Annotated in this window: 50 protein-coding genes, 1 tRNA gene, 2 pseudogenes and 1 riboswitch (1 of these 54 cut by a window edge); of the genes and pseudogenes, 28 read left to right on the top strand and 25 right to left on the bottom strand. The window is 59.1% G+C overall.

All coding sequences use genetic code 11. The features are described from left to right. The 3 genes and pseudogenes from AWT75_RS10190 to AWT75_RS10180 all read right to left on the bottom strand — a co-directional run. A pseudogene (locus tag AWT75_RS10190) lies at positions 1 to 1370 on the bottom strand (carboxyl transferase domain-containing protein) (it extends 228 nt beyond the left edge of the window). Positions 1371 to 1538: 168 nt separating this feature from the next. Then, on the bottom strand, positions 1539 to 2708 hold the full coding sequence (locus AWT75_RS10185; RefSeq protein ID WP_062789075.1) for an isovaleryl-CoA dehydrogenase: 1170 nt from the start codon (positions 2706 to 2708) through the stop codon (positions 1539 to 1541). Between the two features lie 139 nt (positions 2709 to 2847). Continuing rightward, positions 2848 to 3252 (bottom strand): MerR family transcriptional regulator, encoded by a 405-nt coding sequence (locus tag AWT75_RS10180; protein WP_045847119.1) that lies wholly within the window; start codon positions 3250 to 3252, stop codon positions 2848 to 2850. Positions 3253 to 3446: 194 nt separating this feature from the next. Here AWT75_RS10180 and AWT75_RS10175 point away from each other — a divergent pair, with 194 nt between their 5' ends. After that, positions 3447 to 5135, top strand: a complete 1689-nt coding sequence (locus AWT75_RS10175) for an AMP-binding protein (protein WP_062789074.1) — start codon at positions 3447 to 3449, stop codon at positions 5133 to 5135. A 96-nt stretch (positions 5136 to 5231) separates the two neighbouring features. Beyond that, positions 5232 to 5903, top strand: coding sequence for a YecA family protein (locus tag AWT75_RS10170; RefSeq protein WP_062789073.1), 672 nt, complete (start codon positions 5232 to 5234; stop codon positions 5901 to 5903). A 90-nt stretch (positions 5904 to 5993) separates the two neighbouring features. Here the strand turns inward: AWT75_RS10170 and AWT75_RS10165 are convergent, their stop codons facing one another. Further along, positions 5994 to 6863 (bottom strand): LysR family transcriptional regulator, encoded by an 870-nt coding sequence (locus AWT75_RS10165; protein WP_275575736.1) that lies wholly within the window; start codon positions 6861 to 6863, stop codon positions 5994 to 5996. Between the two features lie 350 nt (positions 6864 to 7213). Here AWT75_RS10165 and rhmD point away from each other — a divergent pair, with 350 nt between their 5' ends. The 6 genes and pseudogenes from rhmD to AWT75_RS23825 all read left to right on the top strand — a co-directional run bounded on the left by rhmD (position 7214) and on the right by AWT75_RS23825 (position 12543). Next, on the top strand, positions 7214 to 8413 hold the full coding sequence (gene rhmD / locus AWT75_RS10160; protein ID WP_062789071.1) for an L-rhamnonate dehydratase: 1200 nt from the start codon (positions 7214 to 7216) through the stop codon (positions 8411 to 8413). Position 8414: 1 nt separating this feature from the next. Continuing rightward, the gene (locus AWT75_RS10155) at positions 8415 to 8774 is read left to right on the top strand and encodes an L-rhamnose mutarotase (RefSeq protein ID WP_062789070.1); all 360 of its coding nucleotides are present in this window, start codon (positions 8415 to 8417) and stop codon (positions 8772 to 8774) included. After that, a complete protein-coding gene (locus tag AWT75_RS10150; protein WP_045847125.1) occupies positions 8762 to 9661 on the top strand; it encodes an amidohydrolase family protein in 900 nt (299 codons plus the stop codon). Before AWT75_RS10155 ends, AWT75_RS10150 begins: the two co-directional genes overlap by 13 nt. Positions 9662 to 9665: 4 nt before the next feature. Continuing rightward, positions 9666 to 10724 (top strand): L-rhamnose/proton symporter RhaT, encoded by a 1059-nt coding sequence (gene rhaT / locus AWT75_RS10145; RefSeq protein WP_062789069.1) that lies wholly within the window; start codon positions 9666 to 9668, stop codon positions 10722 to 10724. Positions 10725 to 10957: 233 nt separating this feature from the next. Further along, entirely contained in the window at positions 10958 to 11725 is a 768-nt protein-coding gene (locus AWT75_RS10140; protein WP_062789068.1) for an L-rhamnose 1-dehydrogenase Lra1, read from the top strand. Positions 11726 to 11734: 9 nt separating this feature from the next. Next, positions 11735 to 12543: pseudogene (locus tag AWT75_RS23825) on the top strand (HpcH/HpaI aldolase family protein). 455 nt (positions 12544 to 12998) lie between these two features. Here AWT75_RS23825 and AWT75_RS10130 read toward each other — a convergent pair. Next, on the bottom strand, positions 12999 to 14783 hold the full coding sequence (locus AWT75_RS10130; protein ID WP_062789067.1) for an acyl-CoA dehydrogenase C-terminal domain-containing protein: 1785 nt from the start codon (positions 14781 to 14783) through the stop codon (positions 12999 to 13001). 183 nt (positions 14784 to 14966) lie between these two features. Here AWT75_RS10130 and AWT75_RS10125 point away from each other — a divergent pair, with 183 nt between their 5' ends. The 6 genes from AWT75_RS10125 to AWT75_RS10100 all read left to right on the top strand — a co-directional run bounded on the left by AWT75_RS10125 (position 14967) and on the right by AWT75_RS10100 (position 21614). After that, positions 14967 to 15524 (top strand): DUF2062 domain-containing protein, encoded by a 558-nt coding sequence (locus tag AWT75_RS10125; protein WP_062789066.1) that lies wholly within the window; start codon positions 14967 to 14969, stop codon positions 15522 to 15524. Continuing rightward, complete coding sequence (locus tag AWT75_RS10120; protein ID WP_045847132.1) at positions 15511 to 16068, top strand: NUDIX domain-containing protein; 558 nt, start codon at positions 15511 to 15513, stop codon at positions 16066 to 16068. The genes AWT75_RS10125 and AWT75_RS10120 overlap by 14 nt, the downstream gene beginning before the upstream one ends. After that, positions 16055 to 16372 (top strand): PilZ domain-containing protein, encoded by a 318-nt coding sequence (locus tag AWT75_RS10115; protein ID WP_082086463.1) that lies wholly within the window; start codon positions 16055 to 16057, stop codon positions 16370 to 16372. The genes AWT75_RS10120 and AWT75_RS10115 overlap by 14 nt, the downstream gene beginning before the upstream one ends. Positions 16373 to 16719: 347 nt before the next feature. Then, complete coding sequence (locus AWT75_RS10110; RefSeq protein WP_045847133.1) at positions 16720 to 18648, top strand: PrkA family serine protein kinase; 1929 nt, start codon at positions 16720 to 16722, stop codon at positions 18646 to 18648. Between the two features lie 144 nt (positions 18649 to 18792). Then, positions 18793 to 20067 carry a YeaH/YhbH family protein gene (locus tag AWT75_RS10105; protein ID WP_045847217.1) on the top strand — a complete coding sequence of 425 codons (1275 nt, stop codon included), beginning with the start codon at positions 18793 to 18795 and terminating at the stop codon, positions 20065 to 20067. 32 nt (positions 20068 to 20099) lie between these two features. Next, positions 20100 to 21614, top strand: a complete 1515-nt coding sequence (locus AWT75_RS10100; RefSeq protein ID WP_062789065.1) for a SpoVR family protein — start codon at positions 20100 to 20102, stop codon at positions 21612 to 21614. Between the two features lie 9 nt (positions 21615 to 21623). On the opposite strand, the gene AWT75_RS10095 is transcribed toward AWT75_RS10100, so the two are convergent. The 4 genes from AWT75_RS10095 to AWT75_RS10080 all read right to left on the bottom strand — a co-directional run bounded on the left by AWT75_RS10095 (position 21624) and on the right by AWT75_RS10080 (position 24614). Continuing rightward, the gene (locus AWT75_RS10095) at positions 21624 to 22400 is read right to left on the bottom strand and encodes an ATP-binding cassette domain-containing protein (protein WP_161937741.1); all 777 of its coding nucleotides are present in this window, start codon (positions 22398 to 22400) and stop codon (positions 21624 to 21626) included. A gap of 60 nt (positions 22401 to 22460) precedes the next feature. Further along, complete coding sequence (locus AWT75_RS10090; protein WP_062789063.1) at positions 22461 to 23360, bottom strand: FecCD family ABC transporter permease; 900 nt, start codon at positions 23358 to 23360, stop codon at positions 22461 to 22463. 64 nt (positions 23361 to 23424) lie between these two features. Continuing rightward, positions 23425 to 24231 carry a 4-hydroxy-tetrahydrodipicolinate reductase gene (gene dapB, locus AWT75_RS10085; protein ID WP_062789062.1) on the bottom strand — a complete coding sequence of 269 codons (807 nt, stop codon included), beginning with the start codon at positions 24229 to 24231 and terminating at the stop codon, positions 23425 to 23427. Next, positions 24228 to 24614: an outer membrane protein assembly factor BamE gene (locus AWT75_RS10080; RefSeq protein ID WP_045847138.1), complete on the bottom strand. Its 387-nt coding sequence runs from the start codon at positions 24612 to 24614 to the stop codon at positions 24228 to 24230. The genes dapB and AWT75_RS10080 overlap by 4 nt, the downstream gene beginning before the upstream one ends. Before the next feature lie 97 nt (positions 24615 to 24711). On the opposite strand from AWT75_RS10080, the gene fur reads away from it, so the two are divergent. From fur to AWT75_RS10065, 3 genes are read left to right on the top strand one after another with little or no spacing between them, the layout of a single operon-like run. After that, positions 24712 to 25146, top strand: coding sequence for a ferric iron uptake transcriptional regulator (gene fur / locus AWT75_RS10075; protein WP_045847139.1), 435 nt, complete (start codon positions 24712 to 24714; stop codon positions 25144 to 25146). Next, positions 25146 to 25847 (top strand): leucyl/phenylalanyl-tRNA--protein transferase, encoded by a 702-nt coding sequence (aat, locus tag AWT75_RS10070; RefSeq protein ID WP_062789061.1) that lies wholly within the window; start codon positions 25146 to 25148, stop codon positions 25845 to 25847. Before fur ends, aat begins: the two co-directional genes overlap by 1 nt. Then, positions 25834 to 26571: an arginyltransferase gene (locus tag AWT75_RS10065; RefSeq protein WP_045847141.1), complete on the top strand. Its 738-nt coding sequence runs from the start codon at positions 25834 to 25836 to the stop codon at positions 26569 to 26571. The genes aat and AWT75_RS10065 overlap by 14 nt, the downstream gene beginning before the upstream one ends. A gap of 60 nt (positions 26572 to 26631) precedes the next feature. On the opposite strand, the gene AWT75_RS10060 is transcribed toward AWT75_RS10065, so the two are convergent. From AWT75_RS10060 to AWT75_RS10025, 8 genes are all read right to left on the bottom strand, one after another. Continuing rightward, entirely contained in the window at positions 26632 to 27099 is a 468-nt protein-coding gene (locus AWT75_RS10060) for an outer membrane lipoprotein (RefSeq protein ID WP_045847142.1), read from the bottom strand. A 15-nt stretch (positions 27100 to 27114) separates the two neighbouring features. Further along, positions 27115 to 28155 carry a quinone-dependent dihydroorotate dehydrogenase gene (locus AWT75_RS10055; protein WP_062789060.1) on the bottom strand — a complete coding sequence of 347 codons (1041 nt, stop codon included), beginning with the start codon at positions 28153 to 28155 and terminating at the stop codon, positions 27115 to 27117. A gap of 100 nt (positions 28156 to 28255) precedes the next feature. Continuing rightward, positions 28256 to 28846, bottom strand: a complete 591-nt coding sequence (locus AWT75_RS10050) for a malonic semialdehyde reductase (protein WP_045847144.1) — start codon at positions 28844 to 28846, stop codon at positions 28256 to 28258. Between the two features lie 36 nt (positions 28847 to 28882). Beyond that, positions 28883 to 29704, bottom strand: a complete 822-nt coding sequence (motD, locus tag AWT75_RS10045; RefSeq protein WP_062789059.1) for a flagellar motor protein MotD — start codon at positions 29702 to 29704, stop codon at positions 28883 to 28885. A gap of 24 nt (positions 29705 to 29728) precedes the next feature. Next, entirely contained in the window at positions 29729 to 30667 is a 939-nt protein-coding gene (locus AWT75_RS10040) for a S49 family peptidase (protein ID WP_062789058.1), read from the bottom strand. 42 nt (positions 30668 to 30709) lie between these two features. Beyond that, complete coding sequence (locus AWT75_RS10035; protein ID WP_062789057.1) at positions 30710 to 31069, bottom strand: Rieske (2Fe-2S) protein; 360 nt, start codon at positions 31067 to 31069, stop codon at positions 30710 to 30712. Then, positions 31045 to 31704 carry an HAD-IA family hydrolase gene (locus tag AWT75_RS10030; protein WP_062789056.1) on the bottom strand — a complete coding sequence of 220 codons (660 nt, stop codon included), beginning with the start codon at positions 31702 to 31704 and terminating at the stop codon, positions 31045 to 31047. Before AWT75_RS10030 ends, AWT75_RS10035 begins: the two co-directional genes overlap by 25 nt. After that, positions 31704 to 32639 (bottom strand): RluA family pseudouridine synthase, encoded by a 936-nt coding sequence (locus AWT75_RS10025; RefSeq protein ID WP_062789055.1) that lies wholly within the window; start codon positions 32637 to 32639, stop codon positions 31704 to 31706. Before AWT75_RS10025 ends, AWT75_RS10030 begins: the two co-directional genes overlap by 1 nt. 521 nt (positions 32640 to 33160) lie before the next feature. On the opposite strand from AWT75_RS10025, the gene AWT75_RS10020 reads away from it, so the two are divergent. Both AWT75_RS10020 and AWT75_RS10015 read left to right on the top strand, forming a co-directional pair. After that, positions 33161 to 36244: an Rne/Rng family ribonuclease gene (locus AWT75_RS10020; protein ID WP_062789054.1), complete on the top strand. Its 3084-nt coding sequence runs from the start codon at positions 33161 to 33163 to the stop codon at positions 36242 to 36244. Between the two features lie 86 nt (positions 36245 to 36330). Next, positions 36331 to 36406 (top strand) — tRNA-Asn (locus AWT75_RS10015). A 90-nt stretch (positions 36407 to 36496) separates the two neighbouring features. Here AWT75_RS10015 and AWT75_RS10010 read toward each other — a convergent pair. Genes AWT75_RS10010 through AWT75_RS09995 form a run of 4 tightly spaced genes read right to left on the bottom strand, consistent with a single transcriptional unit; the run spans position 36497 to position 40510 of the window. Next, positions 36497 to 37504 (bottom strand): putative bifunctional diguanylate cyclase/phosphodiesterase, encoded by a 1008-nt coding sequence (locus AWT75_RS10010; protein ID WP_153013290.1) that lies wholly within the window; start codon positions 37502 to 37504, stop codon positions 36497 to 36499. Next, the gene (locus AWT75_RS10005; protein ID WP_153013289.1) at positions 37450 to 38436 is read right to left on the bottom strand and encodes a GGDEF domain-containing protein; all 987 of its coding nucleotides are present in this window, start codon (positions 38434 to 38436) and stop codon (positions 37450 to 37452) included. Before AWT75_RS10005 ends, AWT75_RS10010 begins: the two co-directional genes overlap by 55 nt. Positions 38437 to 38465: 29 nt before the next feature. After that, complete coding sequence (locus AWT75_RS10000; protein WP_062789051.1) at positions 38466 to 39638, bottom strand: C40 family peptidase; 1173 nt, start codon at positions 39636 to 39638, stop codon at positions 38466 to 38468. Positions 39639 to 39661: 23 nt separating this feature from the next. Further along, on the bottom strand, positions 39662 to 40510 hold the full coding sequence (locus AWT75_RS09995) for a metallophosphoesterase family protein (protein WP_062789050.1): 849 nt from the start codon (positions 40508 to 40510) through the stop codon (positions 39662 to 39664). 297 nt (positions 40511 to 40807) lie between these two features. Between AWT75_RS09995 and AWT75_RS09990 the strand changes: the two genes are divergently transcribed. Then, the gene (locus tag AWT75_RS09990) at positions 40808 to 42427 is read left to right on the top strand and encodes a methyl-accepting chemotaxis protein (RefSeq protein WP_052694076.1); all 1620 of its coding nucleotides are present in this window, start codon (positions 40808 to 40810) and stop codon (positions 42425 to 42427) included. A gap of 39 nt (positions 42428 to 42466) precedes the next feature. Here the strand turns inward: AWT75_RS09990 and AWT75_RS09985 are convergent, their stop codons facing one another. After that, positions 42467 to 42703: a hypothetical protein gene (locus AWT75_RS09985; RefSeq protein WP_131354919.1), complete on the bottom strand. Its 237-nt coding sequence runs from the start codon at positions 42701 to 42703 to the stop codon at positions 42467 to 42469. Positions 42704 to 42930: 227 nt separating this feature from the next. Here AWT75_RS09985 and AWT75_RS09980 point away from each other — a divergent pair, with 227 nt between their 5' ends. From AWT75_RS09980 to AWT75_RS09970, 4 genes are read left to right on the top strand one after another with little or no spacing between them, the layout of a single operon-like run. After that, positions 42931 to 44685 (top strand): type I secretion system permease/ATPase, encoded by a 1755-nt coding sequence (locus AWT75_RS09980; protein WP_082696042.1) that lies wholly within the window; start codon positions 42931 to 42933, stop codon positions 44683 to 44685. After that, positions 44682 to 45734 (top strand): putative HlyD family type I secretion protein, encoded by a 1053-nt coding sequence (locus AWT75_RS09975; protein ID WP_204376923.1) that lies wholly within the window; start codon positions 44682 to 44684, stop codon positions 45732 to 45734. Before AWT75_RS09980 ends, AWT75_RS09975 begins: the two co-directional genes overlap by 4 nt. After that, a complete protein-coding gene (locus AWT75_RS22140) occupies positions 45697 to 46065 on the top strand; it encodes a beta-barrel domain-containing protein (protein ID WP_476726750.1) in 369 nt (122 codons plus the stop codon). Before AWT75_RS09975 ends, AWT75_RS22140 begins: the two co-directional genes overlap by 38 nt. Continuing rightward, entirely contained in the window at positions 46065 to 47429 is a 1365-nt protein-coding gene (locus tag AWT75_RS09970) for a TolC family outer membrane protein (protein WP_062789048.1), read from the top strand. The genes AWT75_RS22140 and AWT75_RS09970 overlap by 1 nt, the downstream gene beginning before the upstream one ends. A 70-nt stretch (positions 47430 to 47499) precedes the next feature. Here the strand turns inward: AWT75_RS09970 and AWT75_RS09965 are convergent, their stop codons facing one another. Then, positions 47500 to 50232, bottom strand: coding sequence for a putative Ig domain-containing protein (locus AWT75_RS09965; protein ID WP_062789047.1), 2733 nt, complete (start codon positions 50230 to 50232; stop codon positions 47500 to 47502). Positions 50233 to 50293: 61 nt separating this feature from the next. Next, a riboswitch (cyclic di-GMP riboswitch) is annotated at positions 50294 to 50382 on the bottom strand. A 336-nt stretch (positions 50383 to 50718) separates the two neighbouring features. After that, positions 50719 to 52308 (bottom strand): 23S rRNA (uracil(1939)-C(5))-methyltransferase RlmD, encoded by a 1590-nt coding sequence (gene rlmD / locus AWT75_RS09960; RefSeq protein WP_062789084.1) that lies wholly within the window; start codon positions 52306 to 52308, stop codon positions 50719 to 50721. A 213-nt stretch (positions 52309 to 52521) separates the two neighbouring features. Here rlmD and AWT75_RS09955 point away from each other — a divergent pair, with 213 nt between their 5' ends. The 4 genes from AWT75_RS09955 (at position 52522) to AWT75_RS09940 (ending at position 56233) form a co-directional block, all read left to right on the top strand. Continuing rightward, on the top strand, positions 52522 to 53352 hold the full coding sequence (locus AWT75_RS09955) for a L,D-transpeptidase (protein ID WP_239689536.1): 831 nt from the start codon (positions 52522 to 52524) through the stop codon (positions 53350 to 53352). A gap of 126 nt (positions 53353 to 53478) precedes the next feature. Continuing rightward, complete coding sequence (locus AWT75_RS09950) at positions 53479 to 54066, top strand: Ntn hydrolase family protein (protein ID WP_062789046.1); 588 nt, start codon at positions 53479 to 53481, stop codon at positions 54064 to 54066. Between the two features lie 2 nt (positions 54067 to 54068). After that, positions 54069 to 54947: an Hsp33 family molecular chaperone HslO gene (gene hslO, locus AWT75_RS09945; protein ID WP_045847158.1), complete on the top strand. Its 879-nt coding sequence runs from the start codon at positions 54069 to 54071 to the stop codon at positions 54945 to 54947. A 194-nt stretch (positions 54948 to 55141) separates the two neighbouring features. Further along, on the top strand, positions 55142 to 56233 hold the full coding sequence (locus AWT75_RS09940) for a polyamine ABC transporter substrate-binding protein (RefSeq protein ID WP_045847159.1): 1092 nt from the start codon (positions 55142 to 55144) through the stop codon (positions 56231 to 56233). A 70-nt stretch (positions 56234 to 56303) separates the two neighbouring features. Here the strand turns inward: AWT75_RS09940 and AWT75_RS21675 are convergent. After that, on the bottom strand, positions 56304 to 57208 hold a 905-nt coding region (locus tag AWT75_RS21675), incomplete at its 5' end, for a hypothetical protein (RefSeq protein ID WP_062789045.1).

Below are 57208 nucleotides of genomic sequence, written 5' to 3'. Positions count from 1 at the left end.
TACCTGTGCCAGCACCCCGGCGGCCTGTTCGCCACCCATCACCGAAATGCGGCTGTTGGGCCACATCCACAGCATGCGCGGGCTGTAAGCGCGGCCACACATGCCGTAGTTACCCGCCCCGAAGCTGCCGCCAATCAGCACGGTGAACTTGGGCACGCTGGCGCAGGCCACGGCGGTAACCAGCTTGGCGCCATCCTTGGCGATGCCGCCGTTTTCATACTTCTTGCCCACCATGAAGCCGGTGATGTTCTGCAGGAAGATCAGCGGAATGCCGCGCTGGCAGCACAGTTCGACAAAGTGCGCACCCTTGAGGGCCGATTCGGAAAACAGGATGCCGTTATTGGCGATGATGCCAACACGCCAGCCATTGAGGCGGGCAAAACCGGTGACCAGCGTCGTGCCGTAGTTCTGCTTGAATTCGTCAAAGTCGGAGTCGTCCACCAGTCGGGCGATGATTTCACGCACATCAAACGGCTTTTTCGGGTCAGCCGGAATCACGCCGTAGATTTCCTCGGCGGCATGGCGTGGTGCTTTAGGTTCGGCGCGGTCCAGCACGCCTTGTTTGTGCCAGTTGAGGTCGGCCACGATGCGGCGGGCAATGCCCAGCGCGTGGGCGTCGTTCTGCGCCAGGTGGTCGGCCACGCCGGAGATGCGCGCATGTACATCACCACCGCCCAGTTCTTCTGCGGTGACGACTTCGCCGGTAGCGGCCTTCACTAACGGCGGGCCGCCCAGAAAGATGGTGCCTTGTTCCTTGACGATGACGGTTTCGTCCGACATGGCCGGTACATAAGCACCGCCAGCGGTACAGCTGCCCATCACCACCGCAATTTGCGGAATGCCGGCGGCAGACAATTGGGCCTGGTTGAAGAAAATGCGGCCAAAGTGTTCCTTGTCCGGAAACACTTCGTCCTGCAGTGGCAAGAAGGCCCGCCGGAATCCACCAGATAGACGCAGGGCAGGCGGTTTTCCCTGGCGATTTCCTGCGCGCGCAGATGCTTTTTCACCGTCATCGGGTAATAAGTACCGCCCTTGACCGTGGCATCGTTGGCGATGATCAGGCAGTCCACCCCGGCAATGCGGCCGATGCCGCTGATCAGGCTGGCACCCGGCGCATCATCGTTGTACATGCCAAAGGCCGCCAGTTGGGACAGTTCCAGAAAGGGCGCACCAGGGTCCAGCAGGAGGTTGATACGCTCGCGCGGCAGCAGCTTGCCACGCGCGGTGTGTTTGTCACGGGCTTTGTCGCCGCCGCCCAGCGCCGCCTGAGCGACCTTCTGTTTCAAGTCATCCACCAGCGCACGCATCTTGTCGGCATTGGCCTGGAAGTCCGGCGCGCGGGGGGAGAGTTTGGATTCGATGACTGGCATGGAGAGCCTCTTGTTTTTGTGCCGATCCGTCAGGTTTTTTCAAAGCCAAGTAAAGCAAGGCAAAACGAAGCGCGTGGAGAACGCGGCTGAGGCAAGGTGCGCCGCCGCAGACAGTACATTGGGTACGGCCAGGCGGCGCAACGCGGCATCAGGCGTTTTATCCGGCTCTTAGCGTGTCTCGGCCATCAGTTCGCGGCCAATCAGCCAGCGGCGGATTTCGCTGGTGCCTGCGCCGATTTCATACAACTTGGCATCGCGCAGCAGGCGGCCGGTGGCGTATTCATTGATATAGCCGTTGCCGCCCAGGCACTGGATGGCATCCAGCGCCATCTGGGTGGCGTTTTCGGCGGCGTACAGAATGGCCCCGGCAGCGTCCTTGCGCGTCTGGCGGCCGGTATCGCCCCGGTCCAGCGCCTGGCCGACGGCATAGACATAGGCGCGGCTGGCAGACAGCTTGACGTACATGTCGGCCAGCTTGCCCTGCATCAGCTGGAAGTCGCCAATGGCCTGGCCAAACTGTTTGCGGTCATTCAGATAGGGGACGACGATGTCCATGCAGGCCTGCATGATGCCCAGCGGGCCTGCCGATAGCACGGCGCGTTCGTAGTCCAGCCCGCTCATCAGCACTTTCACGCCATTGCCTTCGCCGCCCAGTACGTTTTCGGCCGGGATTTCACAGTTGTCGAAGAATAGCGGGTAGGTGTTGGAACCGCGCATGCCCAGCTTGTCCAGCTTGCTGCCATGCGAGAAACCGGCAAAGCCCTTTTCCACGATAAAAGCCGTGATGCCCCTGGGCCCGGCGTTGACGTCGGTCTTGGCATACACCACCAGGGTGTCGGCATCGCCGCCGTTGGTAATCCACATCTTGCTGCCGTTCAGTACATAACGGTCGCCTTTTTTATCGGCGCGCAGCTTCATGCTGACCACATCGGAACCGGCATTGGGTTCGGACATGGCCAGCGCGCCCACGTGTTCGCCGGAAATCAGCTTGGGCAGGTAGCGGGCTTTCTGTTCGGTGCTGCCGTTCTTGCGGATCTGGTTGACGCACAGATTGGAATGGGCGCCGTAGGACAGGGCGACTGAAGCCGAGGCACGGCTGATTTCTTCCATCACGATCATGTGGGCCAGGTAGCCCATATTGGCACCACCGTATTCTTCTTCTGCGGTGATGCCCAGCAAGCCCAGGTCACCAAACTTGCGCCACAGGTCGGCCGGAAAGAGGTTGTCACGGTCGATGTCGGCGGCGCGCGGGGCGATTTCGGCGTCGGCAAAATCCTTCACGCTCTGGCGCAACATGTCGTAAGTGTCGCCGTGGTCAAAACGCAGGCTGCTGTACATGGTGTTTCTCCTCGGTGCCGGTCGTGGCGGCTGTGCCTGACAGGCTATTGTGATGGTTGCCTTACTGCTTTGAATATTGAATTACGTTTACGTAAGCGTCAATATGGTGTGGTAAAAAAACCTGCACGAGGGCAGGTGTTCAGGCGGGGTTGTCGGCCTTGGTGGTCATCTGGTCGATCACGCCACGGCAGTGTTTTTCCAGCGCATCGATTTCCGCCAGCACCACGTCGATGTCACGCCGCTGTTCTTCCAGCTGTTCGCGCCGGGCCACCAGCAAGTGCAGCAGCTTGAGCGACTGGCTGGCTTCATCGCGGGCCAGATCATACAGATCAATGATTTCGCGTATTTCCGACAAGGACAGGCCAATGCGCTTGCCACGCAGGATAAGCCGCAGGCGGGCGCGGTCGCGGCGGGTGAATACGCGCTGGCGGCCATCGCGTTGCGGCTCGATCAGCCCTTGTTCCTCGTAAAAGCGGATGGTGCGCAGTGTGACGTCAAAATCACGCGCCAGATCCGAAATGGTGAAGACTTCCTGTTCTGTCATGGTATCTGCTTTCAGTATTTATACGGATTGTAGCGTTTTTCCCACGGCTTCTCATCATGATAGACGTATTACGTTTACGTAATCGTCAACTTGTGGGATTAATGCCAGAAAAATGGGCCGCGCCATGCAGCGTGGCTGCCGTCGCAAGGGAAACGACGCATCCGGATAAAGAGACCACAACAAGGAGACACACAATGCAGCACGCCAGCTACGTGCACGGAGCCAGTCAGCAGCCACTGATTGGCAAGACCATCGGCCAGATGTTTGACGAAGCCTGCCAGCACCACGCCCAGCGGGACGCCCTGGTGGTACGCCAGCAAGGCATACGCTGGAGTTATGCCCAGTTACAGGAGCAAGTGGACCGGATGGCGTGCAGCCTGATGCGCCTTGGCCTTGAGCCGGGCGAGCGCATCGGCATCTGGTCACAGAACAACGCCGAATGGGTGCTGACGCAGTTTGCCACCGCCAAGGCCGGGCTGGTGCTGGTGAATATCAACCCGGCTTACCGCCGTGCCGAGCTGGAATATGCGATTAACAAGGTAGGTTGCCGCGCCCTGATTGCTTCGCCCAGCTTCAAGAGCAGCAATTACATCGAGATGCTGCAAGACTTGCTGCCTGAATTGGCAGGCAGCCAGCCCGGTCAGCTCAAGGCCGCCCGCATGCCGCAGCTGGAATGGGTGATCCGTATGGGCCAGCAGGCCACGCCGGGCATGCTGGGGTTTGCCGAACTGTTGTCCGAACCGACCCCAGCCGAGCGGATGGCTTTGCAGCAGTTGGGTGATCGCCTGCAATTCGATGATGCCATCAACATCCAGTTCACCTCCGGCACCACCGGCAGCCCCAAGGGGGCTACGCTGTCGCATCACAATATTCTCAATAACGCCTTCTTTACCGGACAGGCCATGGGTTTCAGTCCGGCCGACCGGCTGTGCATCCCGGTGCCGCTGTACCACTGTTTCGGCATGGTGCTGGGCACGCTTACCTGCCTCACGCATGGGGCATGCATGGTGTTCCCGGCAGAAAGCTTCGATGCACTCAGCGTGCTGCAAACCGTGCAGGAAGAACGCTGTACCGCGCTGCATGGGGTGCCCACCATGTTCATCGGTTTGCTGGACCACGCCCAGTTCGCGCAATTCGACCTGTCCAGCCTGCGCACCGGCGTGATGGCCGGCAGCCCTTGTCCCATCGAGGTGATGAAGCGCGTCACTACCCTGATGCACATGTCGCAAGTCACCATTGGCTACGGCATGACGGAAACCAGCCCGCTCAGCTTCCAGAGCAGTGCCGACACCCCGCTGGACAAGCGCGTGTCTACCGTAGGGCAGGTGCATCCGCATGTGGAGGTCAAGATTGTCGATAACGATGGCCACATCGTGCCGCATGGCGAAACCGGGGAGCTGCTGACCCGTGGCTATTCGGTAATGCTGGGCTATTGGGACGACCCGCAGAAAACCGCCGACTCCATCGACCGTTCCGGCTGGATGCACAGCGGAGACTTGGCAGTGATGGATGCCGAGGGTTATGTGAATATCGTGGGCCGGGTGAAGGACATGGTGATTCGCGGCGGCGAAAACATCTACCCGCGAGAGGTGGAGGAGTTCTTCTACCGTCATCCCAAGATTCAGGAAGTGCAGGTGATTGGCGTGCCGGACGACCGCTTTGGCGAGGAACTGTGTGCCTGGATCAAGCTGCGCGATGGCGAACAGGCCAGCATCGAGGATATGCGTGCCTTTTGCCAGGGCCAGATCGCCCATTACAAGATTCCGCGCTACATCGAATTTGTCGACAGCTTTCCCATGACCATTACCGGCAAGATCCAGAAGTTTGTCATGCGCCAGCAAATGAAGGAAAAACTGGGGCTGAACGACAGTCAGACTGCGTAAACGCAGATGGATCAAACTTTGTATGCACAGGCCCCGGCGAGCCGGGGCTTTTTTCGCTACAATGCGCCCATTCAATCTGACCGCTAGGAGCGCACCATGACTGATATCGTATTCAATGACGCCGATCTGGCCCGGCTGGAACAGTTGCTGACGCCCCTGTCGATCAGTGGCAGCACCATGCGCCCGGACGAAGTACAAGGCTTCTTTGCCGCGCTGGCCAGCGGACCGGATGTCGCCGACCGCAGCATGTGGCTGGCTGAAGTGCTGGGCGATGCCCCGGCTTTTGAAAATGCCGAAGAACAGGCGGAGCTGGAAGCCCTGCTGCAAAAGCTGTTTGATGTTACCGCCCATGTGCTGGCCGATGGCCGCGAACTGGACCTGATCCTGTACGCCGACGAAGACGGCGACGACGATGAAGCCGACTACTGGCCGTGGTGCAATGCCTATCTGTACGCGCTGGACGTGGTGGATACCGACTGGTTCGAAGCAGCGGACGATGAAGGCTTCGAAGACCTGCTGATGCCGATTCTGGTGCTGGGCGGCATGTTCGAGGAAGAAGACGGAGAAGACCTGGTCACCTTTACCGACGAGGAAAAGGAAGACTGCAAGGAACAGCTGCCAGAGGCCCTGATTGCCGTATTCAACTACTGGCGCGCCAAGGCACAGGCTCCGGCCACCGTACGCCGTGAAGGCGAAAAGGTGGGCCGCAACGACCCTTGCCCCTGCGGTAGCGGCAAGAAGTACAAGGCCTGCTGCGGCAGCAACTGAGTTTTCTGCCGGTCTGCGGGCTGGTGAATGCCCTACCTGAAAGCCTCCACACGGAGGCTTTTTCTTTTACTGCCATGTGGTGGTCATGGTTCAGGATTGATGCAGGTATGAAATGAAATCCTGTTGTTCGGCACTAAGTGGTTCATGCTTGCGCGTCAAGATGCCAAAAGGAGGGAGTGGTATGTCTACCTTGATTGGCAATATCTGCACGATGCCCATCTCCAGATAGTCTGACATGGCAGATTCCGCTAACAGCATCACCGCATTGGTGCGTTGAATCAGTTGCAGCATGGAGTAAACCGAATTGCTCTCGATGATATTGCCGGGCAAGGGCAGTGCGGCGTGCAGCAGATATTGCTCCAATGCCATGCGTGCTGGACTGCTGGGTGCTTGTAATATCCATGGCCAGTCTCGTAGTAATACCGGCAATTCGATATGTTGCTGTTGCAATAACACATGGTGTTTAGCCACCACCAGTCGCAATACTTCATTACCCATTGGCCAAAAATCAAAAGCCGCATCTTCGGTTTTCGCGCTGCGCCGGGCAATGGCCAGGTCGATGCGTCCTTGTTCCAGCAGGCGGATCACTTCGTCGCTGGTGTCTCCCATCACGCGGATGCACAGGCGGGGCCTTTCCTGTTTCAAACGTGCAATCGCCGCCATGACCCGCTCGGGTGCCGCACCCATGATGGCACCCACTGACAAGTAGCCAAAGCCTTCTTTCTTCTGCACTGCCAGCGTCTGCATGCAGCCTTCCAGGTGGTGCAGGCTGCGGGTGGCAAATTTGACCAACACCACGCCCAGTGCCGTGGGGCGCATGCCATGTGGCAGGCGGTCAAACAGCTGGCAATCAAACATATCCTCGATTTCCTGCAGCATGCGGCTGGCAGCTGGTTGCGACATATGCATGCCTTCCGCCGTCCGTTTCATATTCTGGTTATTCCCCAATAACACCAACATTTGCAAATGCTTGTAACGCAGGCGTTGCAGTAAATGACGGTGCTGTGTTGCTGGCAGCATGGCAGTTTTATCCATAAGCAGAAGGTATTGCCAGTTAATTAAATGTAATTGGATGGTTCTGCGAGTATGTCGTAGTTTTGCTGCTGCCGCTTATTTTCTGATTGTCATCAATGGCCTGATATTTACCAAAGAAAATAAAGATAATTCCTGATTGAATGGGGTGAATATTCTTATGTCGGTTTTATTATTGGCTGAGATTAATTTCGCAAGTCATTCCAGTAAATTCATCCCGGATATTGGTTTTTTCTGATCAGTTTGGATTCGGATATTCAACGTCGGAGCAGTTCACCATGAAGCAAATGCCAGTCATCAAACACGTCCGTGCCTTTACCTTGCAAGGTGGTGGTGCGGATTATCACGATCAGGCCGATGGCCACTGGATTGACGACCACATCGCCACGCCGATGTCCAAATACCCTGCCTACCGGCAGAGCCGACGCAGCTTTGGCATCAATGTGCTGGGCACGCTGGTGGTGGAGGTGGAAGACAGCGCCGGCAATGTCGGCTTTGCCGTGACGACAGGCGGCGAACCGGCAGCTTTCATCGTCGAGCGCCATCTGGCGCGTTTCGTGGAAGGGGCCCGGGTTTGCGATATCGAGCGCATCTGGGACCAGATGTACCACGGCACCCTGTTTTACGGACGCAAGGGCCTGGTGCTCAACGCCATTTCCGGGGTGGACCTGGCCTTGTGGGATTTGCTGGGCAAGGTGCGGCAGGAGCCGGTGTACCAGTTGCTGGGCGGTGCGGTGCGGGACGAGCTGCAGTTTTATGCCACCGGCGCACGGCCAGACCTCGCCCGCGAAATGGGATTCATCGGCGGGAAAATGCCGCTGCACCACGGGCCGGCAGAGGGGGAGGACGGCCTGCAAAAAAACCTGGCCTTGCTGGCCAGCATGCGCGAGCGGGTAGGCCCGGACTTTTGGCTGATGGTTGACTGCTGGATGAGCCTGGACCTGAACTACGCCACCCGTCTGGCACAGGCGGCAGCGGCGTTTGGCCTGAAATGGATAGAAGAAGCACTGCCGCCGGACGATTACTGGGGCTATGCCGCCTTGCGGCAGCAATTGCCGCCGGGCATGTTGTGCACCACCGGCGAGCACGAGGCCACGCGCTGGGGCTTTCGCATGCTGCTGGAAATGGGCTGCTGCGACATCATCCAGCCCGATGTCGGCTGGTGTGGCGGCATTACCGAGCTGTTGAAAATCTCGGCACTGGCCGATGCGCATCAGGCGCTGGTGATTCCGCATGGCTCCAGCGTGTACAGCTATCACTTTGTCGCCACCCGTCATAACAGCCCGTTTGCCGAATTCCTGATGATGGCACCGCAGGCCGATCGGGTGGTGCCGATGTTCAGTCCACAGCTATTGCACGAGCCGGTGCCGGAAAACGGCCGCATGCCGGTATCGCGGCTGGACCGTCCCGGATTCGGCGTGGAGCTTAATCCCGCCTGCGCCTTGCATCGCCCCTACCTGCACACGCCGGGAGGCTGAGATGACACATGGACAAGCACTTTGCACCCTGGCTTTCCGCATGCAGTTGTTTCCGGGGCAAGCCGAGGAATATCAACGGCGCCATGCCGCCATCTGGCCGGAACTGAAAACCGCGCTACTGGATGCCGGCATTGTCGAGTACCGCATTTTTCATGATGACAATGATGACGCCTTGTTTGCCGTGCTGTATTGCCGGCAGCCCGGCCGGCTGGCTGACCTGCCCAGCCTGCCGGTGATGCAGCAATGGTGGGCCTATATGGCCGACATCATGGTGACCCAGCCAGACCTTTCGCCGGTACAGGTAGGCTTGTGCAGCATGTTTGTGCTGAGTACGGGGGAGGGGCCGCCATGCGCATCGTAGACGCCCATTGCCATTTCTGGTGGCTGGGGGGAGGGCAGTACCCCTGGCTGACCCGGCGCAAGCCCAATCTGCTGGGTGATTACGCCGCGCTGGCACGTGACTTCCTGTTGCCGGACCTGAGACAGCTGGCCGAGCAGGCCGATATCGAGCTGGCGGGCGTGGTGCATATCGAAGCCAATGCGACGGATGCGCTGGAGGAAACCCGCCAACTGGAACACATGCTCGACTTGTCCGGCGATACCTTGCCAGTTGCTTTGCTGCCTTTTCTCGATTTGGCCAACCCTCAGGTGGCGGATCAGCTTGCCCGGCAACTGGCAGCTTCCACCCGCGTACGTGGCGTGCGGCAGATTCTCAACGTGCATGCCGACCCGCAGTTCGACTATGTGGGCCGCCACTACATGCGCGAGGCGCAATGGCAGTGCGGGATGGCCTTGCTGGAACGCCACGGCCTGATCTTCGAATTGCAAATCTACCCCTCACAAATGCAGGAAGCTGCTGCGCTGGCCAGGCGTTATCCGGCGGTGCGCTTTGCGCTGAATCATGCCGGCATGTATGTGGATCGCCATGCCCCTGCCGGCTGGCGCGCGTGGCGGGATGGCATGCGTGCCCTGGCAGCCTGCCCGAATGTGCAGGTAAAGCTGAGCGGTTTCGGCATGCTCGACCACCACTGGACCGAGGACAGTCTGCGGCCGCTGGTGTACGAGGCCATCGACGCCTTCGGCAGCGCACGCTGCATGTTTGCTTCCAATTTCCCGGTGTGCAGCCTGTACACCTCCTACCGCAGGCTGTGGCAGGCCTATGACAACTTGCTGGCGCAGGCAGCGGCACATGAGCGGCGTGCCATGTTTGCCGACAACGCCTGGCGTTTTTACCAATTGGGAGACTAGCCAGATGGCCATCATTCTGCTGGGCCTGTTGTTTCATTTCATCGGCTCGTTTTCGTCCGCCAGTTTTTATCTGCCGTATCGCAGCGTGCGGCTGTGGTCCTGGGAAAACTTCTGGCTGCTGGGCGGCTTGTTTTCCTGGCTGATTGCCCCGTGGCTGGCCATTGCGCTGACCATTCCGGGTTTTGCTTCCATCCTTGAGGCGGCCGACAGCGGGACACTGGGCTGGACTTACTTCTTCGGCGTGTTATGGGGCATCGGTGGCCTCACCTTTGGCCTGGCCATGCGCTATATCGGCCTGTCGCTGGGCATGTCCATCATCATGGGCCTGACATCCGCCCTGGGTGCCCTGATGCCGCCGTTGTTCAATGACCTGTTTGGCCGCGAGGATGGTTTGCGCCAGAGCCAGATGCTGCTCAGCAGCGGCGGGCAGATGGTGCTGCTGGGCGTGCTGGGCTCGCTGATCGGCATCGTGTTGTGCGGGGTGGCCGGCATGCGCAAGGAGCGCGAAGTCGATCTGGCAACCAAGCAAAGTGCGGTCAGGGAATTCAACATGAAAAAGGGCATCGCCGTTGCGCTGGTGTCCGGTTGCCTGAGTGCCTGCTTCAGCTATGGCATCAATGCGGGCAAACCACTGGCCTTGGCCGCGGTGGCGCACGGTGCCAATTCCCTGTTCATGAACAATCTGACCTTTGCCGTCATCATGCTCGGTGGCCTCACCACCAATGCGTTGTGGTGTCTGCACCTGTCCTTGCGCCGTCGCAGTCTGGGCGAATTCGTCAATCGCAACACCCCCTTGCTGCGCAACTACCTGCTGTGCGCGCTGGGTGGCTTGCTGTGGTATCTGCAGTTCTTCTTTTATGGCATGGGCGAAAGCCGCTTGCATAACCCCACCAGCTCATGGGTGCTGCACATGTCTTTCATCATCCTGATTTCCAATCTGTGGGGTGTCTGCCTGGGCGAGTGGCGCGGCACTGCGCGGCAGACACGCCGCATCCTGTTGCTGGGCATTGTGGTCATCATTGCCGCCATCGGCATGGTGGGTTTTGGTAGTGCCGTCCATTAAGACTCGCTAACAAAACCCCCGCTCCAGCGTTGCGCCGCCTTGCCGAACGCCTCGTACTGTCTGCGGCGGCGCGCCTTGGCTCGGGTTCTCTACGAGGTTTTGTTAGCAGCGCTAAGCACGGCTGGCAAAACGGGATTTGTCCTTGGCCCCGGCCTGCGGTGATGGACATGGGATCAAGGGTTTGCTGTCGCACATCGGGCTGGTATCGCCGGTATTTCTGAGGAGACAAAGCGATGTTGTTAGCAGGTAAGCGAGTGGTGATTACCGGGGCGTCCCGTGGCATAGGGCGGGCCATTGCACTGGGCTGTGCCCGCCATGGGGCGGATGTGATGCTGGGCCACAGTGGCCGCAGTAGTGCGGATGACATCCTGACGTTGCGTCACCAGATTGAGGTTCTGGGACGCAAGGTGGCCGATCAGGCGGGTGATATTGCCGATCCCGACACCGGTGCTGCGCTGATTGCCATGGCGGTGGAGCGCCTGGGCGGGGTGGATGTCTTCATCAGCAATGCCGGCATCTGTCCCTTCCACGCCTTTCTGGACATGCCGCACGAGACGTATTACCGCACAGTGAATACCAATCTCAACGGTGCCTATTTTGCGGTACAGGCGGCCGCAAGGCAGATGCAGCAGCAGGGCGAAGGCGGTGCCATCATTGCAGTCAGCTCCATCAGTGCCCTGGTGGGCGGTGGCATGCAAACCCACTACACCCCCACCAAGGCCGGTTTGCTGTCGCTGATGCAGTCCTGCGCCATTGCCTTGGGGCCGTTTGGCATCCGCTGCAATGCCTTGCTGCCGGGCACCATAGAAACCGACATCAACCGGGAGGATCTGGCCGACCCGCACAAGCGCAGCACTATGCAAAACCGCATCCCGCTGGGGCGGCTGGGACAGCCGGAGGATCTGGTCGGTCCGGCGGTGTTCCTGGCCTCAGACCTGGCGCGTTATGTCACCGGGGCCAGCCTGCTGGTGGATGGCGGCATGTATGTCAATCTGCAATAGGAGTTGCCCATGCAACTGCCAAGTAATCAATTCAAACTTGCCTTAAGGCAGATGCCCACCTCTTCGCCCTTGTACGGTATCTGGGCTGGCATGGCTTCCGCCTATAGCGCGGAAATCCTGGCGACCACCGGCCATGACTGGATTCTGCTCGATGGCGAGCATGCGCCCAATACCGTGCCCACGCTGTTGGGACAGCTACAGGCGCTGGCGGCTTATCCCGTCAATCCGGTGGTGCGCATCCCGCATGGCGACCCGGCATTGATCAAGCAGGTGCTGGATATCGGTGCGCAAAGCCTGATGGTGCCGATGGTGGAGAGCGCAGCACAGGCCGCAGCGCTGGTGCGGGCCATGCGTTACCCGCCAGCGGGGATACGTGGTGTCGGCGGCGGACTGATTCGTGCCACCCGCTGGGATGCGGTGGCGGATTACATACCGCAGGCCGATCAGGCACTGTGCCTGGTGGTGCAGATCGAATCTTCACGCGGGGTGGAAAACGCGGCGCAGATCGCCGCTGTGGAAGGGGTGGATGCCATTTTTATCGGCCCGGCGACTTATCCACCAGCATGGGCCACGCCGGTAATGCCAGCCATGCCGACGTCCAGCACAGCATCCGCCACGTCATTGACAGCTGCCTGGCGCAGGGCAAGGCCTGCGGCATTCTGGCGCCCAATGAGCAGGATGCCCGCCGTTATGCCGAGTGGGGTTGCAGCTTTATTGCCATCAGCATCGATATCCCGCTGCTGCGTCAGGCGGCACTGGCCAGCCTGGCACGTTTCCGCGCTTCTTCTTTATCTGTCACCAGCAAGCAGGGCTATTAGCCATCCCCCGGCCAGAGCCCATGCTGGTGATGTGCGCCCAGCATGGCAACATGATTTTTCAGGAGCATTCCGATGTCTGAAATTCAGCAATGGCTGATTTGAAACGACGCAGGGTTACCGTACTGGGATACACCAATCCGGCATCGGTGGGGCTGACGGCAAGCATGGTCTGTACGAGTACACGCATAGTCATGTGGTGTATTTGCAGGCTTGAGTTGCATTGCTTCCTGCTGGACATGAGTACTTGCTTGCCCGTGCTGTCATGCAAAAAGCATGACAGTGCGTGACGGTTTTGATTAGAATGAAACCGAGAGTACGAGCTCTCTTTTTTTCATTCCTTTATTCATAAGCCCGGTTTTTCCGGGCTTTTTTTTGTTTTCCGACAGCTACTTGGCGGCAATCTGGCGAAAAAAAACGCCCCGCAGGGCCGTGCAAAGGGTAGAGCCAGCAATCAATCAGAACGCGAAGTGTTCTTCATCCAGCGCCATCAGCGGTGCAGCACCGCCCTTGATGCGCGCCAGCAGGGTATGCACTTCGGGGAAGAGTTTGGCCATGTAGAAGCGGCCGGTGGCAATCTTGGCCTGGTAGAAGGCATCATCGCCCTTACCCAGGCTGGCATGTGCCACTTCAGCCATGCGCGCCCACAGCCAGGCATAGGTCAGATGGCCGATCAGGCGCAGGTAGTCGGTAGCGGCTGCACCGGCTTCGTCCTTGTTCTGCAGGCTGGCCATGCCCACGCCCATGGTCACTTCGCCGACATCCTTCATCAGCCTGGACAGCGGAGCAATGTATTCGGCCAACTTGGCATTGCCTTCATTGGCCTGGCAGAACTGGTGAATCTGCTTGGTGAACTTGCGCAGTTTCTGGCCCTGATCCAGCAATACCTTGCGGCCCAGCAGGTCGATGGCCTGGATGCCATTGGTGCCTTCGTAAATTTGCGAGATGCGGCAGTCGCGTACCAGCTGCTCCATGCCCCATTCGCGGATGAAGCCATGGCCACCAAATACCTGCATGCCCATATTGGCTGCTTCAAAACCGTTATCGGTCATGAAGGCCTTGGCCACCGGGGTGAGCAGGGCCACCAGGTCCGCCGCGTCCTGACGCTGCGCGGCATCCGGATGCTTGTCTTCGATATCCAGTTGCAAGGCCAGCAGGGCGGTCAATGCGCGGCCGGCTTCGGTATAGGCTTTCTGGGTCAGCAACATGCGGCGCACGTCCGGATGCACGATGATGGGGTCAGCCGGCTTGTCCGGGCATTTGTTGCCGGTGAGCGCACGCATTTGCAGGCGTTCGCGTGCATAAGCCAGTGCGCCCTGGAAGGACGCTTCGCCAATGCCCAGGCCTTGCATGCCGCAACCCAGACGCGCAGCGTTCATCATGGTGAACATGCAGGCCAGGCCCTTGTTGGCTTCGCCAATCAGCCAGCCTTGTGCCTCATCCAGATTGATCACCGCAGTGGCATTGGCCTTGATGCCCATCTTGTGTTCCAGGCTGCCGCAGGCCACGGTGTTACGGCGGCCATCGGCCAGGAACTTGGGAACGATGAACAGCGAGATGCCCTTCACATCCTTCGGCGCATCCGGCAGGCGGGCCAGGACCAGGTGGATGATGTTGTCGGACATGTCGTGCTCGCCAGCCGAGATGAAAATCTTGGTGCCGGTAATGCGATAGCTGCCATCGGCATTGGGTTCGGCACGGGTTTTCAGCAGGCCCAGGTCGGTACCGCAGTGCGGTTCGGTCAGGCACATGGTGCCGGTCCAGCTGCCATCCACCAGTCGCGGCAGGTAAGTGGCTTTCTGTTCATCACTGCCGTGGGCGTGAATGGCGGCATAGGCGCCGTGCGACAGACCGGGATACATCGACCAAGCCACATTGGACGAACACTGCATTTCCATCACCGGGAAAGCCAGTGATTTGGGCATGCCCTGGCCGCCGTAAGCCGGGTCACAGTCCAGTGCCGGAAAGCCCAGCTCGCAATATTGCTTGTAGGCTTCCTTGAAGCCCGGCGGGGTAGTGACGGACTTGGTGCTGGGGTCGAACTGGCAGCCTTCTTCATCGGCCTGGCGGTTCAGGGGTGCCAGCTCGCTTTCACAGAACTGGGCGGCAGCTTCCAGATAGGAAGTGAAAATGTCCTGGGTGGCTTCTTCGTAGCCGGGCAGCTGCGGGATGATGTCCTGCACCTTGATCAGTTCGTTCAGTACGAAGTCAAAGTCGCGCAATGGTGCATTGTATGCGGGCATGGTGTTTCTCCTGTAGGTTGCGCTGCCCGGGTTTTCCGGGTCGAATAGCCGTGAACGCAAGGCGATTTGATTGCATGCGCTTAATTCAAACGCTTGTTTAAATTATTCCGCCGGCTTTGACAACATCTTTTAGCGGCAGGCTGCTGCTGGTGTGGCATTACGACAACGGGAAGCATCATCTTCATGTCCGCTTTGCGAAAACTGCTGCAACGTGTCAGCAAGGGGCGTCACCACCTGTTGCAGCGCCCATCGCTGCGCTGGCTGGGGCCATTGCTGGACCAGCCGGCCTGCTGGGCATTGAACCGGCGCAAAGTGGCGCGCGGTGTTGCACTGGGGCTGGCCACCGGTTTGCTGCCCGGCCCGCCCAAGCGGCTGTCCACCTTGCTGTTGGCGTTCTGCCTGAAAGTGAATGTGCCGGCAGCCCTGCTGGCAACGCTGTACAGCAACCCGCTCACCATCCTGCCACTTTATTTTCTGGCTTATTCCTGCGGACTGCTGTTACTGGGGGACCCCACTGCAGGTACAATGAGCCAGCCTCCACTCTGGGAGAACCAGACCCTGTGGCAATGGAGCCGCCAGTTGCTTGACTGGTTGTTACTGCTGGGCTGGCCCTTGTTGTTGGGCTTGCTGGTATTGGGGCTGCTGTTGTCGGTGTCGGGCTATGTGCTGGTGATGCTGGGCTGGCGCTGGGCGGTAGTGCGTAACTGGAAGAAAAGAAAGGCAGCACGTGGATCTTGTTGAAAAGCAATTGCAAACCGCATTGGTGTACGAAGGGGGTTTTCTTCAGGTACACAAGGACAAGGTATTGCTGCCCGATGGTGCCGAGGCCAGCCGAGAATACATATTGCACCCCGGTGCGGTAGCCATCCTGGCACTCACGTCTGACCGCCAGCTGGTACTGGAGCGCCAGTACCGTTACCCGGCGGGCCGTGTGTTTGTGGAAATTCCGGCCGGCAAGATAGACCCCGACGAAGCCCCGGCACTGACCGCCAGACGCGAGCTGCTGGAAGAAACCGGTTATCGCGCCGGGCGCTGGCTGCATCTGGGCACGGCGTATCCCTGTATCGGTTATTCCAACGAGCAGATCAGCTACTACCTGGCCGAGGATCTGGAACTGGGTGAGCGCGAACTGGACGAAGGCGAGTTTCTGGAAGTCTTCACCCTGCCGCTGGAGCAGGTGATGCAAATGGCGCTGAGCGGTGAAATCTGCGACAGCAAGTCCATTGTCGGCCTGCATTGGCTGGCTGCCCATCTGGACGGGAGATTGCCTGGTGCCGCCGTTTGACCCCTACCACGAACGGCGCGGTGCGCGCCGCTTGCAGATGGGCTGCAAGGCACGCATCAAGTCGCTGCACACCGGTGAAACACACTATGGCGAGTGTGTTGATCTGTCGGTGGATGGCATGGCCTTTCGTTGCTCCTACGTCCCCCAGCATGGCGAACGCCTGTCGGTGATTGTGCTGGCCCCGGCCGTGGGTGGTTTACCGGGCAAGCCACTGGCTGCGGAAGTGGAAGTCAGGCGCTGCAACGAGGTGAAGCGTGGCCAGGTCTATGAAATTGGCACGCGCATCATCCAGCGCAAAAGCTGAAACAGCTGCTTACAAATTGATACATCTGTAAAAACCCCAGTACTTTTAGTCGGGGTTTTTTTATGTCTTTGATTTTAAAAGATAAAAATTTAACCATGCCAATGGTAAACTCTTTTCCCAGGTTTTTTCTTTAGTCATACTAAGAAAATTCTCTATCAAATTCAGACACTTATATAGATTTTTTAGTGTTTTCAATTGTTTTGTTGCTTTTGCTCTTGCTCTTCCCTGCATGTGCTATACCCAAAAAAAGAGAATCTGAAAGCCAGTCAGTACTCTAAATTTTGCAAGGGGACGGCGGGTGCATCACGCACACCGTGTGGACCTCTGCAACCAGCCAGGAGAGAGCCATGCACCCGGATATCTTGAGCCACTACGCCTCCCGTTACGACAAAACCCGTGAAGAGGAATACACCATCCAGGAGTATCTGGAGATCTGCAAGCGTGATCCCTCTGCCTATGCCACCGCCTCCGAACGCATGCTGGCGGCCATAGGCGAACCGGAGCTGGTGGATACCCGCCACGACCAGCGTTTGTCGCGTATTTTCTCCAACAAGGTCATCAAGGTTTACCCTGCCTTCCGTGAGTTTTACGGCACCGAAGAGGTGATCGAGCAGGTGGTGGCCTATTTCCGCCATGCCGCCCAGGGGCTGGAAGAGAAGAAACAGATTCTCTATCTGCTGGGGCCGGTGGGTGGCGGCAAGTCTTCCATTGCCGAAAAGCTCAAAGAGCTGATGGAGCAAGTGCCGTTCTATTGCCTGAAAGGCAGCCCGCTGAACGAGTCGCCGCTGGGCCTGTTCAACGTGGAAGAAGACGGCGCCATTCTGGAAGAAGAATTCGGCATTCCGCGCCGTTACCTGAAAACCATCCCCAGCCCATGGGCGGTGAAACGGCTGCACGAGTTCAATGGTGATATCGGCCAGTTCAAGGTGGTGAAACGCTATCCCTCGGTGCTGCGCCAGATTGCCGTGGCCAAGACCGAACCGGGCGATGAAAACAACCAGGACATCAGCTCGCTGGTGGGCAAGGTGGATATCCGCAAGCTGGAAAAATATGCCCAGGACGATCCGGATGCCTACAGCTACTCCGGTGGCCTCTGCCTGGCCAACCAGGGTTTGTTGGAATTCGTGGAAATGTTCAAGGCCCCCATCAAGGTGCTGCACCCACTGCTTACGGCTACCCAGGAAAGCAACTTCAAGGGAACCGAAGGCTTCGGCGCGATTCCATTCGACGGCATCGTGCTGGCGCACTCCAATGAGTCGGAGTGGAAACAGTTCCGCAACAACAAGAACAACGAGGCCTTCCTTGACCGTATCTACATCGTCAAGGTGCCGTACTGCCTGCGCGTGACCGAAGAGATCAAGATCTACGACAAGCTGATCCGCAACTCTTCCCTGGGCAATGCACCGTGCGCACCGGGAACGCTGAAGATGATGGCCCAGTTTGCCATCCTGTCGCGGCTGAAAGAGCCGGAAAATTCCAGCCTGTTCAGCAAGATGCAGGTGTACGACGGAGACAACCTGAAAGACACCGATCCCAAGGCCAAGTCACTGCAGGAATATCGCGACTATGCCGGGGTAGACGAGGGCATGAACGGGCTTTCCACCCGCTTTGCCTACAAGATTTTGTCCAAGGTGTTCAACTTTGATAATCAGGAAGTCGCCGCCAACCCGGTGCATCTCTTGTATGTGCTGGAACAGCAGGTTGAGCGCGAGCAGTTCCCGGCCGAGCAGGAACAAAAGTACCTGACTTTCCTGAAAGAGTATCTGGCACCGAAGTATGTCGAGTTCATCGGCAAGGAAATCCAGACCGCTTATCTGGAAAGCTACTCGGAATACGGGCAGAACATTTTCGACCGCTATGTCACCTTCGCCGACTACTGGATTCAGGACCAGGAATACCGCGATCAGGACACCGGCGAAATCTTCGACCGTACCTCGCTCAATGGCGAACTGGAGAAAATCGAAAAACCGGCCGGAATTTCCAATCCCAAGGACTTCCGCAACGAAATCGTCAACTTCGTGCTGCGGGCCCGGGCCAATAACGGTGGCAAGAACCCGACCTGGACCAGCTACGAAAAGCTGCGCACGGTGATCGAGAAGAAGATGTTCTCCAATACCGAAGAGCTGCTGCCGGTGATTTCCTTCAATGCCAAGGCCAGCGTGGAAGATGCCAAGAAGCACGAAGACTTCGTCAACCGCATGGTGGAAAAGGGCTATACCGCCAAGCAGGTACGCCTGTTGTGCGAATGGTATCTGCGGGTACGCAAGTCCTCCTGACCAAGCCGAGCCTGCCGGGTGCGTGCGCCCGGCATGGCGGCACCAATTCTGGCCCGGCCTGTCTTAATTGACAGGTCCGGCATGGCTTGGCGCAGGTATGCAGCTATGCCCCGTCAGGCCGCAGGAGACAACAGCGAGGTTGCCATGTCCCACATCATAGACAGACGCCTGAACGGCAAGAACAAGTCCGCGGTCAACCGCGAGCGCTTCTTGCGCCGCTTCAAGGCGCAAATCAAGGAAGCCGTCTCCCGTGCGGTGAAGGGGCGCAGCATCACCGATATCGAGAGTGGCGAGAAGGTGTCCATTCCGGTCAAGGATATTTCCGAGCCGGTATTCCATCATGGCCAGGGCGGGGTGCGCGAACAGGTGCATCCGGGCAATGAGGAATTCATCCGTGGCGACCGCATTGCCCGTCCGCAAGGCGGAGGAGGGGGCGGAGGCGGTGGCAAGGCCAGCCAGGACGGCGAGGGTGAGGACGATTTTGTCTTCGAGCTGTCGCGCGAAGAATTTCTCAATGTGTTCTTTGATGACCTGGCGCTGCCCAACCTGATCAAGACCCAGCTGATGGGGGTGGAAGAACTCAAGCAGGTGCGGGCCGGTTATACCAATGACGGCACGCCGGCCAATATCAGCATCGTGCGTTCCTTGCGCGGTGCGCTGGCGCGGCGGGTGGCCATGGCTGCGCCAACGCTGGCCCGGCTGGGCGAGGCCGAGGAGGACCTGGACGCGCTGCTGGAATCGGACGATGAAAGCACCCAGGAAGTGCGCGAGCAACGCAAGCGCATCCATCTGTTGCGCGAGAAGCTGGGCAGCATTCCCTTCATCGACCCCTTCGACCTGCGTTACAACAACCGCATCCAGCAGCCCAAGCCCACCAGCCAGGCGGTGATGTTCTGCATCATGGACGTGTCCGGCTCCATGGACGAGCAGAAGAAGGATATGGCCAAGCGCTTTTTCATCCTGCTCTACCTGTTCTTGCAGCGTAACTACGACAAGATCGAAGTGGTGTTCATCCGCCATCACACCAGTGCGGTGGAAGTGAATGAAGAGGACTTTTTCCATTCGCGCGAAAGCGGCGGCACCGTGGTGTCCTCCGCGCTCAACCTGATGGCGGACATCGTCAAGAAACGCTACAGCAGCAGCGAGTGGAACATCTACGCCGCCCAGGCATCCGACGGCGACAACTGGGACAGTGATTCGGCCAATTGCGGTCGCATCATGGAAGAACAACTGCTGCCTTACTGCCAGTATTTCGCCTACATCGAAATCACCGAAGGGGAGCCGCAGAACCTGTGGTACGAGTACCTCAAGGTCAAGGAGCGTCAGCGTCACTTTGCCATGCAGAAAATCCGCTCGGCCTCCGACATTTATCCGGTTTTCCGGGAGCTGTTCAAACGCCAGCCAGCCACGCGCGCTTGAGCGCAAGGGCTGTCAGCCAAGGGGAAAACAGCATGACACCCATTTCCACCGGGTCCGAATGGACCTTCGACCTGATTGACGAGTACGACCGCGAAATCCGCAAGATTGCGGTGGATGAATTCAAGCTGGATGTCTATCCCAACCAGCTGGAAGTGATTACGGCCGAGCAGATGATGGATGCCTATTCCTCGGTAGGCATGCCGGTGAATTATCACCACTGGAGCTTCGGCAAGCATTTCGTCTCCACCGAAAAAAGCTACAAGCGCGGCCAGATGGGCCTGGCTTACGAGATCGTCATCAACTCCAGCCCCTGCATTGCCTACCTGATGGAAGAGAACTCCATGACCATGCAGGCGCTGGTGATTGCCCATGCCGCCTATGGTCACAACAGCTTCTTCAAGGGCAATTACCTGTTCCGTGCCTGGACCGATGCCTCGGCCATTGTCGATTATCTGGTGTTTGCCAAGTCCTACATCAGCAAATGCGAGGAACGCTATGGCATCGATGCGGTGGAAGAGCTGCTGGATTCCTGCCATGCGCTGATGAACTACGGCGTGGACCGCTACAAGCGGCCACAAAAACTGTCGCTGGCCGAAGAACAGGCGCGGCAGGAAGAGCGCGAACAATATCTGCAAATGCAGGTGAACGACCTGTGGCGCACCATTCCGCGCCGTGACCGGGATGACGCCAATCGCGAACCGCCGCGCTTTCCGGCAGAGCCGCAGGAAAACCTGCTGTACTTCATCGAAAAATCCGCGCCGCTACTGGAACCATGGCAGCGCGAGCTGGTGCGCATCGTGCGCAAGGTGGCGCAGTATTTCTACCCGCAACGCCAGACCCAGGTGATGAACGAGGGCTGGGCCACGTTCTGGCACTACACCATACTCAACCGCCTGTATGAGAAAGGGCTGGTGACCGATGGTTTCATGATGGAGTTTCTGCAAAGTCACACCAATGTGGTGTACCAGCCGCCGGTGACTGCACGCTGGTATAACGGCATCAACCCGTATGCGCTGGGTTTTGCCATGTATCAGGACATCAAGCGCATTTGCGAGAACCCCACCGAGGAAGACCGGGCCTGGTTCCCTGACCTGGCTGGTAGCGACTGGCGTACATCGCTGGAATTCGCCATGAAGAACTTCAAGGACGAGAGCTTCATCTCGCAGTACCTGTCACCCAAGCTGATTCGCGAATTCCGCCTGTTTGCCATTCGTGATGACGACCTTGAGGACAAGCTGGAAGTGTCGGCCATTCATGATGAAAACGGCTACCGCGACATCCGCAGCAAGCTGGCCGAGCAATACAATCTGGGTTCGCGCGAGCCGAATATCCAGGTGTGGTCGGTGAATGTACGCGGGGATCGCAGCCTCACCCTGCGTCACACCATGCACAATCGCCGTCCGCTGGACGAAGGCAGTGCGCAGGAAGTGCTCAAGCACGTAGGGCGCTTGTGGGGCTTTGATGTGCGGCTGGAAAGCGCGGACAGCGATGGCAGCATTACCCAGCGTTTTGAAGTGAAATCCAATCTGGAGCTACAACGCCTGTAGCCGCAGTGTTCAACTGCCAGTGTGCGGTACAAAGGCCCGGACCTGTGCGTCCGGGCTCGTCAATTCTGCCAGCGCAACACCGTAAATGGCTTCCAGCTGCTGCTTGTGCATCACCTCTGCTGTCTTGCCGCAGGCCACGGCGCAGCCATCGCGCAGTAGCACGACCCGGTCGGCATGGCGCACGGCCAGGTTCAGGTCATGCATCACCGCCACAATGCCGATTCCCAGACTGCCGGCGATATGGTGCAGCCGCGCCACCATGGCATCGGCAATGGCAAAGTCGAGTGCCGAAGTGGCTTCATCCAGCAATAAATAGCGTTCGGGGCTGGAAGAAACCAGCAATTGCAGCAGCGCGCGCGCCAGGTGCACCCGCTGGGCTTCACCACCGGACAGGCTGCCCAGCGTGCGTTCCAGCAGCATGCCGGTATCACTCAATGCCAGCGCTTGTTGCCAGGCACTGTCAGATACCATCGCGCGGGCCTGATACGCCCCGGTGGCAATCAGTTCGGACACCCGCCAGCCCGCAGGCAGGGCCGGGTGTTGCTCTACTACCGCACGCTGCAAGGCCAGGCTGGCTGCACCTTGACCAGACAGCGGCTTGCCGGCCAGCCATACCTGTCCGTCATCCGGATGGCGATAGCCGGACATCAGCTGCAACAGCGTGCTTTTACCAGCCCCGTTGGGGCCAAGAATCACGCACAACTCACCCGGCTGCGCCTGGAGTGACACCTGGCGAATAACGGTTTTGCTGCCCAGTTTCAGGCTCACCTCTTGCAGTTCAAGCATGTTCATCCTTGGCGTGACGCAGCAGCCACAGAAAGAATGGCGCGCCCAACAGGCTGGTAATCACGCAACCGGCAGCTCCGCCGGCGCCAGCAGGCTACGCGCCAGCCAGTCGGCACCCACCGTCAGCCAGGCACCAAACAATGGGGCTGCCAACAACAGCCGCCGGGCGTCGCTGCCCAGCAGCAAACGGGCCAGATGCGGTGCCAGCAGGCCGACAAAACCGATCATGCCGCAGCTGGCCACCACCACACCGGCCGCCATGGAGGCCAGCAACACGATCAGCCAGCTTCCCCGCCGTACATCAAAGCCAAGATGAAACGCTGCCGCTTCGCCCAGTTGCAGGGCATTGAGCAAGTGCCAATGACGGAACAGGCCCAGCCAGACCAACGGGGTGGCCAGCAGCATCAAGCCCACCTGCTGCCATTGTGCACCGGCATAGCTGCCCATCAGCCAGAAGGTGACGCTGCGCAGCGCGCCATCGGGCAAGGTGGTGATCAGCAAGGTCAGCAGGCTGGCCAGCAAGGTGCTGATGGCAACCCCAGCCAGCAATAAACGGGTGCCGCTGGCCTGGCCGGCCAGCGCCCGCAGCAAGCACAGTGCCAGCACGCTGCCGGCAAAGCCTGCCAGCGAGACAGCCATCAGTCCGGCACTCAGGCTGAGTGCCAGCGCTGCGGCCAGTGCTGCGCCACTGTAAATGCCCAGCAAGCCGGGCTCGGCCAGTGGATTGCAAAAACGGGCCTGCACGGCACTGCCGGCGCAGCCCAGCAACATGCCGCTGCAGGCGGCCATCAACAGGCGTGGCAGGCGTAATTGCCATAGCAACTGGCTTTCCAGCGCGGGCAGAGAGGAAGGGTGCAACAAGACATGCAGGCTGACGCCGCTGTCGTGCAGCAAGCTGCCCAGCCCGGTCAGCAGCAAGGCAGCAAGCAAGAGCAGGCAAACATGCAGGGTGCGTGACATCGGGAAGGCGAAGGAAGGGAGTGAGTAGTGAAGCCTGCCGTGCAAGGCAGGCTTCTGGCGGGGCTTAACGCAGACCCAGTACGTCTTGCATGTCGAACAGGCCGGACGGCTTTTCCGACAGCCACTTGGCCGCGCGTACCGCACCATTGGCAAAGGTGGCGCGGCTGGAGGCCTTGTGGGTGATTTCCACGCGTTCGCCCAGTGCAGCAAACAGCACGGTGTGATCGCCAACCACATCACCGGCACGCACGGTGGCAAAGCCGATGGTGTTGGGGTCGCGCTCGCCGGTCACGCCTTCACGACCATAAACCGCGCATTGCTTCAGGTCACGGCCCAGTGCGTCGGCAATCACCTCGCCCATGCGCAGGGCGGTGCCGGACGGCGCATCCACCTTGAAGCGGTGATGGGCTTCGGTAATTTCGATGTCGTAGCCTTCGTTCAGCACACGGGCTGCCATATCCAGCAGCTTGAAGGTCAGGTTGACCCCGACACTGAAATTGGAGGCAAACACGATGCCGATCTTTTCGCTGGCAGCCTTGATGGCGGCCTTGCCGGCATCGTCAAAGCCAGTGGTGCCGATAATCATCTGCACGCCGTGCTGCTGGCAGTGTTGCAGGTAGTCCAGCGTGGCTTCCGGACGGGTGAAGTCGATTACCACGTCGGCACCGGACAGGGCGGCGGCAAAATCGCTGGCAATCTTCACGCCGGTCTGCTGGCCGATGAACAGGCCGGCATCCTGACCGATGAAGTCGGAACCGGCACGGTCAATGGCGGCATGCAGACGGGCACCGGGCGTGGCAAGTACAGATTCGATCAGCGTGCGACCCATGCGGCCGGCAGCGCCGACAATGACGATATTCAATTCACTCATTGTTTTACGGTTTCCTGGGCGGGAGCGGAAGCATCAGGCGGCAGTACGGCGCGCTCGGCCGGTTGTGCCGTGCCTTCTACCCGTACCATGGTGTCGCCTTCAAAGAACACGGTCAGCAGCTTCTTGTCCACCAGTGTGCCTTGCTTGGTATCCTGGTAAGGATAGTCCCAGCGGTTGCTGTGGAAAGGGTCGCTGAGCAGAGGCGTGCCCAGCAGGAAACGTACCTGCGAGCGAGTCATGCCTGGCTTGAGTTTTGCCACGGCATCTTCCGTGACATAGTTGCCCTGCTGGATTTCCATTTTGTAAGGGCTGATCCAGTGAAGGGGATTCATGGAGGTGCAGCCAGCGAGGGCAAGGATGGCAGCAATGATCAGGGCGCGCATGAGACTCCGATGAGCTGAGTATTATTTAAAGGCGATGTTAGGCAAAGCCGCAAAAAGGCTTTATCATGCTTCAAAAATCGACCCAATTTATATCACGATGAGCAAAGCCAGTCACCTTAAAGATATCGGCCTGAAGGCTACCGGCCCACGTCTGAAAATTCTCGACCTGTTCGAGCTGAGCGATGACCGCCACATGTCTGCCGAGGATGTCTATCGCAAACTGCTGGCCGAAAACATCGATATCGGCCTGGCCACCATTTACCGTGTCCTGACGCAGTTTGAACAGGCCGGTATCCTGGTACGCCACCATTTCGAGTCCGGCAAGGCGGTTTACGAACTGAACCAGGGCGGTCATCACGACCACATGGTGTGCGTGAAGTGCGGCAGCGTGATGGAGTTCTTCGACCCGGAAATCGAAGCGCTGCAGGATCGTATTGCCGAACAACATGGCTTCCGCATCGCCGAGCACGCCCTGTACCTGTACGGTGAATGTGTCGATTGCCAGGGTAAATCCGGCGCCAAAACCAAGTAATGATTCCCTGGCTTGGCCAAGAACTGGCGTTCCCCCCGGTTCGCACTGCACTGGCCGAGCCGGATGGCCTGCTGGCAGCCGGAGGCGATTTGTCTCCCGCGCGGCTGCTACTGGGCTACTCACTGGGCATCTTCCCCTGGTTCTCCGAGGGGGAACCCATCCTGTGGTGGTCGCCTTCCCACCGCATGGTTCTGTTTCCCGAGCGACTGCATGTCCGGCGTTCACTGGACAAAGTGCTGCGCAACCGTCCCTACCGCGTCACCATCAATACGGCTTTCCGGCAGGTGATTGAAGCCTGTGCTGCGCCACGCGAGGGTGCAGCCGGCACCTGGATCATCCCGCCCATGGTGGATGCCTATTGCCAGTTACATGCACTGGGTGCCGCCCATTCCTTTGAAGTGTGGATGGATGGTGAGCTGGCTGGTGGCCTGTATGGTGTGGGGCTGGGGCGGATGTTTTACGGTGAATCGATGTTTTCGCACCGTACCGATGCTTCCAAAATTGCTTTCGTCCACATGGCACGTCACCTGGCGCGTCACGGCGTGGAGATGATCGATTGCCAGATGCACACCCCGCATCTGGAAAGCCTGGGCGCAATGCTGATTCCAAGAGCGAAATTTCTTGCTAAGCTGAAGCAAAGTACGCTTGAGCCCCAGGCGGACGGCATGTGGACCTATCGTTTCGACAATGAGCCATCGTGATCACCCGCAAGCGGTTGCCATTCATTTCTATGCCACCGCACCATATCCCTGCAGCTATCTGGACGGACGACAAGCGCGTTCGCAGGTGGCTATTCCTGCTGAAGCCATTGATGCCGCGGTATACAGCCAGTTGGTGAAGCTGGGTTTTCGCCGTAGTGGCCTGTATACCTACCGTCCGTATTGCGACAGCTGCCAGTCTTGTGTGCCGGTGCGCTTGCCGGTGGCGGACTTCAGCCCCAACCGCAGTCAGCGCCGTGGCTGGCAGCGTCTGCAGGCCATGGAAGTCAGCCTGTTGCCGCTGGAATACCGTGACGACCACTACCAGCTTTATCACCGTTACCAGCAATCCCGTCATGCCGGTGGTGGCATGGCCGAAGACAATGTCCAGCAATATTCGGAGTTCATTCTCAAGAGCGGAGTGGACAGCATGCTGGCGGAGTTTCGTCTGGACGGCGCATTGAAGATGGTGAGCCTGATTGACCGGCTGGGGGATGGCCTGTCGGCGGTCTACACTTTTTATGAGCCGGAAGATGCCAAGGCCAGTTATGGCGTGTTCAATGTGCTGTGGCAGGTGGAGCTTGCCCGTGCATGGGGGCTGCCTTACCTGTATCTGGGCTACTGGATAGGGGAGTGCCGAAAGATGGCTTACAAATCCCAGTACCGGCCGCTGGAGCAATTGCGAGATGGCCGCTGGATACCGATGCAGCAGCCAGATGCTGCTTGAGCGGGCTGAAACAAAAACAGGCTGACATTGTCAGCCTGTTTGTTTTTACCGCGGAGTGCTTCAGTACGGAACCACGCGGTCGTCGCCACCGCCGGTAAGGACGCGGACGCGCTGACCGGCGGCCAGCGGGATATCGGCATCCTGCACAATGGAAATCAGGCGGCCACTGCCATCCAGCCGGACAGTCACTTCCAGGGCATTCTTGGTGCCCAGGCTGCGCTGGGCTGCCTGGGTGCCAAAGCCACCGGCCAGTGCGCCGACAATACCACCAGCAATCGAACCGCGGCCACCGCCCAGCTCACTGCCTGCCAGACCGCCCAAGGCGGCACCGCCAAGGGTCAGCAGTTCATTGTTCTTGCCTTCCATCTTGACATTGTTTACCGAAACCACGGTACCCAGCTCTACGGTTTGAGCGCGGCGCATCTGTCCCTGGGAGTAGACGGCAGCCGAGTCGGAGGTGGCGCAGCCAGCCAGCAGGCCGAGCGAGAGGCTGCCCAGCAAGGTCAATCGAGTCAGTTTGTAGAACATTTCGGCTCCTCGAAATCAGTTTCGGGTTTGTTGTTGCAAGTGACGGGCAATCGCCTGGCTGCATTGGCTGATCAGCGGTGGGCCCTGGTAGATCAGGCCGCTGTACAGCTGCACCAGCGTAGCACCGGCTTGCAGTTTTTCCACGGCATCTGCACCACTGCAAATGCCACCAACACCTATGATGGGCAAGCTGCCATCCAGTTCACGAGCCAGTTTGCGGATCAGCTGGGTCGAACGCTCCCGTACCGGTGCGCCAGACAGGCCACCGGCTTCATCCTGCAGCGGATGACCGGCAATTTCCACCCGTGACAGCGTGGTATTGGTGGCGATGACGCCATCAATCTGGTTGACGGTCAGCAGGCTGGCAATATCGGCAATCTGTTCATCGTCGAGGTCCGGGGCAATCTTGACCGCCAGCGGCACATAGCGGCCATGCTGGTCTGCCAGCTGTTGCTGACGTGTTTTCAGGGCGGACAGCAGGCGGGACAGTTCATCTCCCTGTTGCAGCTGGCGCAGGTTCTTGGTGTTGGGCGAAGAAATGTTGACCGTGATGTAGCTGGCATAGGCATATACCTTGTCCAGGCAGATCAGGTAGTCATCCACCGCGTTTTCAATCGGGGTGACGGCGTTCTTGCCGATATTGATGCCCAGCACGCCATTGAAATGGCAGTTGCGCACATTGTTCAGCAGGACATCCACGCCACGGTTGTTGAAACCCATGCGGTTGATGATGCCCTGGTGTTCCGGAACGCGGAACAGACGCGGTTTGGGGTTGCCATCCTGCGGACGGGGTGTGATGGTGCCGATTTCCAGAAAGCCGAAGCCCAGAGCCGCCAGTGCATCAATGTGATCACCATTCTTGTCCAGTCCGGCCGCCAGTCCTACGGCATTGGGAAAGGTCAGTCCCATGGCCTTGACCGGTGCGCGCGTGGCGGCCGGTGTTGCCAGTGAGAGCAGGCGCAGCTGGTGTGCCTTGTCCAGCAGGTGCAGGGTTTGTTCGTGGGCGGTTTCTGCGTCAAATCTGAACAGCAGAGGGCGCAGAAGGGGGTAGAGCATCGGCGTCTCCGGAGTGAATATGGCCGCTAGTATAACCGGGGCGGCCGGTGAAACCGAAGTTTTGACGGTCAGCAGGAGGGCTGACCGTCAGAATGGAGGTTCAGAGTATCTGGCAGGCGTCGGCAAAATCGAAGCGCGGCGCACGCGGATGCAGCTTGCCGGCTTCGCCATAGCCCAGATTGATCAGGAAATTGGATTTGAACCGTCCATCCGGGAAAAAGGCCTGATCCACGCCGGCATTGTCAAAGCCGGACATCGGGCCGCAATCCAGTCCCAGCGAGCGCGCAGCCATGATCAGGTAAGCGCCTTGCAGGCTGCTGTTGCGTGCGGCAGTGGATTCAATCGCCGCTGCATTGCCTTCAAACCAGCTCTTGGCATCGGCATACGGGTACAGGCGCGGCAGGTGTTCATAAAACTGCATGTCCTGTGCCACGATCACGCAGACCGGTGCGCTGAGGGTTTTTTCCACATTGCCTTCCATCAGGAAGGGACGCAGCTTTTCCTTGGCCGCAGCGCTCTTGAGAAAGACGAAGCGGGCGGGAGACGCATTGGCGCTGGTCGGGCATTGCTTCAGCAGGTCGAATAGCTGGTGCAGGGTTTCATCGTTCACGGCACGGTTTTGCCAGTGGCCGTGGGTGCGTGCATTGTAAAACAGCTGTTCCAGTGCAGTGGTGGAAAGCGGGGTGGTCATGGTCTCCTCCTGACAGGCTTTGTTCTGGGCTGATGATTATTTTGCCGGCGGCGTAGCCACGGGTGCCGGAGTGGTGGACGGTTGTGATGGCAAGACTTCAGCCTCGTTCTGGTCTTCGGCCAGCACGGTGATGGATACGCGGCGGTTGGTGGCGCGGCCATCTGGCGTAGCATTGTCCGCTACCGGCAGGTTTTCACCACGGCCAACTGCAACCAGGCGTGAAGGATTGATGCCGTTTTCCTGGAACAGACGCACCACGCTGCCCGCACGTGCGGCAGAGAGTTCCCAGTTGGACGGGTAGGTGGAGGTCTTGATCGGCACGTTGTCGGTGAAGCCTTCCACCCGGATCTGGTTGTCCACCTTGGACAGCAGGGCTGCCATGCCGGCCATGATCTGCCGCGACTGGTCATTCGGTGATGCCTGGCCTACCGGAAACAGGGCGGTATCGCGAATGTCCACGGTAACGCCTTTGGGGCTTTGGGTGATGTTGACCTGACCGCCCTTGACCAGCGGGTCCATCACCTTGGCGAGGTCCGCCGCCAGTGAACCCTGCTTGGAGGCCGGGTCGATGTGGTGGTCTCCCTTCACCGCCTTGGCAATCGGTTTGGTGTCGGGAATTTCAATCATGGTATTGGCCCCGCCGGTGGGTGGGGTAGTCTGGATATTTACTGTGGAGCCACTGCGAAAGGCATCGACAATGGCAGAGGACAGCACGCGGTATTTGCCTTCGTTGACCGAGGAAATGGCATACATCACCACGAAGAAGGCAAACAGCAGGGTAATGAAGTCGGCATAGGAAACCAGCCAGCGTTCGTGGTTCTCGTGTTCTTCTTCCTGCCAGCGTCTTCTGCGTGCCATTGGGTGCTCCGTGACGGTAAAGGGTCAGAACAGGCGGGTATTGAACAGGCTGCGTACGCCGCCGGCAAACTCCACGCCAATCTTGCGTGCCACACGGCTGGACAGGTCATCCTGCTGGGTGTAGTCCACAGTCTTTTCCGCCTTGATCACGTCGCGAGCCACCGAGCGGGTGCTGCCCAGGCCATCTGCCAGCCCCAGCGGAATGCCTTTTTCACCAATCCATACCATGCCGGAAAACAGCTGCGGGTCGCTCTTCAGGCGGCTGCCGCGTCCGTCCTTGACGGCCTTGATGAACTGCTGATGGATGTCATCCAGCAGTTGCTGGCGAATGGCTTCCTGTTTGGGGTTGGTGGGGGAGAAGGGGTCGCCCATTGCCTTGTTTTCACCGGCGGTTTTCAGGCGGCGCTCCACGCCCAGCTTGTCCATCAGGCCGGTAAAGCCAAAGCCGTCCGACAATACGCCGATGGAGCCGATGATGCTGGCCTTGTCGACAAAAATCTTGTCGGCAGCGGCGGCAATGTAATAGCAACCAGATGCGCACACTTCCTGCACGGTGACATACACCGGAATGGCCGGATGCTGCTTCTTCAAGCGGCGGATTTCGTCATAGGCCATGCCGGACAACACCGGGCTGCCACCCGGGCTGTTGGCCTCGATGATGATGCCGCGCGTGCCGTGGTCGTTGTAGGCGTCTTCCAGAGCAGCGCTCAGTTTTTCGGCGGTATTGTTCTCGCTGTCGATCACGCCTTCCAGGCTGATGACAGCAGTGTGGCCGCCACCGGTAAGGGCTTCGGCCGATTTGTCTTCATTGCGCAGGAAGGCGGTGGCCAGCAGGCCGCCAATAATGCCCAGCCACACCAGGCGGAAAAAGATTTTCCAGCGTCGGGCACGGCGCTGTTCCACCAGGGCCGCCATGGCCAGTTTTTCCACCAGTTGACGTTCCCAGTTCGGAGTGTCGTTCATTGCAGTTGCCTTGATTGCGAATGTCGGCAGTCTAACAAAAAATCAGTCTGGCATGATATTCAGCCACACCTTGCCGTCTGACTCATACAAAGGCAGGGCTTGCAGGCTTTGCCCGCGGCAGGGGCCGCTGACGCAACGGCCATTATTGGGCAGGTAGAGCGCGCCGTGCATGCTGCACACCAGGTATTGGCCGGACAGGTCGAACACATTGCCGTCTTCCAGGTCCAGTTCGATGGGGATGTGGCGGCAGGCATTGACATAGCCGTACACCCGGCCCTGATAACGCAGGGCGATAGCCGGCTGTGGCTTGCCATCCGGGCCGGTGACTTCGAAGCGTACCGCGCGGCCGCTATCGACCAGCGCGCTGCTATCGCAGATCAGTCCAGTCGTTCCAGCAGCCATTTCTGCAACTCCGCAAAACTGTGGACGATGGTTTGCGGCTGGCAGTCCTGCAGCAGCTTCACGTCGTGTGCGCCGTAACTCACGCCCACGCCATGGGCGCGCGCATTCAATGCCATGTTCAGGTCGTGGCTGGTATCGCCAATCATCACGGTGCGCGCCAGTTCCACACCCAGCTCGTCACTCAGTTCCTGCAGCATGGCCGGATGCGGTTTGGAATGGCATTCGTCCACGGTGCGGGTGGCGTCAAACAAAGGCCCCAGGCCGGTTTCCGCCAGCAGGCGATTCAGGCCGATCCGGCTGTTGCCAGTGGCTACTGCCATGAATACGCCGCGTTCGCGCAAGGCGTGCAGGCCTTCGCGCACACCATCAAACAGCGTCACGCCATCGTCACTGCTGCGGTAATGACGGATAAAGCTTTCGGTGAGGGCTTTGTGCTGTGTGTCGTCAAGGCCGGGGCAGGCCATGTGCAGGGCCTGGTCCAGCCGCAGGCCGATGACATGGCTGGCGGCCTGGCGGTCTGGCACCGGCAGACCCAGTTCGCGGCAGGCATTCTGGATGGAGTGGGTAATGTGCGCGGTGGAGTCCATCAGCGTACCGTCCCAGTCGAATACCAGTAAATCGTATGCGCGTGCCATCAGCTTCTCAGCTTCTTCAGATAGTTTTCCAGCTCGGCGGGCAGCGGTGCTTCCAGTTTGAGCGTCTCGCCGGTCAGCGGGTGGGGCAGGGTCAGGCTGCGCGCGTGCAGGAACATGCGCTTGAGGCCGCTGCGGGCCAGTTCCTTGTTGAGCGCAAAGTCGCCGTATTTTTCATCACCGGCAATCGGGCAGCCACTGGCCTGCATGTGCACGCGGATCTGATGCGTACGGCCAGTGCGCAGGTGGGCTTCCACCAGCGTGAAGTCGGCAAAGCGTTCCACAATGCTGAAATTGGTGTGGGCAAACTGGCCGTCCTCACCTTCGGCAACCTTGACGCGACGTTCGCCGTCAGCGGTATGGAACTTGAACAAGGGCAGCTTGACGGCTTTCTTGCTGGGGTCCCACTGGCCGATACCCAGTGCCAGATAGCGTTTGTCCGGCACATTGGCACGCATCATGTCGTGCAGCTTTACCAGTGCCGAACGCTTCTTGGCCAGCATCAGCAAGCCGGAGGTTTCGCGGTCCAGCCGGTGTACCAGCTCCAGGTATTTCCAGTCCGGATGGGCCTTGCGCAGCTGTTCGATCACACCAAAGGACACGCCGCTGCCGCCATGTACGGCCACGCCGGCTGGCTTGTCGATCACCAGCAGGGCATTGTCCTCGTACACCACCGGGAAACTGCCCGGCGGCACGTCATTGACCGGGCGCTCGGCCAGGCGGATGGGTGGAATGCGGATGCTGTCGCCCGCCTGGATGCGATAGGACGCATCGCTGCGCCCCTTGTTCACCCGGACTTCGCCCGAGCGCAGAATGCGGTAAATATGGCTTTTTGGCACGCCTTTGAGGATGCGTACCAGAAAGTTGTCCAGCCGCTGGCCGGAATCTCCCTCGTCCACGTCAAGAAACGTGACGGAGTCTTTGCGAATGTCAGTCATATTGCTTATACTTCGTGCGCTCGACCGCACATTTCAGTGCGATGACAGCGTTCCGGAAAGCCATGGTCACAGGCAGTATTGCCGCGTGATGCTGCTGCGGGAAAGTGAACCGGCCGGCAGGGTAATGACCCTGACCTGATGCCGCGTCAACCGGCCGCAGCCAAGGTTAACTCGCTCACCAAAAAGCAGCGATGGTAATGCATTTAGTCGCATAACGCACTCACCAGTATTCCATTTCCTGATGCAAAGCCAGTCAGGAGATATTGCAGCAAAGTTTGACCCGGCACGATGCTCTCCAGTTTGTCCAGGCTGCCCGTGATGGCAACCCGGAAGAAAATATCCGTTGCGCTAATGCGCTCAAACCCCCGGGCTCGTGTGAAATTACGTCAGGAAGTAGGCTTGATATCTCGGTTGTAATGATCTTTATACCAACACTTCTTTCGGAAAGCGCCCATCACTAGTCTCTGGGCCGTCAAATACTGGCTGCATCCCTTGCGTGAGTGCCTGCGCAGGGAATATTCATGAAACGCATGTTGTTTAATGCAACGCAGGCTGAAGAGCTGCGCGTTGCCATCGTCGACGGGCAAAAGCTCGTTGACCTCGATATCGAAACCGTTGGCAAGGAACAACGCAAGGGGAATATCTACAAGGGCATCATCACCCGTATCGAGCCCTCCCTCGAAGCGTGCTTTGTCGATTACGGCACCGAACGTCACGGCTTTCTGCCGTTCAAGGAAGTATCCCGTTCCTATTTCCAGGGCTATGACGGCGGCCGTCCGCGCATTCAGGACGTGTTGCGCGAAGGCATGGAAGTGGTTGTCCAGGTAGAAAAGGACGAGCGTGGCAACAAGGGCGCAGCCCTCACCACCTATATCAGCCTGGCTGGCCGCTATCTGGTCCTGATGCCGAACAACCCGCGTGGTGGTGGCGTATCGCGCCGCATCGAGGGTGAAGAACGTCAGGAACTGAAAGACCTGCTGTCCCAGCTGGAAGTCCCCAATGGCATGAGCCTGATTGCCCGTACCGCCGGTATCGGCCGCAATCTGGAAGAACTGCAATGGGACATGGGTTACCTGATGCAGCTGTGGCGTGCCATTGAAGGCGCGGCCGGCTCGCAAAGCGCGCCTTTCCTGATTCTGCAGGAAGGCAGCCTGGTGATTCGCGCCATCCGTGACTACTACCATCCGGACATCGGCGAAATCCTGATCGATACCGACGAAATCTACGAACAGGCCCGTCAGTTCATGAGCCACGTGATGCCCAACATGGTGCACCGCGTGAAGCTGTACAAGGATCACGTACCGCTGTTCTCCCGCTTCCAGATCGAGCACCAGATCGAAACCGCCTTCTCGCGCAGCGTGCAGCTGCCGTCCGGTGGTGCCATCGTGATCGACCACACCGAGGCACTGGTCTCCATCGACGTCAACTCCGCCCGTTCCACCAAGGGTGCCGACATCGAGGAAACCGCACTGCGCACCAACGTTGAAGCCGCCGAAGAAATCGCCCGCCAGCTGCGTCTGCGCGACCTGGGCGGTCTGATCGTGATCGACTTCATCGACATGGAAAACCCGAAAAACCAGCGCGAAGTGGAAAACAAGCTGCGCGATGTGCTGAAGCACGACCGCGCCCGCGTGCAAATGGGCAAGCTGTCCCGCTTCGGCCTGCTGGAACTGTCGCGTCAGCGTCTGCAACCGTCGCTGGGTGAAACCAGCCACGAGCCTTGCCCGCGCTGCCATGGCATCGGCTTCATCCGTGGTACCGAGTCCTCCGCCCTGCACATCCTGCGCATCATCCAGGAAGAGGCAATGAAGGAAAACACCGGTGCGGTACACGCACAGGTGCCGGTAGATGTTGCCACCTTCCTGCTGAACGAGAAGCGTGCAGAAATCCACTCCATCGAAGAGCGTCTGGACGTGGATGTGGTGCTGATTCCGAACATTCATCTGGAAACCCCGCACTACAAGATCGCCCGTATCCGTCACGACGATCTGGCTGAACTGGGCGATGGCCCGAGCTATCTGCGCGTGGAAGTGCAGGAAGAAGACATCATCACCAACTTTGGTCAGGAAAAGCCGAAGGCCGAACGTCAGGAAGCCGCAGTCAAGGGCATTACCCCGCAACAGCCGGCCCCGGTATCCTCCCAGCCCGTTGCCGCCGCTGCACCAGTGGTGGCCGAGCAGGGCGTGGTCAGCCGCTTCTTTGGCTGGGTGAAGAGCCTGTTTGCCGAGCCGGAAGCTGCTCCGCAGGAAACCGAGAAGAAAAAACCGGCCGCTGCCGGCCAGCGCGAAGGTCAGCGCAATGGCAACCGCCAGCGTAATAACGAGCGTCGTCCGGGCAGCCAGGCTCGCCGTGACCATCACGATCGCCGTCAGGGTGAAGAGGCCGGCAAGCGCCCGACCGAAGCACGTGCCGATGGCGAGCGCCAGGATGGTCGTCGTCAGCGTGGCGAGCGCGGTGATCGTCAGGAGCGTCCGGAACGCGTAGAACGCCCGGAACGTGCCGAACGCACCGAACGCGCAGAGCGTCCGGAACGTGCCGAGCGCAGCGAGCAGCCGCAACGCGAACCGCGTCAGCGCCGCGAACGCGAGCCGCGTGAAAACCGCGAAGCGCGTGAGCAAAACACTCGTCCGCAGACTGAAGAGCGTGGCGAACAGGCTGCACCGCAAGCCGCCGAGAAGCCGTCCCGTCGTCGCCAGCAGGCTGAACGCAACGAAGCCGACAAGCCGCAGGCTGCCGCTCAGGAAGAACTGAACCTGAATGGTGCCGAAGGCGTGGAAGTGGCTGCCGAGTCCGCCGAACAGCAAGAGCGTGGCGAGCGTGGTCGTCGTCGTCGTGGCCGTCGTGACCGTCGTCGTGACAATGTCGAAGGTGATAGCACCGCTCAGGTGGCAGAAGCTGCCGCTGGCGATGTGACTGCCGAAGTGGCTGTTGCTGGTGTGGCTGCCGCTGCTGCCGTTGTGGTGGTTGCCGAAGCGGTCGCCCAGCCGGCTGCAGAAACTGCCGTTGCAGTGGACGCGGTGGAAGTTGCCGCAGCCCCGGCCGAGGTAGCGCAAGAAGCTGTTGCTCCGGCGGCTGCACCGGTTGAGACGGTTGCTGTTGAAGCCAGCCCGGTTGAAGCAGCATCCGAACCGGTTGTGCAGGCAGAACAAGTGGTGGTGGCCGAGGTTGCTGCACCTGCTGCAGTTGTCGTGACCGAAGCTGCTGTGGCTGTCGAGACTGTGGAAGTTGCCGAAGTGGCTGCCCCGCTGGAGCAGGTCACCACCGTGGCAGAAACCACGCTTGAGCAGGCCGAGGTGGTGGTTGCCGCCGAACCGGCACCTGCCGTTGAGCCTGCTGCTGCGCAAGTTGCAGAAGTTGCCGTGAGCGAGCCTGTGGCCGTGGCACCGGTGGCCGTGGAAACTGTGGCAGCAGCCCAGCCCAAGATCGAAGCCGAATTGCCGGCTGATCTGGGTGGTCTGGTCATGGTTGCCACCAAGGCGGTGTCTGAAGTTGTGGTGCCGCAGGTTGAAGTACCTGTCGGTCCGCGTCGTCGTGATGTGGTACGTCAGACTGAAGAGCAGCCGGTAGCGATTGAACTCAAGCAGGTGGAAACCCGCAACAGCTGATGCCGTGCATGGCCCCTGCAAAAACTACGTGCAGGGGCTTGACGGTTTCGCAATGAGTTTATAGAATAGCTTTCTCTTTAGGCGATTCCCTGATAGCTCAGTCGGTAGAGCGACGGACTGTTAATCCGCAGGTCGCAGGTTCGAGCCCTGCTCGGGGAGCCAACAGATTCAAACAGAAGCCCACCTCCATGGTGGGCTTTTTGTTTTTCCCTTCGGCTGGCCACATTGCGCCGGATTGCATGGGCACCCGTATCAGGGCGTTGTGCTCGATGATGCATAGCTGAAGAATGCATCCACCGGCAGTGGTTTGCTGTAGTAGTAGCCTTGGCCAATGTCGCAGCCGGCCTGACTCAGAAAGGCTGCCACTTCCTCGCTTTCTATTCCCTCTGCCACGACGGTAAGCCCCAGGTTATGCGCCAGTTGTATGGTGGATTTCACAATGGCGATGCAGCTTTTCTCCGTTGTCAGGTTGGTGACGAAACTCTGGTCTATCTTCAGTTCGTTCACCCGCAGGTCCTTCAGGTAGGAGAGCGACGAATAACCAGTCCCGAAGTCGTCAATTGATTGCCGGAAGCCCATCCTGTGCAATTGATCCACCGTCATCATGAATTGGTCTGGCGAGTCGGAAAACGAGCATTCGGTAATCTCCAGCACAATGTTTTCAGCAGGTATTGCATGAAAGGCCAGCAAGTGGCGCAGGTCTGAAATCAGCTCGGGGTCGGCCAGGTTGCGTGCCGACAGATTGACTGAAAAGTGCAGGTTCATGCCTGCTTGCCACCATTGTGCCGTTTGGCGGAAAAATTCGGACAGCAGCCATTTGGTAAATGGCTTGATCAGGCCTGAACTTTCGGCAACCGGAATGAACTCGGCCGGGGAAATATACTGCCCGCTACCGGTACGCCAGCGCGCCAGTGCTTCTGCTCCCACCAGCCTGCCGGTTTTCAGGTCGATTTGCGGCTGGAAATGCAGGCTGAGCTCCTGCGTGCTCAGTGCATGGCGTAGCTGACCAAACAAAAGGTTACGCCGGACAAATTGCTGGTTCAGCTCCTCGTTGTAAATGGATATGTCCAGCTTGTTGGCACGGCCATGCAGCATGGCCTGCTCTGCCTTGAGCCACAGCTCGGCAGGGGTTTGTGCATGCTGGGGGTAGAGTGCAATGCCGATGGTGTTTTCAATGTGGATGGGGTAGTTGTCCACCTGATAACTCAGCGAGATATCAGACACCGCTTCGGCCAGCTTGCAAGGCTGGGTATTTTGCAAATCGGCCTGGTAGAAAAAACCGAACTCGTCGCGGCGCAGCGTCCCAGGCAGCCTATCTTGCCGTAGCGGTCCTGCAGCGAACGGGCAATGGACTCCATCAGCAAGTCTCCGCCCCTCTCCCCCAGGATATTGGATATTTCAAACAGCCGCTCCAGTCGCAGGTCAATCACCACAATGGCTTCCTGAGCCGGATTGCACTGTGCGATGGCCTCCTCCAGCAGTACGTTCAGCCGGTTGCGGTTGGGCAAGCCCGTGACTTCATCATGCTGGGCCAGAAACTGCAGCTGATCCAGATAGGCGCGTGCGCGTGCGGTATTGGTTTCCACCTTGTCGTGCAGCATTTCTTCAAAGCGGGCCCGTACCAGATTGAATGCCGCGGCCATGGTGGAATAAAACAGCAAGGCCGGAATCATCTGGCCCACATAAGCATCCGGGTATTGCCAGGCATGCGGCAGATTGCCAAGCAGCTTTACCGCCAGCCAGCATACGGCCACCCAGGCCAGGCAATACAGCCAGCCAAGGCGTTGTCCCTTGATGAAAAATGCCAGGAATGGATAGGTGAATACCCACAGTACGCCACTGCCTTCCAGCCCCCCGTATACGATGAGTGCGCTGGAAATGAAAATGCCGTACCACAGGATGAGTGATTCCGCCCAGCGAATGGCCCGCTCGATATTCAGCAATAAAAACGCGGGCAGCAAGAACAGGACGGCGACGATGATCTCGGCTTGTGCCAGTTCTTCAAAGTGAAACTGGTAATAATTGACCAGCGCAAACACCAGGGTGACGGGTAAAGCCAGTGCAATGGCGATGACCGCCTGCTTGCGCCTTTCTTCCAAAGTGCTTACCGCTTGTACATTCAATCCCAGCAGTGAGCACACCGTACGTAGCACTGCATCGTAAGTGATGAGCGCTCTGGCAGTTTTGGTCATGATTTCCCCGATCGCATCGACCAAGCACGCTAACAGCGCCAGACAATCCTCATGAACTTCCCTGCCTTGGCTGTTTTGTATATGTCAGGTGGAGTGATGGAGTTGCGGGCAAACAGGACCTTGAAAAGAGCGTGACGTTGCAGTTGCAAACCAATCAACCCATGTACACTTTTATAGCAAAAATAGACAAACTCGGAGCAGCTGAAACGATGAAATGTCTTGCCATCATCAAATTGAAAGTCATATGCGCTACCGATACGGCTTAGTGCAGCATGCCGTGCTGCACTCACCACATCGGCCACATTCACCGCCAAATGCTGCTGCAATTGCTGGTTTATAGCCGACTCAGGTTCGCTCAATGCTGCCATTCCGGGCAGGGATTTTGCCAGGCTGCCACTCTCTTTCTGTAACGGGCCTTGCAAACGGATAACGCACAGATAATCGCAGCGGGTGAAGGTCAGGATGTCTTCCACAAAGACGCCGCGCGACATCGAGTGAATCACCATCTGCCGTCCGGTCTGGAAGTAGGCCGGGTCATGCCTGACAGCTTCTTTTTCTGCCTCGCTGGCTTCCGTCCAGCCTGCATTGCCGCTGGCTACCTTGAGTTCACTGGCGGCAAGTTTGCGGTCGGCCTCGGTCAGTTCACCCACGTACAAGGCGGCATGGGAATAATACTGCGCGTCATTTCCGCTATTGCCCGCCATATTGATGAAAGCGCCATCAATGAAATGGTCAAAACCCCTGAGCAGGATATCGCCCGGTTGCAATGGCAGGCCATCCTGCCCGCCATCAAGCAGACTGCGAATGGCACGTGCATCAATTTTGTAACCGCCCGGATCCTCCTGCACGCAGTAAGCCATGCTGATTGGCCCGCTACGGAAGCTTGCGTATTTCAATGTCCCTATCCAGTTGATGAGGCGGTCTATCAGGAAATTACCCAAGCCTTTCCAGCCGCCATATTGCGGATTGCCCCAGTAGGTGGGGCGGGAGGGGGGCAGGGCTACGCCAAACAGATTGAGCACAAACAGCAGGGTGATGGCCGAGGACAGGAAAATGGCGCGGTAAGCGGGCGGCAGCAGCCATGCCAGTAACACAAGCAATGGGCTGAACAGGGTGGTAATCATCATGAAGCGCAACAGCAGGTAGGCGGGGCGCGCCAATATGGCCAGCAACAGCAACAAAAACTTGTCGATGATTTTCATGTGCTTTCATCCCCCTCCGGCCGTTAATCAAGGCGCAGCATGCTGGTGTGCACCACGCGGGTGTCGGTGTCGATCTGGCGGTAACGCAGGCGGTCGCAATCATCATCGGTAGCGGTGGACGATCCGCCATCAAACGCCTGCGGGATGCCGTATTTCTGACTTTCCGAACTGCAATCAAGCCCGTAATGCATGTGACCGAACAGCAGTAATTGCACCCGGTCCTGAATGATCTTGCACAAGGAGTACGCATCCTTGAGCCGGCGGAAACTGCGGGTGACGCCAGCCAGCAGGTGAATGGCCAGATGCCCGTCTCCGACATCCGGTGCGACGCTGTAGCCGTAGTAAAACGGGTGGTGATGCAAGCACAGGATGATGCGCTTGTCCCTGATGTCGGGCTGGTCCAGCAAGGTGTTGAGTGCCGCCAGCTGGCTGCTGCCCAGATGGCCTTCGGCAAACCAGCGCTGGTACCACACCAGTTCTGCGGCGTTGGAATCCAGCAGGATCAGCACATGCGCAGCATCAAGGTGATGCACCACCGGAAAGCTGGCGGGCTGATCGTGGAAAATCCACTGGTGATAATCATGGAGAAAAGCATGCGCCGCCTGGTTGTTGATGGCCATTGCATTGCCATAGTCGTGATTGCCGGGGCAGAGATACACCCGATAGCCGGCGGCGGACAAGCGGGCCAATTGCTGGCAACCCACTGCGCGGTTTTCGGCACTGGCGCTATCGATCACATCACCGGTATGAATCAGCAGGCATTCCTGCGGGGGGAGTGGGGGCGCGGTGACAAGCTGGTCCACCAGGCGGGAGAAGCGGAGTGCATTATCATTTTTGCCCAGATGCGTATCGCTGATATGGATTAATTTCACAGTCCTGTACCTGACCGGCTTACGTCTCCGGCTGAAACCCACCTGTTTGATCTGGAAAAGTCACCTGCTTCACTTATAAGCAGCTGACAAAGCTACTTCAAGGCGAATCTCGGTGCGACCAGCCCTGTCTGTTTTGCCGCAGCGACTGCAAGTTCTCATCGTCATCATCCGGGCACTCATGTATAAAACAGCAAGCCCTGCGCAATGACCGGCACTTTCCCTGCCGGTCATTTACAGATGGGGCAGGACCAGTCAGAAGCATGTCCAACAATAACAAACCGAAAAGGAAGTTGGAGGATGACAATCAAGCTGAAAATCACGCTGCTACTATCCATTGCCTTGCTGGCACTGCTGGTGGTCAGCGCAGTAGGGCTGTGGCAACTGAGTGCGGCACAGTCCCGTTTCGAGTACATCAGCAGCAATACCTTTCCCAGTCTGAAAGCCTTGCAAAGTGCGCAAGTCGCCATGTACGACATGCGGACCTCGCTGCGCAACCATGTATCCCATGTGCAGCAGGACAAGAAGCAGGAAGACGAAAAGGCCATCGAAAGCAAGCGCCTGCAGTTTGACAAGGCTGTCGGCCAATATGAGACCGAACTGGCGGTGGATGACACCGACCGGCAGATGGTGAAGCAGGCCAAGGCCGACATGGCGCAATACCGTACTGCCATGGACGAGTTTTTCAACAACTCCCGGTCCAATTACATGTCGGTGGCCACGGCCATGCTGGAGAGCGGCACGCTGTATCAGTTGTCCGGCAAGCTGGAAGCGGACCTGAACAAGCTGATCAACTACAACTACCAGCTGGGCAACCGCCAGAACGAAGCCAACCATTCGGCCTATGCCATGGCCAAGTGGTTGCAGATGTCGCTGGCCCTGGCGGCCTTGTTGCTGACCGCCATTGGCGGCTGGTGGCTGATCCGGGCCATTACCCGCTCCTTGACCGACATGCAGCACACCATGGAACTGCTCAGCCGGCAGCGGGATTTCAAACTGCGGGTGCGCAACGACAGCCGGGATGAACTGGGTCGCACCGCCAAGGCATTCAATTCGCTGCTGGACAGCCTGCAACAGAACCTGCAACAGCTGCAGCATGGTGCCCAGGATGTGATGGCATCGTCGCACCAGATGAACGAGGCAGCCGATACCATCTTCCAGGCGGCATCTGCACAGAGCGAATCCTCTGCGGCAGTGGCAGCCACCATCGAGCAGATGACGGTGAGCGTCAATCATGTGGCCGAGCGTGCCGACGAAGCGCAGCGCCTGTCGCAGACATCCAGCCAGCAAGCCGAAGCGGGCTCGGTCACCATCAGCCAGACCATCAGCGATATTCGCGATATTTCAACCGCCATTGCCAGTGCCGGGCAGGCATTGCGTGGTCTGAATGCGCAGAGTCAGCAAATCATGTCGGTGGTGCAGGTGATACGCGATGTGGCAGACCAGACCAATCTGCTGGCGCTCAATGCCGCCATTGAAGCGGCGCGGGCCGGGGAAATGGGACGCGGCTTTGCCGTGGTGGCCGACGAAGTGCGCAAGCTGGCTGAGCGTACTGCCAGCTCCACCCAGGAAATTTCAGCCAGCCTGCAGGCCATGCAGCAGGCTTCAGCAGCGGTGGTGGCGCAGATGAACAATGCCGAGCAGCTGGTGGAGGGTGGGGTCAGCCGGGCGGATGAAGCAGACCGGGCCATCCTCAGCATTGGCGAAGCGGCTGCCGGAACCACCGGCATGGTGGCTGACATCTCCATGGCCATCAAGGAGCAAGGCGCAGCCAGCAACAGCATTGCCCGGCAGGTGGAGCGCATTGCCCAGATGTCGGAGCAGGCCAATGCGGTGGCAGCGCAAACGGCGGGTCATGCCAGGTCACTGCGCAGTCAGGCCGAGCAGCAGATGAACATCATCAGCCAGTACCAGCTTTAGTCCGCATAACAACAGGCCATGTCACCGGGCGTGGCCTGTTCATTTACCCCGGTATTCCACCCGTTCCAGCATTTCTTCCACTGCGCGTTGCAGCGCATGGGCGCTGCCATCGGCACCGGGCAGGTCGGCAAAGTCGGTCCATTCGCCATAGCGCAGCTGCCAGCCATGGAAGTTGGCCTCATCCATGCGCAGGATGAACTCCGGCACTGAAAACACCTTGCCATCCGCAGTGCTGAGTTGACGATAGACAATGCTGCTGCTGTCCTGGACAAACATGATGTGTTCTTTCACTGATGGCAAATACGCGGCCTACCATACCCCAGTACAGAACGTCCCGCCAACAAGCCTGGCGGCTGACATGGCGCGGCAAAGCATAAACCCTGCCACTAAAATGGGGGTAGGGGGAGAAACATGCCAATGGTAAGATTGCTTGCATTTTTTAACACGCCCAGCAGGCCGCGCAGCCTGACTGTGCCACGCATGCCATTCCGAGACACCATCCAATGAAACGTCTTTTGCAGTCGCGCTCCGAACTGGCACAGGTCATGCTGCTGTTCCGGCAGGCTTTTTATCAGCTGGCTGGTTTCAGTGCAGTCATCAATCTGCTGATGCTGCTGCCTTCCATCTACATGCTGCAGATTTACGACCGGGTACTGCACAGCCGTAATGAAACCACACTGCTGATGCTGACCCTGATGGTGGTGGGCCTGTACGGGCTGATGTCGGTGCTGGAGATGGTGCGCTCCTCGGTGCTGATTCGCGTGGGTAACCGGCTGGACATGCAGCTTAACTTCCGCGTGTTCACCGCGGCCTTCGAACGCAATCTGCGCCGCAGCAACGGCAATGCCAGCCAGGCGCTGCACGACCTCACCACGCTGCGCCAGTTTCTCACCGGCAATGGCCTGTTTGCTTTTTTCGATGCGCCCTGGGCACCGATTTATCTGGTGGTGACCTTCATGTTCCACTGGATACTGGGTTTGTTCGTGCTGGCAGGCATGCTGATCCTGTGTGCGCTGGCATGGCTGACCGAGCTATCCACGCGCAAACCGCTGGGTGAAGCCAATCAGGCGGCCATTGCCGCCAGTAACTATGCCAACAACAATCTGCGCAATGCCGAGGTGATTGAGGCCATGGGCATGCTGCCGGCGCTGCGCGAGCGCTGGTTTCTGCTGCAAAGCCGGGTGCTGGAAAAGCAGACGGAAGCCTCGGACCGTGCCGCCCGCATCGGTGCGGTTTCCAAGCTGATCCGGCTGGCCTTGCAATCGCTGGTGCTGGCGGTGGGCGCGGTGCTGGCCATCCAGAATGAAATTTCTCCCGGCATGATGATTGCCGGTTCCATCCTGATGGGCCGCGCCTTGCAGCCGGTGGAAATGGCCATCGCCACCTGGAAGCAGCTGATATCGGCACGTGCGGCTTACCAGCGGCTGGATGACTTGCTGACCGAATATCCGGCCCGTATCAGCGGCATGAGCCTGCCGCGCCCGCAGGGCAATGTACAGGTGGAAGGCCTGGTGGCGGCTGCGCCCGGTAGCGCCTTGCCCATCCTGAAAAACATCAGCTTTGCCATGCAGCATGCAGACGTAGTGGGCATTGTCGGCCCCAGTGCCGCGGGCAAATCCACGCTGGCGCGCCTGCTGGTGGGCATCTGGCCGGCGCAGTCGGGCAAGGTGCGGCTGGACGGAGCGGATGTGTTCCAGTGGAGCAAGGACGAACTGGGCCCCCATGTCGGCTATCTGCCGCAGGATATCGAGTTGTTTGAAGGCAGCATTGCCGAAAACATTGCCCGTTTTGGCAAGGTGGACTCGGCGCTGGTGATTGAAGCCGCCACCCGCGCCGGGGTGCACGAAATGATTCTGCGCTTCCCGCAAGGCTACGATACCCGTCTGGGCGATGGCGGCAACATGCTGTCCGGTGGCCAGAAGCAGCGCATTGGTCTGGCGCGTGCCATCTATGCCAGCCCGGCCTTTGTGGTGCTGGACGAACCCAACTCCAATCTGGATGACGTGGGCGAGCAAGCCCTGATCCATACCGTGATGGACCTCAAGGCTCGCGGTTGCACCGTGGTGCTGATTACCCATCGCACCAGCATCCTCAATGCCGTGGACAAGCTGCTTGTGATGCGCGACGGTCAGCTGCATCTGTTCGGCCCGCGCGACCAGGTGCTGTATGCCCTGAACCAGGCCACCCAGCAGGCCTTGCAACAACAAGCCGCCATGCAGCAGCAGGCAGGCAAGAATCCGGATGAAAGCGTGGCATGAATCTGTTCCGCAAACTGACTGCATTGCGCCGGGATCAGGCTACGCCTGCTGCCCCGTCTGCGATTGAACCCTTTGGCCGGGTGGATACCGACGACAAACGCGTGGGGCGCTGGGGACTGAAAGTGTTGTTGATCGGTTTCGGAGGCTTTGTGCTGTGGGCGGCACTGGCTCCGCTGGACGAGGGCGTGACCGCCAACGGCAGCGTGATCGTCGCCAGCAACCGTCAGACCGTGCAGCACCTGACTGGTGGCAGCGTGGAAAAACTGCTGGTGAACGAAGGCGATGTGGTGCGCAAAGGCCAGGCCCTGCTGACACTGAACGATACCGAAGTGCGGGCGCAGATGGGCAGCATCCTGGCGCAGTTCATCACCGCCCGTGCCATTGAAGACCGCTTGCTGGCCGAGCGCGAGGGCAGTGCCAGCCTGCGCTTTTCTGCCGAGCTGGATCAGCTGGGTCAGGAACTGCCGGGCAATGAAACCCGCGTGCAGCAGGCCAAGCAGCTGCAAACCCAGTTGTTTCATACCCGGCGCGACGGCCTGCGTGACGAACTGCAGGCGCAAGATGAAAACATCAAGGGCCTGCAGGAACAATTACGCGGCCTGCAAGGCATGAAGGCCGCCCGTGCCGAACAAAGCAAATGGCAGGACAAGGAACTGGAAGGCATTCGCGACCTGGCAGCCGGTGGCTATGTGCCCAAGAACCGCCTGTACCAGCTGGAGCGTGGCGCGGCGGAAATCCGTGGCCAGTTGGCTGACACCATCTCCAGCATTGGCCGGGTGCAGGACGGCATTGCCGAAACCCGGTTGCGCCACTGCGCGCAAGCAGGATTACCAGAAAGAAGTGGAGTCGCAGCTTACCGACATCCAGAAAGAAACCGCCACCCTGCGAGACCGACTGGCTGCCCAGCGCTATGTGCTGCGCAACAGCACCATCCGCGCGCCGCTGGCAGGCCGGGTGCTGGGCTTGAAAATCCATACCGTCGGCGGTGTGGTACAGGCGGGACAGCCATTGATGGAAGTGGTGCCCGAGAACCAGCCCCTGCTGATTGAAGCCATGGTGGATCCGGCCATGAGTGCCAAGGTACGCCCCGGCCTGCCGGTGGATGTCAGCTTTCCGGCGCTCAACCAGCAAACCACCCCGGTGATTCCCGGCGAGGTGGCCACCTTCTCGGCCGACCGCTTGCTGGATGCCAAAACCGGCATGCCCTACTACCTGGCACAAGTGAAGGTGACCCCGGCCGGCATGCGCTTGCTGGGAGATCAGCAGGTCAAGCCCGGCATGCCGGCCAGCATTGTCATCAAGAGTGGCGAGCGCACCATGCTGCGTTATCTGCTCAAGCCGGTGCTCGATCGCATGAATCTGGCCTTCAAGGAAAGCTGATGACCGACCGTCCGCTGTTTCGCCCGGCGCTGCTGGCTGCGGCCTGTCTGTTGGCGATGCCTGCCCTGTCTGCGGGCTATGGCTTGCTGGAAGGCCTGCAACTGGCCCGCGCCTACGATGCGCAATATCAGGCGGCTACCGCCGAACGCGAAGCCGGCGAAGCCAATGGCCCGATGGGCCGCGCGCAATTGCTGCCCACCGTCAATGCCAGCTTTAACCGCAGCAAGGTCACCGGCAGCGATACCGCACCGGATTTTACCGGTGCCATCTCCACCTCGCCGCTCAATTACATGAGTCAGGACGCCGCCATCCAGCTGCGTCAGCCATTGTTCAACCTGCAACGCTGGGCGCTGTACCAGCAGGGCCTGGCGCGGGTGGACTACAGCCACGCGCTGTTTGCCCGCAAGGAAAACGAGCTGGTGTTGCGCTATCTGTCGGCCTATCTGGGAGTGTTGCTGTCACAGAAAAACCTGGCGCTGAGCGAAGCCAAGCTGCATGCGCTGCAAGCCGCACGTACCCAGGCACAGAAGCTGTTTGATCAGGGCGATGGCACGGTGACCGACATTCATGATGCAGAAGCCCGCATGGCCATGGCCGAGGCGGAATTGCTGGAAGCGCGCAGCATGCAGCAGATTGCCGAACGTACCTTGCAAACCACCACCGGCCAGCGCAGCAGCGAACTGGCCGAACCACAGGAAGACATCGGCCGCTATCTGGGACCGGAGGGCGAGCTGGCACAGTGGCGCGACAAGGCCCTGGCCAGCAGCCCGGACATTCAGGCGGCACAACAGAACCTGCGCATTGCCGAACAAGAGGTCAAACGTAGCCGCGCCGGCAATTATCCGACGCTGGATCTGGTCGCCAGCAAGGACCGTTCCAGTGCCAGTTCGGTCTCCACCATCAACCAGCGCATCAGCCAGAACGTGATTGGCGTGGAGGTGAGCCTGCCGCTGTTCAACGGTGGCTACAATAGCGCCCAGCTGGCGCAGAGCGCGGCACAGTATCGACAGGCGCAGGCGGAACTGGACAATGCCCGCGCCCAGGTGGAGCTGGAAGTCAGCCGGCAGTATTACGGCGTGAGCACCGGCGCGCGCAAGGTGGCCTCGCTGCAAAAAGCAGTGTTCTCCAGCGCCGAGACGGTAAAGGCCAGCAAGCTTGGTCTGGTGGCCGGGGTGAAGACGCTGACCGACATCCTCAATAGCGAGGAACAGCTGTATCAGGCGCGGCGTGATTTGCTGCTGGCCCAGTACAACCAGCTGGTGAGCTGGATTGCACTGCGTGCGGCCAGCGGTGCCATCGAGCAGACGGACCTGGCCTTGCTGGACCGCCACTTCCTGCAGGGCAAGCCGCAGCCCGCACCCTGACGGCAGGGCCGGGACCAAAACAAAACGCCTGCTATCCAGGGACAGCAGGCCGTTTTTGTTGCTGACCGGCTCAAGCTGCGTGCAAATCAGTTGGTGCCAGTTGCTGTACGCCAACCAGCGAGATGGTGGGCGCTGCCTCACCAACCACTCCATGGGTGGCGGCCACGGCACCCAGCGTCAGCGAGAAGGTTTCGCTGGCGGACAGGCCTGCCGTATCGGTGGCTTTCACCGTGATGATGGCCGATTCAGTCTGGTGGCCCAGGGTGGCGGTAAAGCTGTCGTTCTGGGCGTTGAAGGTGATCCAGCTCGGCAATGCCTGGCCGTTGGACTGACTGGCACCGTAGGTCAGGGACAAGCCTTGCGGATCGGTAAACGTTCCTTGCGGTACGCTGATATTCAGCGTGCCATTGGCATTGAAACCGACCATCAGGGGCAGCGGGTTCACCACCGGTGCCTTCAGTGCCGTGGCGATATCGTTGATGGAGAAGGTTTCCGAGGTGGACAAGCCTGCGCTGTCGGTCGCGGTCAGCTTGACCGAGAAACTACCTGCCGTGGTGGGCGCGGTGCCGGAGAAGGTTTCGGTCTGGGCATTGAAGTTCAGCCAGCTGGGCAAAGCCTGACCATTGGCCAGCGCAGCCTTGTAGGTGAGCGCCAAGCCTTGCGGGTCGATAAAGGTGGTGGACGGCAGGGTAAAGCTGAAGGCCTTGCCGGCACTGATGGTTTGCGTGGCCGTTTGCTGGTTCAGTGTCGGGGCAGCATAACCATCATTCAGGGTGAAAGTTTCCGAAGTGGACAAACCGGCCTGGTTGCTGGCGGTCACTTGCAGCGACAGCGAAGTAGTGGCGGTGGGGGCGGTGCCGCTGAAGGTTTGGGTCTGGGCGTTGAAGCTGAGCCAGGACGGCAGTGCAGCCCCGCTGGCCAGCTTGGCGGTATAGCTCAGCGTTTCGCCTTGCGGATCGGTAAAGGTGCCGGCCGGCAGTGCAATGCTGAAGGAGTGGCCCGGGGTCACCAGTTGGGTGGCGGTGGCCTTGTTCAGCGTCGGCGCGTAGGCCGTATCGTTGATGGTGAATGTTTCCGAGGCAGACAGGCCGGAAGTGTCCGTTACCTTCACCATTACCTGGGTGCTGCTGCTGGTGAGCGGTGTGGTGCCGGACAGGGTGTTGGTGCTGGCGTTGTAAGTCATCCACGACGGCAGCGCCTGGCCATTGGCCAGTGTCACCTTGTAGCTCAGTGCCTGGTTTTGCGGGTCGGTAAATACATTCGCCAGCGATACCGAGAAGGCATGGTTGGCGGCAATTGTCTGATCAGCAGTCTGGGCGGTGATGACCGGTGCTTTCGGGGTGACGGGGACCGAGCCGCCGGCATTGTCCACGGTGATGGTATCGCCAGCGGCCAGCAGGGTGGACAGGCTGACTTCAAAGGTGGTGTTCCAGTACTGGCCGGTTTGGCTGCCCCACGGGTTACGAATCTGCAGATAGCCGTTGGCCGCATCAATGCCGTAAACCGACATGGCATGGCCGGCCACCAGTTGCACCTTGCCTGCGGCGTCGTAGCTCCAGGTGTAGGACGACAGCACTACATCATCACCGGCAGCCAGATGGGTTTTGAGCGAGCTCAATACCGTAGCATTGCTCAGGCCGCTTTGCGAGCCGGTACCGGACAAGGAAGAATTGTAAGTACGGCACAGCCAGCTGGTGCCGCTGCCGCTGTAGTCGGTGATTTGCGAAGCACCGGTGATGGACTCCAGTGCATATTCCGGCAGGCCGCCGTTGCCGATGGCGGTAAAGCTGTTGCCGGTATAGCTGTTACCGGTGGTGACATTGATGGCCTGCAACTGGGCGTAGGCTTTTTCCAGCAAGGTGGCCCACATATTGGGGCCGGAGTTGCAACCGGTTTGCAGCACATTGTTGACGGTAACGTATTCAGTCGCGCCCTTGACGTGGAATGCCACACCGTAACTGCCATTACCGTTGTCGGTAATCATGTTCCGGATGATGCCGGAATTCTTCATCGCCACTTCGGCAATGGACGACAGGAAGTAGCAGTCACCCAGTTTGCCCTGATTGATGTCGCTGGCCAGCGGGCCGCTGCTGCCAAACAGGGGAGCCGTGCTGGTGGCGTAGGTAATCTTGGAAGTGGAGCCGCTGACGGTGACGGTTGAGGTGGGCAGGTCAGTGCCTTGCAGCCATTTGCCGTTCAGATTGCTCAGTTGGGCCGCGCTGGAGCCGACCGCCAGATTGCCCAGCGAACTGGAACTGGCCGCGCCACCGGTCCAGCTGCTGTTGGCAGCATTGCCGTTTACCAGCGCATTCAGGGTGTACTGGGAATAGGACGACGCCGTTTCACCCACATTCAGGTTGGTGACAATGGTTTTCAGGTCGTTGAACTGGCTGGTGGACAGCGTGCTCTTGCTGCTGGTCAGTTCGGCAGCCAGGTCGGTCACCATCTTGGCGAGACCCGCTTCAGTCACGTTACCGGACATGGCGTTCATGTCGGCTTTCAGGGCGACATCGGTCAGCGTGGCAATCCAGCTGGGGGCGGTGGTGCTGCCGGTCTTTACCGTGGTGGTGCTGGTCGTGGTGGAGGTGGCCAGGGCGGCAGTGGATGCCGTGGTTGTGGTGCTTACGCTTGCTGCACTGACAAAGGGCAGCGCCGAACGCAGCATGGCGCCTTGCAGGGGGACGGCAACATCGTGCAACACGTTGTTGGCAAAGCCCGTCAATATCGTGTCGGCAGTCTGCGAGCCGGAGGTATTGTCCAGCGGGTTGTTCGACTGACGAGAGAGGGTATTGGAGGCGCTCATGTGCTTTCCTTCAGTAGTATCCGACAAACCCAAAGGTACACATGCAGCCACGCATCGCGTGGCGGGCAACTGGCTGACATGGGGGCAAGGCCTCCGGTAGTCCCTTTAGTTTTGCGTCACCGGCTTTCACCGGCTTTGCCTGTAATGATCGGATTCTAGAGGGGATTTTTCTTTATTTACAATTGTTAATTTGTGGATTGTCGCTGTTAAACCACATATTTTATAGGGTTGTTTATGAATGCTATCAGGCCATGAGTAATACAAGGCTGCCAATACACAACCCCCGCCTCCCTGACTCGCACCGACGTCACTGAAACAGCGCTGAAGTCAGACAAAAACAAACCCCGGTATCCGCGTGTCCTTGAGTTCAACACGTGAATCCGGGGTCTTGATTCTGGATATATAGCTGTCGGTCAGGTGCGCCTGCATGGTTCGCTCCGGGGTGACAACCGGGGTCGAACGCTACAGGCAAACACCTAAAACAGCTTATTCCTTGCTGGAAGCATCCTCGCCAGCGGCAGCGACATCGCGTGCCTGCTGCTGGGCAGCACTACGGGCGTCGTAGTAGTCCTTGTTGGCCAGATAGTGCTGACGGCGGGCTTCCTTGGCAGCGGCTTTTTCCGCCAGTTCCGCCTGTTTGCGGGCTTCTGCCTCGGCTTCCTGCTGCTTGCGGGCCTGACGCTTGGCTTCGCGGATGGCTTCTTCCGCCGCTTCCATGTCAGCCACTTCCTTCAGGCTCTTGGCCGGGCCGGTTTTTTCGAACCAGGCGACGGACTCGACGTGGGCGGTGTGCGGGAACATGTTAATGATGCCTGCCGCCTTGAGGGTGTAGCCCTTGGTGTGCACCAGTACGCCAGCGTCGCGTGCCAGCGTGGCCGGGTTACAGGACACATAGACAATGCGCTGCGGCGCGGTGTCGTCGGTCATGGCCTTGAGCAGCTGGATGGCGCCGTCGCGTGGCGGGTCGACCAGCATCTTGTCGAATTTGCCCAGCGCGGCAAAGCTTTCCGGCGTGACTTCAAACAGGTTGGCCATTTCATAGCTCACCTTGTCCTGCAGGCCGTTGTGGGTGGCGTTTTCCACAGCACGCTTCACCAGTGCCTGGCTGCCTTCCATGCCGTGCACGGTGGCACCGGAGCGGGCAATGGGCAGGGTGAAGTTGCCGATGCCGCAGAACATGTCGGCAATGCGCTCGCCCGGCTGCGGGTCGAGGAAGCCAAGCGCACGCGATACCATCACCGCGTTGATTTGCGGGTTCACCTGGGTGAATTCGGTGGGGTAGTACGGCATTTCCACGCTGTATTGCGGCAGGCTGTAGGTCAGGCGCGGTGCATCCAGCGGATAGATGGGGTAGCAGGTGTCCGGGCCGCCGGGTTGCAGCCAGATCTGTACCGGACGATCGGGCTGGCGATGGGTGTCGGCAAACTGTTGCAGCAGCTTTTCATCGGCGGCATTGATGGCATCCATATTGCGGAATACCAGAATGTCCACCTTGTCGCCCACCGCTACTTCCACTTGCGGCATGCGGCTGTTGATCGACAGTCTGGCGATCATCTCGCGCAGCGGCATGATCATGTCGGAGATGTTTTTCGGCAGAATATGGCATTCACGCATTTCTGCGATATAGCTGGAATGCTTTTCGTGGAAGCCCACCAGCACGCCGCCTTTCTTCGGCACCATGCGGGCCGACAGGCGCGCACGGTGACGGTAATGCCAGGTGGGGCCGGCAATCGGGGTGAGAATACGCTCAGCCTTAACCTTGCCGATGAATTTGAGGTTGTCTTCCAGTACGCGCTGCTTGATGGCCACCTGGGCGGTGAATTCCACATGCTGCATCGAGCAGCCGCCACAGGTCCCGAAGTGCGGGCAACGCGGCGTGGTGCGCATGAAGCTTTCCTTCAGCACGCTGGTGGTGTCGGCGTTTTCGTACGTGGGTTTTTTGCGGTATGCGCTGTATATTACCTTTTCATAAGGTAATGCACCGTCGATGAAAATGGTCTTGCCGTCGACGTGGGCGACCCCGCGGCCTTCGTGGTCAAGGGATTCGACCAGAGCAATGGTCTGTTGCTGAGTCATTGTATTGATGTGGGAAATCAGGCGTAAAACCGGGATTTTCTCAAAATATGCGCTGCTGCGCAGGGGTTTTTGCCGGGGCGGGAATTTGCTGATTTCTGTTATCATGTTTTTCGTGAAAAACCATGGGTCTGGTGCGCAATGAAGTTGTCGCTTTCCTTTCTTGTTCCTGCTGCTGTCTGGGTGTCCTCCTCTGCGTCGATCATGGCTGCCAGCATGCCCGAGCCTGATATCCAGCTGAGTCAGGCCGGTCAGCATCTGGTGGTGAATCTGCCGCAGGCCCGCCTGTTTTTTTATCAGGACGGCCAGTTGCAAAGGATTTACCCGGTGGCGGTCGGCAAGATGCTGACCCAGACCCCGATTGGCAGCTATGCCATTACCGGGGTGTACCGTGATCCCAGCTGGCATGTGCCCAAATCCATTCAGGAAGAGCAGAAGAACCAGGGCAAGCCGGTGCTCACCGTGGTGCCGCCGGGGCCGGATAATCCGCTGGGCCCGGTGTTCATCCGCTTTGGCGAGGCTCGTCTGGGGCTGGGTTTTCACGGTACCAATGCGCCGGCTTCCGTTCCCGGTTTTCGCAGCCATGGCTGCATCCGTCTGAAGAACCCGGATGCTCTCAGCCTGGCCGATGCCGTGCAAAAGGGCGCGGCGGTCACCATTGCCTATCAGACGGTATTGCTGAATCAGGACCCGGCCGGCGATTTGTGGCTCACCGCCTATAAAAACCATTACAAGCAGGATGACCCGTCCTTCCCCCATCTGGCCGACAGCCTGCTGGAGTGGCAACGCACCCACGGCGTTGCCGTGGTGGGGCGTCGGGTAGACCAGGCCTTGAAAGAGCGCAGCGGCAAGCCGGTGTGCCTCACCTGCAAGCACCAGCCCGGTGTGCCGGGTGAACTGGCCGCCGTGCGCTGGCTATCCCTGCCGCCCAAGGAGGGCATGCCAGTGGAGCAGCAGGCCGAGCCGCAGAATGTGACGAATCCGCAGTCCTATAATTCAGCCGGTAACAAGCTCAAGCCTGTGAAAAAGCCCGCCGTGGTGCTGTAAGCAGGGCTGGGCAGTCAGGGTTACAGGCCGACGCAAGTCGGCTTGTTGCCTGTTGCGCGGCAGGCTTGCATTTTTGCCATGCGGCCCTATATTAGCCCCTTCCCTTGCAAGCAGGCGCATCCGGCAATGACAACCATTGTGGCAGTAAGAAAAGGCGGGCAGATTGCCATTGCCGCCGACAGCCAGACCACCTTTGGTGACGACCAGAAACTACTGGCCAACTACGACTGTTTCCATAACAAGATTTTCCAGCATGCAGACAGCTATCTTGCCATTTCCGGTTCTGCCGCCCATGACCTGGTGCTGCAAGGTGCGCTGAAGGAACTGAAGAAAAAGGATTTCTCCAGCCGCAAAGGCATTTTCGATACCTTTCGCAAGCTGCATCCCAAATTGAAAGACGGGTTTTACCTGCGTCCGGAAGAGGACGAGGAAGACCCTTATGAATCCAGCCAGATGATGGTGGTGATTGCCAATCCCCACGGTATTTTCGGTGTTTACCCCATGCGCGAGATCTACCAGTTTTCGCGTTTCTGGGCGATAGGCTCGGGTCGCAAATTCGCCATGGGTGCGATGTTTGCCGCTTACGAGCAGGATTTGACCGCACGTGAAATTGCCGAGCTGGGCGTACGTGCCGGTTGTGAATTCGACGTCAATTCCTGCTTGCCGATGACCGTCTATACCGTAGAAGTGGCAGAGGACACCGCCAAGGAATAAACATGAGCCAACACGATACTTTGCAACGATTCCTGTTTGATGGCGCACCGGTGCGCGGCGCACTGGTCCGTCTGGATGGCGCCTGGCAACAGGTGCTGGCCCGCCGTGCCTATCCCGCACCGCTCAAGAACATTCTGGGCCAGATGATGGCAGCTGCGCAGCTGATGTCGGCCAACCTGAAATTTGACGGTGCCCTCATCCTGCAATTGCATGGCAGCGGCCCGCTGCGCCTGGCCGTGGTGGAGTGCAACCATGACCGCACGGTGCGCGCTACTGCCAAGTGGGATGGCGACCTGCCCGAAGCTCCCATTCTGGATTTGCTGGGTGGTGCCGGACAGTTTGTCATCACGCTCGAACCCAAGCTGGACAAGTCGCAAACCTGGCAAGGCATTGTAGCGCTGGAAGGCGACAGCATCGGCCAGATGCTGGAAAACTACATGCTGCGTTCCGAGCAGCTGGATACCCGCCTGGTACTGGCCAGCAATGACAGCACTGCAGCCGGCATGCTGCTGCAACGCCTGCCCGACGGCCATGGCGAGCCGGAAGGCTGGGACCGCGTCCGCATTCTGGGTGGCACACTGCAAGCCGACGAGTTGCTGACCCTGCCGGCAGCCGACATCCTGCACCGCCTGTTCCATGAAGAAACCGTGCGGGTGTTCGAACCCGAAGCCGTCAGCTTTTCCTGCAATTGCAGCCGCGAGCGCGTGGGCAATATGCTGAAGATGCTGGGCGGTCAGGAGGTGGGTGAGGTGCTGGTGGAGCAGGGCAGTGTGGAAATTGTCTGCGACTACTGCAACCAGCATTATGTGTTTGACGAAGAGGACGCCAACGAGCTGTTCGATTACGACCTGGTTGCCGCCGTACGCGAAGCGCGCCATTAAGTTGAGCACAGGCCGACTACACTTGCCTCTACGCATGAAAGCCGCCATATTTGGCGGCTTTTTGCATTCTGCATGGCATTTTCCACAAGCAGCGGATGAAGGCTGTTTAAGGAAATGGTAGATTTGATCACAAATGTACTGATATGCTAAACAGGCATGATGCAACAAACCTGTACCGAAGGAGTTGGGAAACAATGAAAAAAATGATTATCGGTGGCCTGCTGGCCGCCACTGCACTGGCAGCTCAGGCCGGCGCACCGGTCGTAAACATCTATAACTGGTCTGACTACATTGCACCGACCACCGTACCGGATTTCAGCAAGAAAACCGGCATCAAGGTGCGTTACGACGTTTACGACAGCATGGAAACGCTGAATGCCAAGCTGGTGACCGGTCACTCCGGCTACGACATCACCGTACCGTCCAACAATGTGCTGGAAGTAGGCATCAAGGGTGGTCTGTTCCAGCCGCTGGACAAGAGCAAGATCCCCAATTACAAGAACCTGGACCCGGCCCTGCTCAAGCTGATGGAAGCATCCGACCCGGGCAACAAGTTTGCCGTACCTTACTTCTGGGGTGTGATTACCCTGGGTATCAACGAAGACAAGGTGAAGAAGGCCCTGGGCGGCAAGCTGCCGGCCAATGAATGGGACCTGCTGTTCAAGCCGGAATATGTTTCCAAGCTGAAGTCTTGTGGTGTCAGCGTGCTGGACTCGGCATCGGATGTGCTGCCCAAGGTGCTGCACTACTACGGCAAGCAGCCGGGCAGCAACAACGAGGCTGACTACAAGGCTGTATCACCACAGCTGGCTGCCATTCGTGCCAGCATCACCCAGTTCTCCTCCTCCGGCTACATCAACGACGTTGCCAATGGTGACGTATGTCTGGCCATGGGTTACGGTGGCGACCTGAATATCGCCAAGCGTCGTGCCGAAGAAGCCAAGCGTGGCGTCAACATCAAGGTACTGATGCCGTCGACCGGTGTTGCCTTCTGGGTGGACAGCATGACCATTCCGAAGGATGCCGCCAATGTTGCCAACGCACTGGCCTTCATCAACTACACGCTGGACCCGCATGTTGCTGCAGCCAATGCCAACAAGGTGACCTATGCACCGGGTAGCCTGGCTGCACGTCCTTTCATCGACAAGAAGTATCTGGCTGACCGCAGCATTTTCCCGACGGCTGACGATGTGAAGAAGGGCTTCATCATGAAGTCGGTAGACCCGAAAACCCTGCGCATCTATTCCCGCCTGTGGCAGAACTTCAAGCTGGGCCGTGCCGGCTGAGCCTGATTGCCTGACAGCAAACCAAAGCCCCCGTTCGGGGGCTTTTTGTTTGGTCATCCAGCCGCAATCGCTAGAGCGCTTCCACCAAGTCCAGCGAGCAGCCGCGCGCCAGCCATTCCAGCCAGGCGTCCCCCAGGCGCTGGCTTTCGGCACAGGCGGTGCGCCACTGCTGCTGCCGCAGCTTGTCCTGGCCGCGAAAGCGCTTGAAGTCGCTGCGGTCCGGCAGCTTGCCGCCAGGCAGTCGCGCCAGATAGTCGGCGGAAGGGCAAAGCAGCAGGGTATTGCCATGGTTGGCCGGCTGGTGTTGACGCCAGGGAAGGAATTTGTCGAACCAGCCCGGCACGATGCGCGGGCCGAAATGCGGATACAGCGTGATGTCATCCTGACTGGCAAAGGGCAGGTCCAGGTGGTAATCCAGCAAGCCGCCATCCCGGTATACGCCAGCTTGCGCGCCCGGCAGGCTTACCCCGTGCAATACCCCCGGTATGGCCACGCTGCCCATCAGCGCGGCAGCCAGATTATGTTCACCCAGCGCAAGCAAACGGGTGGGCAGGCCATCGTGCGGAACAAAATGCAGACTGCTGCGGGCATCGTGGCAAATCACCCGGCTGAAACAGTGGCGCAGCAAGCTGCGGCGAAGGCCGTTGAGCGTGGCGCCAAAGGCCAGGCCGGGCAGTAGCAAGGCCGGTGCCTCATGCCTTAACAAACCGTGCGATGCCACCAGCAGCAAGGACAAACGGTAATGCGGGTGGTGCAGGATGGCTTGCAGGCCGTCCGGGCCGAGGATGTCCTGCAGCATCTGCCGGGTTTGTGCGGTAATGCCGGCCATGTCGACATCGTCGGCATAGCATTCCGCGGTATAGCGTTCGGCCAGCCGGGCCAGGGCTTGTTGCGGCTTTGCCTGCATGGCACAGGCAAAGCGCCAGCTGCCGATGGATGCCCCCACCAGCTCGCGCGGGCGCGGGCTGTCGGCCA

It is taken from the genome of Aquitalea pelogenes, from assembly GCF_001515305.1.
GTDB lineage: Bacteria > Pseudomonadota > Gammaproteobacteria > Burkholderiales > Chromobacteriaceae > Aquitalea > Aquitalea pelogenes.
This window is presented reverse-complemented; position numbering and strand designations above follow the sequence as displayed.

Bases quoted from the DNA above. Each gene is read 5' to 3' on its own strand.
- AWT75_RS10030 (WP_062789056.1), bottom strand. From the start codon at position 31,704: ATGGCACGCGCATACGATTTACTGGTATTCGACTGGGACGGTACGCTG.
- AWT75_RS10050 (WP_045847144.1), bottom strand. From the start codon at position 28,846: ATGACCACCCCGCTTTCCACCACTGCACTGGAACAGCTGTTTTACAAT.
- rlmD (WP_062789084.1), bottom strand. From the start codon at position 52,308: ATGACTCAGCAACAGACCATTGCTCTGGTCGAATCCCTTGACCACGAA.
- AWT75_RS10105 (WP_045847217.1), top strand. From the start codon at position 18,793: ATGTCCCACATCATAGACAGACGCCTGAACGGCAAGAACAAGTCCGCG.
- AWT75_RS09975 (WP_204376923.1), top strand. From the start codon at position 44,682: ATGAATCTGTTCCGCAAACTGACTGCATTGCGCCGGGATCAGGCTACG.
- AWT75_RS09970 (WP_062789048.1), top strand. From the start codon at position 46,065: ATGACCGACCGTCCGCTGTTTCGCCCGGCGCTGCTGGCTGCGGCCTGT.
- AWT75_RS10155 (WP_062789070.1), top strand. From the start codon at position 8,415: ATGACACATGGACAAGCACTTTGCACCCTGGCTTTCCGCATGCAGTTG.
- fur (WP_045847139.1), top strand. From the start codon at position 24,712: ATGAGCAAAGCCAGTCACCTTAAAGATATCGGCCTGAAGGCTACCGGC.
- AWT75_RS09985 (WP_131354919.1), bottom strand. From the start codon at position 42,703: ATGTTTGTCCAGGACAGCAGCAGCATTGTCTATCGTCAACTCAGCACT.
- rhaT (WP_062789069.1), top strand. From the start codon at position 9,666: ATGGCCATCATTCTGCTGGGCCTGTTGTTTCATTTCATCGGCTCGTTT.
- AWT75_RS10165 (WP_275575736.1), bottom strand. From the start codon at position 6,863: ATGTTGGTGTTATTGGGGAATAACCAGAATATGAAACGGACGGCGGAA.
- AWT75_RS10130 (WP_062789067.1), bottom strand. From the start codon at position 14,783: ATGCCCGCATACAATGCACCATTGCGCGACTTTGACTTCGTACTGAAC.
- AWT75_RS09965 (WP_062789047.1), bottom strand. From the start codon at position 50,232: ATGAGCGCCTCCAATACCCTCTCTCGTCAGTCGAACAACCCGCTGGAC.
- AWT75_RS09990 (WP_052694076.1), top strand. From the start codon at position 40,808: ATGACAATCAAGCTGAAAATCACGCTGCTACTATCCATTGCCTTGCTG.
- dapB (WP_062789062.1), bottom strand. From the start codon at position 24,231: ATGAGTGAATTGAATATCGTCATTGTCGGCGCTGCCGGCCGCATGGGT.
- AWT75_RS10055 (WP_062789060.1), bottom strand. From the start codon at position 28,155: ATGCTCTACCCCCTTCTGCGCCCTCTGCTGTTCAGATTTGACGCAGAA.
- AWT75_RS10040 (WP_062789058.1), bottom strand. From the start codon at position 30,667: ATGAACGACACTCCGAACTGGGAACGTCAACTGGTGGAAAAACTGGCC.
- AWT75_RS10025 (WP_062789055.1), bottom strand. From the start codon at position 32,639: ATGACTGACATTCGCAAAGACTCCGTCACGTTTCTTGACGTGGACGAG.
- AWT75_RS10035 (WP_062789057.1), bottom strand. From the start codon at position 31,069: ATGGCTGCTGGAACGACTGGACTGATCTGCGATAGCAGCGCGCTGGTC.
- AWT75_RS10180 (WP_045847119.1), bottom strand. From the start codon at position 3,252: ATGACAGAACAGGAAGTCTTCACCATTTCGGATCTGGCGCGTGATTTT.
- AWT75_RS09940 (WP_045847159.1), top strand. From the start codon at position 55,142: ATGAAAAAAATGATTATCGGTGGCCTGCTGGCCGCCACTGCACTGGCA.
- AWT75_RS10090 (WP_062789063.1), bottom strand. From the start codon at position 23,360: ATGTCACGCACCCTGCATGTTTGCCTGCTCTTGCTTGCTGCCTTGCTG.
- AWT75_RS10060 (WP_045847142.1), bottom strand. From the start codon at position 27,099: ATGTTCTACAAACTGACTCGATTGACCTTGCTGGGCAGCCTCTCGCTC.
- AWT75_RS09950 (WP_062789046.1), top strand. From the start codon at position 53,479: ATGACAACCATTGTGGCAGTAAGAAAAGGCGGGCAGATTGCCATTGCC.
- AWT75_RS10000 (WP_062789051.1), bottom strand. From the start codon at position 39,638: ATGAAAATCATCGACAAGTTTTTGTTGCTGTTGCTGGCCATATTGGCG.
- motD (WP_062789059.1), bottom strand. From the start codon at position 29,704: ATGGCACGCAGAAGACGCTGGCAGGAAGAAGAACACGAGAACCACGAA.
- AWT75_RS10005 (WP_153013289.1), bottom strand. From the start codon at position 38,436: ATGACCAAAACTGCCAGAGCGCTCATCACTTACGATGCAGTGCTACGT.
- AWT75_RS10175 (WP_062789074.1), top strand. From the start codon at position 3,447: ATGCAGCACGCCAGCTACGTGCACGGAGCCAGTCAGCAGCCACTGATT.
- AWT75_RS10095 (WP_161937741.1), bottom strand. From the start codon at position 22,400: ATGCTTGAACTGCAAGAGGTGAGCCTGAAACTGGGCAGCAAAACCGTT.
- AWT75_RS09955 (WP_239689536.1), top strand. From the start codon at position 52,522: ATGCCCGAGCCTGATATCCAGCTGAGTCAGGCCGGTCAGCATCTGGTG.
- rhmD (WP_062789071.1), top strand. From the start codon at position 7,214: ATGAAGCAAATGCCAGTCATCAAACACGTCCGTGCCTTTACCTTGCAA.
- AWT75_RS10065 (WP_045847141.1), top strand. From the start codon at position 25,834: ATGAGCCATCGTGATCACCCGCAAGCGGTTGCCATTCATTTCTATGCC.
- aat (WP_062789061.1), top strand. From the start codon at position 25,146: ATGATTCCCTGGCTTGGCCAAGAACTGGCGTTCCCCCCGGTTCGCACT.
- hslO (WP_045847158.1), top strand. From the start codon at position 54,069: ATGAGCCAACACGATACTTTGCAACGATTCCTGTTTGATGGCGCACCG.
- AWT75_RS10100 (WP_062789065.1), top strand. From the start codon at position 20,100: ATGACACCCATTTCCACCGGGTCCGAATGGACCTTCGACCTGATTGAC.
- AWT75_RS10110 (WP_045847133.1), top strand. From the start codon at position 16,720: ATGCACCCGGATATCTTGAGCCACTACGCCTCCCGTTACGACAAAACC.
- AWT75_RS10020 (WP_062789054.1), top strand. From the start codon at position 33,161: ATGAAACGCATGTTGTTTAATGCAACGCAGGCTGAAGAGCTGCGCGTT.
- AWT75_RS22140 (WP_476726750.1), top strand. From the start codon at position 45,697: ATGGAAGTGGTGCCCGAGAACCAGCCCCTGCTGATTGAAGCCATGGTG.
- AWT75_RS10080 (WP_045847138.1), bottom strand. From the start codon at position 24,614: ATGCGCGCCCTGATCATTGCTGCCATCCTTGCCCTCGCTGGCTGCACC.
- AWT75_RS10170 (WP_062789073.1), top strand. From the start codon at position 5,232: ATGACTGATATCGTATTCAATGACGCCGATCTGGCCCGGCTGGAACAG.
- AWT75_RS10140 (WP_062789068.1), top strand. From the start codon at position 10,958: ATGTTGTTAGCAGGTAAGCGAGTGGTGATTACCGGGGCGTCCCGTGGC.
- AWT75_RS10185 (WP_062789075.1), bottom strand. From the start codon at position 2,708: ATGTACAGCAGCCTGCGTTTTGACCACGGCGACACTTACGACATGTTG.
- AWT75_RS10125 (WP_062789066.1), top strand. From the start codon at position 14,967: ATGTCCGCTTTGCGAAAACTGCTGCAACGTGTCAGCAAGGGGCGTCAC.
- AWT75_RS09980 (WP_082696042.1), top strand. From the start codon at position 42,931: ATGAAACGTCTTTTGCAGTCGCGCTCCGAACTGGCACAGGTCATGCTG.
- AWT75_RS10150 (WP_045847125.1), top strand. From the start codon at position 8,762: ATGCGCATCGTAGACGCCCATTGCCATTTCTGGTGGCTGGGGGGAGGG.